This is a genomic window from Lacinutrix mariniflava (assembly GCF_001418015.1).
GTDB lineage: Bacteria > Bacteroidota > Bacteroidia > Flavobacteriales > Flavobacteriaceae > Lacinutrix > Lacinutrix mariniflava.
In genome coordinates this window covers 1-57671 of record NZ_LIQG01000026.1, presented here as the reverse complement: position 1 = coordinate 57671, position 57671 = coordinate 1, and the positions used below count along the sequence as shown (strand labels likewise).

At 33.0% G+C, this 57671-nt stretch carries 45 protein-coding genes and 1 tRNA gene (1 of these 46 running past the window's edge); 20 read left to right on the top strand and 26 right to left on the bottom strand.

Translation table 11 applies throughout. The features are described 5' to 3' along the window. Both ASC44_RS07335 and ASC44_RS07330 read right to left on the bottom strand, forming a co-directional pair. A protein-coding gene (locus tag ASC44_RS07335; protein WP_055446964.1) for a hypothetical protein crosses the window boundary here: on the bottom strand, positions 1-460 show its beginning. The gene continues 515 nt to the left of window position 1, outside the view; the window shows 460 of its 975 coding nt (coding positions 1-460); its start codon is at positions 458-460; its stop codon lies beyond the left edge, outside the window. Positions 461-537: 77 nt separating this feature from the next. Then, complete coding sequence (locus tag ASC44_RS07330; protein ID WP_055446963.1) at positions 538-975, bottom strand: hypothetical protein; 438 nt, start codon at positions 973-975, stop codon at positions 538-540. 151 nt (positions 976-1126) lie between these two features. Between ASC44_RS07330 and ASC44_RS07325 the strand changes: the two genes are divergently transcribed. From ASC44_RS07325 to ASC44_RS07285, 9 genes are all read left to right on the top strand, one after another. Then, complete coding sequence (locus ASC44_RS07325) at positions 1127-1708, top strand: RNA polymerase sigma factor (RefSeq protein ID WP_055446962.1); 582 nt, start codon at positions 1127-1129, stop codon at positions 1706-1708. A gap of 5 nt (positions 1709-1713) precedes the next feature. Further along, on the top strand, positions 1714-2463 hold the full coding sequence (locus ASC44_RS07320) for a tetratricopeptide repeat protein (protein ID WP_055446961.1): 750 nt from the start codon (positions 1714-1716) through the stop codon (positions 2461-2463). Positions 2464-2551: 88 nt separating this feature from the next. Next, on the top strand, positions 2552-3319 hold the full coding sequence (locus tag ASC44_RS07315; RefSeq protein ID WP_055446960.1) for a TatD family hydrolase: 768 nt from the start codon (positions 2552-2554) through the stop codon (positions 3317-3319). A 101-nt stretch (positions 3320-3420) separates the two neighbouring features. Continuing rightward, on the top strand, positions 3421-4452 hold the full coding sequence (locus ASC44_RS07310) for an asparaginase (RefSeq protein WP_083476259.1): 1032 nt from the start codon (positions 3421-3423) through the stop codon (positions 4450-4452). Between the two features lie 182 nt (positions 4453-4634). Continuing rightward, on the top strand, positions 4635-5402 hold the full coding sequence (locus tag ASC44_RS07305) for a MotA/TolQ/ExbB proton channel family protein (RefSeq protein WP_055446959.1): 768 nt from the start codon (positions 4635-4637) through the stop codon (positions 5400-5402). A 30-nt stretch (positions 5403-5432) separates the two neighbouring features. Further along, positions 5433-5906 (top strand): hypothetical protein, encoded by a 474-nt coding sequence (locus tag ASC44_RS07300; protein WP_055446958.1) that lies wholly within the window; start codon positions 5433-5435, stop codon positions 5904-5906. Between the two features lie 2 nt (positions 5907-5908). Beyond that, positions 5909-6544, top strand: coding sequence for an ExbD/TolR family protein (locus ASC44_RS07295; RefSeq protein ID WP_055446957.1), 636 nt, complete (start codon positions 5909-5911; stop codon positions 6542-6544). A gap of 18 nt (positions 6545-6562) precedes the next feature. Further along, positions 6563-7039, top strand: a complete 477-nt coding sequence (locus ASC44_RS07290; protein WP_055446956.1) for an ExbD/TolR family protein — start codon at positions 6563-6565, stop codon at positions 7037-7039. Positions 7040-7215: 176 nt separating this feature from the next. Continuing rightward, positions 7216-7920 (top strand): porin family protein, encoded by a 705-nt coding sequence (locus tag ASC44_RS07285; protein ID WP_055446955.1) that lies wholly within the window; start codon positions 7216-7218, stop codon positions 7918-7920. Here the strand turns inward: ASC44_RS07285 and ASC44_RS07280 are convergent. The 13 genes from ASC44_RS07280 to ASC44_RS07220 all read right to left on the bottom strand — a co-directional run bounded on the left by ASC44_RS07280 (position 7915) and on the right by ASC44_RS07220 (position 21864). Then, positions 7915-8520 (bottom strand): hypothetical protein, encoded by a 606-nt coding sequence (locus tag ASC44_RS07280; protein WP_055446954.1) that lies wholly within the window; start codon positions 8518-8520, stop codon positions 7915-7917. The genes ASC44_RS07285 and ASC44_RS07280 overlap by 6 nt on opposite strands. Before the next feature lie 24 nt (positions 8521-8544). Continuing rightward, a complete protein-coding gene (gene rpoN, locus ASC44_RS07275; RefSeq protein ID WP_055446953.1) occupies positions 8545-10002 on the bottom strand; it encodes an RNA polymerase factor sigma-54 in 1458 nt (485 codons plus the stop codon). Between the two features lie 94 nt (positions 10003-10096). Then, entirely contained in the window at positions 10097-11527 is a 1431-nt protein-coding gene (gene asnS, locus ASC44_RS07270; RefSeq protein WP_055446952.1) for an asparagine--tRNA ligase, read from the bottom strand. A 45-nt stretch (positions 11528-11572) separates the two neighbouring features. Beyond that, on the bottom strand, positions 11573-13987 hold the full coding sequence (locus ASC44_RS07265; RefSeq protein ID WP_055446951.1) for an efflux RND transporter permease subunit: 2415 nt from the start codon (positions 13985-13987) through the stop codon (positions 11573-11575). 77 nt (positions 13988-14064) lie between these two features. Beyond that, positions 14065-15333 (bottom strand): DUF5686 family protein, encoded by a 1269-nt coding sequence (locus ASC44_RS07260; RefSeq protein ID WP_055446950.1) that lies wholly within the window; start codon positions 15331-15333, stop codon positions 14065-14067. Positions 15334-15336: 3 nt separating this feature from the next. Beyond that, the gene (locus ASC44_RS07255; protein ID WP_161805008.1) at positions 15337-16038 is read right to left on the bottom strand and encodes a TlpA family protein disulfide reductase; all 702 of its coding nucleotides are present in this window, start codon (positions 16036-16038) and stop codon (positions 15337-15339) included. A gap of 107 nt (positions 16039-16145) precedes the next feature. Further along, positions 16146-16703: a ribosome recycling factor gene (gene frr / locus ASC44_RS07250; protein WP_055446948.1), complete on the bottom strand. Its 558-nt coding sequence runs from the start codon at positions 16701-16703 to the stop codon at positions 16146-16148. A gap of 154 nt (positions 16704-16857) precedes the next feature. Continuing rightward, the gene (pyrH, locus tag ASC44_RS07245) at positions 16858-17583 is read right to left on the bottom strand and encodes a UMP kinase (RefSeq protein ID WP_055446947.1); all 726 of its coding nucleotides are present in this window, start codon (positions 17581-17583) and stop codon (positions 16858-16860) included. Between the two features lie 239 nt (positions 17584-17822). Beyond that, the gene (tsf, locus tag ASC44_RS07240; protein ID WP_055446946.1) at positions 17823-18782 is read right to left on the bottom strand and encodes a translation elongation factor Ts; all 960 of its coding nucleotides are present in this window, start codon (positions 18780-18782) and stop codon (positions 17823-17825) included. Between the two features lie 83 nt (positions 18783-18865). Continuing rightward, positions 18866-19669 carry a 30S ribosomal protein S2 gene (rpsB, locus tag ASC44_RS07235; RefSeq protein ID WP_055446945.1) on the bottom strand — a complete coding sequence of 268 codons (804 nt, stop codon included), beginning with the start codon at positions 19667-19669 and terminating at the stop codon, positions 18866-18868. A gap of 188 nt (positions 19670-19857) precedes the next feature. Beyond that, positions 19858-20244 (bottom strand): 30S ribosomal protein S9, encoded by a 387-nt coding sequence (rpsI, locus tag ASC44_RS07230; RefSeq protein ID WP_055446944.1) that lies wholly within the window; start codon positions 20242-20244, stop codon positions 19858-19860. After that, positions 20244-20699, bottom strand: coding sequence for a 50S ribosomal protein L13 (rplM, locus tag ASC44_RS07225; protein ID WP_055446943.1), 456 nt, complete (start codon positions 20697-20699; stop codon positions 20244-20246). The genes rpsI and rplM overlap by 1 nt, the downstream gene beginning before the upstream one ends. A gap of 253 nt (positions 20700-20952) precedes the next feature. Beyond that, positions 20953-21864 (bottom strand): transporter, encoded by a 912-nt coding sequence (locus ASC44_RS07220; RefSeq protein WP_055446942.1) that lies wholly within the window; start codon positions 21862-21864, stop codon positions 20953-20955. Positions 21865-22071: 207 nt separating this feature from the next. On the opposite strand from ASC44_RS07220, the gene ASC44_RS07215 reads away from it, so the two are divergent. From ASC44_RS07215 to ASC44_RS07205, 3 genes are all read left to right on the top strand, one after another. After that, positions 22072-24033, top strand: coding sequence for a YgiQ family radical SAM protein (locus tag ASC44_RS07215; protein WP_055446941.1), 1962 nt, complete (start codon positions 22072-22074; stop codon positions 24031-24033). An 82-nt stretch (positions 24034-24115) separates the two neighbouring features. Then, entirely contained in the window at positions 24116-25183 is a 1068-nt protein-coding gene (locus tag ASC44_RS07210) for a methyltransferase (RefSeq protein ID WP_055446940.1), read from the top strand. Positions 25184-25303: 120 nt separating this feature from the next. Further along, a complete protein-coding gene (locus ASC44_RS07205; RefSeq protein ID WP_055446939.1) occupies positions 25304-26107 on the top strand; it encodes a hypothetical protein in 804 nt (267 codons plus the stop codon). A 28-nt stretch (positions 26108-26135) separates the two neighbouring features. Here the strand turns inward: ASC44_RS07205 and ASC44_RS07200 are convergent, their stop codons facing one another. The 3 genes from ASC44_RS07200 to polA all read right to left on the bottom strand — a co-directional run bounded on the left by ASC44_RS07200 (position 26136) and on the right by polA (position 32912). After that, positions 26136-29591: a DUF3427 domain-containing protein gene (locus tag ASC44_RS07200; RefSeq protein WP_055446938.1), complete on the bottom strand. Its 3456-nt coding sequence runs from the start codon at positions 29589-29591 to the stop codon at positions 26136-26138. Next, on the bottom strand, positions 29584-29982 hold the full coding sequence (locus ASC44_RS07195; RefSeq protein WP_055446937.1) for a (deoxy)nucleoside triphosphate pyrophosphohydrolase: 399 nt from the start codon (positions 29980-29982) through the stop codon (positions 29584-29586). Before ASC44_RS07195 ends, ASC44_RS07200 begins: the two co-directional genes overlap by 8 nt. Positions 29983-30065: 83 nt before the next feature. Next, positions 30066-32912 (bottom strand): DNA polymerase I, encoded by a 2847-nt coding sequence (gene polA / locus ASC44_RS07190; protein WP_055446936.1) that lies wholly within the window; start codon positions 32910-32912, stop codon positions 30066-30068. 190 nt (positions 32913-33102) lie between these two features. Here polA and ASC44_RS07185 point away from each other — a divergent pair, with 190 nt between their 5' ends. After that, entirely contained in the window at positions 33103-34032 is a 930-nt protein-coding gene (locus tag ASC44_RS07185; protein WP_055446935.1) for an isoaspartyl peptidase/L-asparaginase family protein, read from the top strand. Between the two features lie 654 nt (positions 34033-34686). Here the strand turns inward: ASC44_RS07185 and ASC44_RS07180 are convergent. Together ASC44_RS07180 and ASC44_RS07175 are read right to left on the bottom strand one after the other, a co-directional pair. Next, on the bottom strand, positions 34687-34980 hold the full coding sequence (locus tag ASC44_RS07180; RefSeq protein ID WP_055446934.1) for a GIY-YIG nuclease family protein: 294 nt from the start codon (positions 34978-34980) through the stop codon (positions 34687-34689). A 462-nt stretch (positions 34981-35442) separates the two neighbouring features. After that, a complete protein-coding gene (locus ASC44_RS07175) occupies positions 35443-36303 on the bottom strand; it encodes a cyanophycinase (RefSeq protein WP_055446933.1) in 861 nt (286 codons plus the stop codon). Between the two features lie 258 nt (positions 36304-36561). On the opposite strand from ASC44_RS07175, the gene cphA reads away from it, so the two are divergent. Beyond that, positions 36562-39204 carry a cyanophycin synthetase gene (gene cphA, locus ASC44_RS07170; protein ID WP_055447919.1) on the top strand — a complete coding sequence of 881 codons (2643 nt, stop codon included), beginning with the start codon at positions 36562-36564 and terminating at the stop codon, positions 39202-39204. A 156-nt stretch (positions 39205-39360) separates the two neighbouring features. Here the strand turns inward: cphA and ASC44_RS07165 are convergent, their stop codons facing one another. The 3 genes from ASC44_RS07165 to ASC44_RS07155 form a co-directional block, all read right to left on the bottom strand. Further along, positions 39361-40365, bottom strand: coding sequence for a glycosylasparaginase (locus tag ASC44_RS07165; protein ID WP_055446932.1), 1005 nt, complete (start codon positions 40363-40365; stop codon positions 39361-39363). A gap of 54 nt (positions 40366-40419) precedes the next feature. Further along, positions 40420-42096, bottom strand: coding sequence for an MFS transporter (locus tag ASC44_RS07160; RefSeq protein WP_055446931.1), 1677 nt, complete (start codon positions 42094-42096; stop codon positions 40420-40422). Between the two features lie 71 nt (positions 42097-42167). Then, positions 42168-45104: a GH92 family glycosyl hydrolase gene (locus ASC44_RS07155; RefSeq protein WP_055446930.1), complete on the bottom strand. Its 2937-nt coding sequence runs from the start codon at positions 45102-45104 to the stop codon at positions 42168-42170. Positions 45105-45287: 183 nt separating this feature from the next. Between ASC44_RS07155 and ASC44_RS07150 the strand changes: the two genes are divergently transcribed. Both ASC44_RS07150 and ASC44_RS07145 read left to right on the top strand, forming a co-directional pair. Continuing rightward, a complete protein-coding gene (locus ASC44_RS07150) occupies positions 45288-46589 on the top strand; it encodes a metallophosphoesterase (protein WP_055446929.1) in 1302 nt (433 codons plus the stop codon). 248 nt (positions 46590-46837) lie between these two features. Next, complete coding sequence (locus ASC44_RS07145; protein ID WP_055446928.1) at positions 46838-47134, top strand: thioredoxin family protein; 297 nt, start codon at positions 46838-46840, stop codon at positions 47132-47134. Here the strand turns inward: ASC44_RS07145 and ASC44_RS07140 are convergent. Together ASC44_RS07140 and ASC44_RS07135 are read right to left on the bottom strand one after the other, a co-directional pair. Next, positions 47127-47783, bottom strand: coding sequence for a polysaccharide deacetylase family protein (locus tag ASC44_RS07140; RefSeq protein ID WP_055446927.1), 657 nt, complete (start codon positions 47781-47783; stop codon positions 47127-47129). The genes ASC44_RS07145 and ASC44_RS07140 overlap by 8 nt on opposite strands. 2 nt (positions 47784-47785) lie before the next feature. Further along, positions 47786-51277 carry a glycosyltransferase family 117 protein gene (locus ASC44_RS07135; RefSeq protein WP_055446926.1) on the bottom strand — a complete coding sequence of 1164 codons (3492 nt, stop codon included), beginning with the start codon at positions 51275-51277 and terminating at the stop codon, positions 47786-47788. 210 nt (positions 51278-51487) lie between these two features. Here ASC44_RS07135 and ASC44_RS07130 point away from each other — a divergent pair. Beyond that, positions 51488-51560, top strand: a tRNA-Gln gene (locus ASC44_RS07130). A gap of 137 nt (positions 51561-51697) precedes the next feature. On the opposite strand, the gene ASC44_RS07125 is transcribed toward ASC44_RS07130, so the two are convergent. Continuing rightward, positions 51698-52519, bottom strand: a complete 822-nt coding sequence (locus tag ASC44_RS07125; protein WP_055446925.1) for a universal stress protein — start codon at positions 52517-52519, stop codon at positions 51698-51700. 302 nt (positions 52520-52821) lie between these two features. On the opposite strand from ASC44_RS07125, the gene rimP reads away from it, so the two are divergent. Genes rimP through infB form a run of 3 tightly spaced genes read left to right on the top strand, consistent with a single transcriptional unit; the run spans position 52822 to position 57374 of the window. Then, positions 52822-53283: a ribosome assembly cofactor RimP gene (rimP, locus tag ASC44_RS07120; protein ID WP_055446924.1), complete on the top strand. Its 462-nt coding sequence runs from the start codon at positions 52822-52824 to the stop codon at positions 53281-53283. A gap of 12 nt (positions 53284-53295) precedes the next feature. Continuing rightward, the gene (nusA, locus tag ASC44_RS07115; RefSeq protein ID WP_055446923.1) at positions 53296-54528 is read left to right on the top strand and encodes a transcription termination factor NusA; all 1233 of its coding nucleotides are present in this window, start codon (positions 53296-53298) and stop codon (positions 54526-54528) included. Positions 54529-54563: 35 nt separating this feature from the next. Next, positions 54564-57374: a translation initiation factor IF-2 gene (infB, locus tag ASC44_RS07110; RefSeq protein WP_055446922.1), complete on the top strand. Its 2811-nt coding sequence runs from the start codon at positions 54564-54566 to the stop codon at positions 57372-57374. Positions 57375-57671: the final 297 nt, after the last annotated feature.

The window sequence follows — 57671 nt, the reverse complement described above, 5'->3', positions numbered from 1 at the left end:
CCGATATTTGATAGTTAATACCATTTGCAAGTTGCAAAGTGTTTCCGTTTTGAGAAATCCTCACCTCTGTTTCACCTTCAGATAAAAGAAAAGTGTTTTGGTTCGAAAAACTTAAAGCGTTTGTTGGTTTGTTAGATAAAATCATTTCACTAGGCTTAAAAATTTCTTTTATAGCTACATCCACGATTCCGGTTACTGGATTATTACTTCCATCTACAAACGCGTTAGCTGGGAAAGTAATAATAGTGCCGTTTTCACCAATTATATTTCCACCTGTAACGGCATCTAATGTAAAATCTTGGTCTTGTACGCCATTAGTTTCAAAAAAACCTTGAATATTATTGTATTCTAAAACCTCTGGTATGTCAATTGTTTCTCCGTTATCATCTGGATCACAACTTGTAAATAAGGTTAACGATGTGATAAATAAACTTGCAAGTACTGTTTTTAAATTTCTCATAATTTCTAATGTTTTAATTGTTTATACATCTTTATATAAACGGAGTAACCATTTTGTTACCTAGTTTTAGATGTTTTTTACATGTTTTTACTTTCTATTATTCTGTAAGACACTATTTCTCCTTTTGCTACTAAATGCATCATCTTTTTGGCAGAAAACTCATTTGTAGAATATCCTTTTGCATAACCTCTCTCACTTTTTACTTCCCAATAATAAACTCTTTTTGCTTGAGATTTTATGTCGCTTTTTAATACGAAGTAGTTCGTGATTTTTTGTTCCAATACTATAGCACCTTGTCCAACCATATTAGCTCTTCTTTTAGCATCCAATAAGGTTGATGCTGTTCCTGAAAAATCTCCAGTAGTTGTTTTAACCGACCAATCGAATATTTGTACTATTTCATCTCTTGCAATTTCCAAACGTGTTTCAGTGTTAAGGGTTGTTTTTACAGTTTTAGCGTTTACGTTTAAAAAGCTAAAGACTACTGTTGCGATAATTAAAATTGAATTTTTCATAATTTCTAAATGTTATAGTTTAATAATTTTGTTTTATTGTTATTGGCGTTTTGCCTTTTACAACCTTATATCAAAAGCATTTAAAAATTGTTACCTCTATTATTTAATTTTTTTTTAAATTCGTTGGAAACTAACCGAAAAACAAGGACTTATGAGTGAAAAAAAAGTTCACGAAGATCAAAAGTACGTAGAAGGTCTTTTAAATAATAACTCCTTTATTATACAAGCCATTTACGATAAGTTCGTGCCTAAAGTGGTGAATTATATAAAACAGAATAGTGGAGATGCAGACCAAGCACAAGACATTATACAAGAAACCATAGTCACTATATATAATCAAGCAAAAGAAAAAGGACTAGAACTTACCTGTCCTTTCGATGCTTACTTTTTTTTACTCTGTAAACGTAAGTGGCTAAACGCACTCAAAAAAAATAAAAATAAGGAGGTAACAATTAATGAAGAAGTTTTATCTAAAGATGACGACGCACATGAACTAGCGTTTGAAACAGAGTTATTTGATGAAAAACAAGCCTTGTTTAACGAGATGTTTCAAAAATTAGGCAAAGCGTGTAAAGATTTAATAAAAGCGACCTTTAAAATAAATTCTATGGAAGAGGTTGCAGCAAGTTTAGGTGTTACTTATGGTTACGCTAGAAAAAAGAAATCTTTATGCATTGGGCAATTAACAAAGTTGGTTCAAGAGTCGCCAAAATTTAATCAACTTAATTACTAATTGACATGGAAGATCAAGATTACATTTTATTCGATAACTATATTAATAACGAATTGTCTGAAGACGAAATTTCGGCTTTTGAAGAAAGAATGGATAAAGACTTAGTGTTTGCTAATAGTTTTAACTTGTATTTAGAGACTACTATCTTTTTGCAAAACTCTATTAGAAATGAAGATGAAACTAATGACTTTAAAAAGAATTTAGAGACTATTTCTAAAGATTATTTTAGTCAGGATAAAGTAAAATCGACTACTAGTGTTGAAACTAAAACGAAGCCATTTACTCTAGTAAAGTATCTAGTTGCAGCGTGTATAGCGTTGTTATTTGGTGTTTTTGCTTTTAATCAGTTTGGTGGTGAGCCTTCGTATTCAGATTTTAATTCTCATGAACCAATGACGATTGTTAGGGGTAATGTGAAAGATTTAATACAGGCAACAAAAGCCTTTAATAATAAGGAATACGAAAAAGCCAATATATTATTAAAGAATGTACTTGAAAACGATCCAGATAATAGTGAACTACAATTATATTATGCTATTACTAATATCGAATTAGATAATTTTAAAGTAGCGGATAAAGAATTAAATAAATTAATAAATGGAGCATCCGCTTATAAAGATAGAGCTTTGTGGTATTCAGCATTAAGTAGGTTGAAGCAAAAAAATATTGATGCTACCATTGTGCTTTTAAAACAAATTACAGAAGAAGCAGACGATTATAAAGAAGCACAAAAGTTATTAGATAAGCTTGAGTAATTATATACAGCAAGGTTTCTTTAGCGTTGCAAGATAAATAATAACTAAAAAGTCATCTTTAAACAGATGACTTTTTTATTTTTACAAGATGATTATTACAGATACACATACACATTTATATAGTGAAGCTTTCGATGAAGACAGAGCAGAAATGATGCAACGCACCTTAGACGCAAATGTTTCAAGATTATTTATTCCAGCAATAGATTCTACTTACACGGCTTCAATGCTTCAGTTAGAAAAAGACTATCCTGAACATGTTTTTTTAATGATGGGTTTACATCCAACACACGTAAAAGATAATTATAAAGAAGAACTTGCTCACGTAGTAGAAATGTTAGATAAACATAAATTTTATGCGGTTGGTGAAATTGGTATCGATTTATATTGGGATAAAAGCACTCTAGCAATACAACAAGATGCTTTTAGGCAACAAATAAAATTAGCGAAACAACATCAATTACCTATAGTTATACATTGTCGTGAAGCTTTCGATGAGATTTTTGAAATTTTAGAAGAAGAAAAAGGAAACGATCTTTACGGGATTTTTCATTGTTTTACAGGAACATTAGAACAAGCACATCAGGCTATTTCTTATAATATGAAGTTAGGAATTGGCGGTGTAGCGACTTTTAAAAATGGCAAAATAGATCAGTTTTTAAACGAAATAGATTTAAAGCATATTGTTTTGGAAACCGATTCTCCTTATTTAGCACCGAAGCCTTTCCGTGGAAAAAGAAACGAAAGCAGCTATATATTAAAGGTGGTGGAGAAGCTTTCAGAAATTTATAATACTTCCGAAGAAAATATTGCCGATATTACAACAGAGAATTCTAAAGCCATTTTTGGAGTATAATCCAATCTAAATGTCATACTGAACGCAGTCGAAGTACTAATGAAAATAGATGTAAATTTGCTTCGTTTGCACTCAGTATGACAAAGAAATAAAAATTAAACTTGACAAAAACAATCCCAAACATACTCCTTATATATACCGGTGGAACTATTGGTATGATAAAAGACCCAGAAACGGGAGCTTTACGTGCTTTCGATTTCGATAATTTATTGGTTCGCATTCCGGAGTTGAAGCTTTTAGATTGCAATATTGAAACGTTTTCGTTTGATGTTCCAATAGATTCTAGTAATATGGAACCTAAATATTGGGTTGAAATTGCGGAGGTTGTTGAACAAAACTATGAGGCTTTCGATGGTTTTGTGGTGTTGCATGGAAGTGATACTATGAGTTATACGGCATCTGCATTAAGTTTTATGTTAGAGCATTTAGCAAAACCAGTGATATTTACAGGTTCGCAATTGCCAATTGGAGATCTACGTACAGATGCTAAAGAGAATTTAATAACCTCTATTCAAGTTGCTTCGTTGCAGCATTATAGTAAGCCAGTAATTAAAGAGGTGTGTTTATATTTTGAATATAAGTTATATAGAGCAAACAGAACAACAAAAATAAATGCTGAGCATTTTGAAGCCTTTGCGAGTTTAAATTATCCAGATTTAGCAGAATCTGGTGTACATTTAAAAATAAATAATAGTGCTTTGTTTAAGCCTAATGCTAGAAAAAGCTTGGTTGTACATAAGAATTTGGATAAAAATATAGCCTTAGTAAAGTTGTTTCCTGGTATTTCGGAACAATTATTGGGTTGTATTTTTAGTACACCTAATCTTAAAGGCGTTATTATAGAAACCTATGGTGCCGGAAATTGTACAACAGAAGATTGGTTTATCTCCTTATTAAAGGAAACCGTTAAAAAAGGTATCCATATTATTAATATTACGCAATGTTCTGGTGGAAGTGTCATGATGGGACAGTATGAAACTAGTGAAAAACTAAAAAAAATAGGTTTAATTTCGGGAAAAGACATCACAACCGAAGCTGCTGTTAGTAAATTGATGTATTTGTTAGGACAAAATGTGGCTCCTAACTTGTTCAAAACCATCTACGAAACAGCTTTAAGAGGAGAAATGGCTTAAAATTATCATTTAAAATTTGAGCCTTAAGTTTTTTTTCGTTTAATTTGAAATCGGAAATATTTAGAATAGTGATGGGACTTTTATAAGCATTTTATAAAAGCTCTAGTGTTATTTTATTTTTTACTTCCTTTTTTTTTATATCTTTAACACTTTAACTAATTAATAAAATTAAGATCAAAAACATGAAAAGATTATTTTCTATCCTAGCCATAGTATTTTTAATGGCATTTGGCACAGCTAATGCAACTACGAACGCAGCAACTATTGCTACGACTGTTGCAACTACTCAAGATGCAGCAACTGATGATGCAGCAGAAGAATTAACATTCCACCAAGAACTTAAAAAACGTTTTATTGAAGGTGGACCAGGTTTTATGGGTATTGTATTATTATGTTTAATTCTAGGTTTAGCAATTGCTATTGAAAGAATTATCTTTTTAAACTTATCTTCTACAAACACGAAGAAATTAACTCAAAATGTTGAAGATGCACTACAATCAGGTGGTATTGAAGCAGCAAAAGAGGTATGTAGAAACACAAAAGGTCCTGTAGCATCTATTTTCTATCAAGGTTTAGATAGAGCTGACGATAGCTTAGAGTCTGCTGAAAAAGCGGTTGTAGCTTACGGTGGAGTTCAAATGGGACAATTAGAGAAAAACGTATCTTGGATATCATTATTTATCTCGTTAGCACCAATGTTAGGGTTCATGGGAACAGTAATAGGTATGATTCAAGCCTTTGATAAAATTCAGTCTGCAGGTGGAATGGATGCAACGTTAGTAGCAGGTGGTATTAAAGTAGCCTTATTAACAACTGTATTCGGTCTTGTAGTAGCAATTATCTTACAAGTTTTTTACAACTATATTATTGCTAAAATTGATGGTATTGTAAACGATATGGAAGATTCTTCTATTACTTTAATGGATATGTTATCGAGATATAAAAAATAAGCTATTAACTAATTTTAAAAACATAAGATTATGCATAAGATTTTAAAAATAGTTGTGGCAGTACTAAGTTTAGTAGGTATTATTGGACTTGCTCGTATTATAATGAAAGGTGAAGAGGAAGCGAAAGCTGTCATTTCTTCAGGTAATGGAGTTTTGTTTGAGACAATGTCTACGGTAGCATACATAGTATTGGCTATAACGCTAGCATTAGTAGTATTCTTCGTATTTAAAAACCTGTTTACAGGTGGAGGGAACATTAAAAATACTTTAATAGGTGCAGGTGCTTTTTTAGCTGTATTAATTATAGGTTACTTAGTATCAGGAGGAGATCCTTTAGTAGGTCAAGAATGGCCAGTAGTAGGTAAAGTATATGCTTACGATGGTGTTTTTGCAACAGAAGGTGAGTCTAGATTAGTAGGAGGTGGACTAGTATCCTTTTACATATTAAGTTTTGTTGCTATATTAGCAATGGTATTCTCAGGAGTTAAAAAATTAATTAAATAATTATGGCAAAAAGATCAGCACCAGAAGTTAATGCAGGCTCTATGGCTGACATTGCCTTCTTATTACTTATTTTCTTTCTAGTAACAACAGATATCGCAACAGATTCTGGTTTAAGTAGAAAGTTACCACCATGGGAGCCACCAACAGATGTACCTGTTATTATTAAAGAAAAGAATATTTTCGCTTTAACTTTAAATAGTAAAAACGAAATCTTATTAACTTCTGGAGGAGATTCGGAAATTGTTCCATTGAACGAATTAAAAGATCAAGCGGTAAAATTTCTTGATAATGGAGGAGGAAAAGATAAAGATGTTTGTAAAAGATGTAAAGGAGAAAAGAATCCAGAATCATCTGATAACTTTCAAAAAGCAGTTATTTCTTTAGCAAATGATAGACTAACGGATTATAAAACTTACATCGCTGTACAAAATGAAATTTTAGCAGCATATAATGTTATTAGAAATCGTGAGTTTAAAAAGGATTATCCTAGTTCTGAAATGAATTTTGTTCAAGCTACAGAAATGTATCAGGATCCTTCAACAGAGCTTAAAGTGCGTGAGAGTTTGAAAGAGAAGTTAGAAACAATTAAGGAAATTGTACCTCAAAAGTTCTCTGAAGCAGAAACAAAAAGAAACTAACAAGTTAACATATAAACTATGTCTAAATTTAAAAAGAAAAAAGATGGAGGTTTACCTCCAATTTCTACAGCATCTTTACCAGACATTGTATTTATGCTTCTGTTTTTCTTTATGGTAGCCACAGTAATTAAAGAGGATAATCTAATAATCCAAAATAAATTACCTAAAGCAAACCAAATTGAGAAATTGGATAAAAAGAAGCCTATAAGTTATATCTATATTGGAAAGCCAAGTGCTAACTATATCGATACTTATGGTACAGAGGATAGAATACAATTAAACGATAAGTTGCAGAGTGTAGAGCAAGTTCAAGCATTTATTGCTGCTGAACGTGCTGCTTTAGCAGAAGAGTTGGTTCCAACACTAACGGTTTCTCTAAAGGTTGATAAAGACGCAAAAATGGGAGTTTTAACAGATGTTAAGCAAGAATTACGTAAAACTAATGCGCTTAAAATTAATTATACTACCAAAAAAGGTGATGCACTTGATAATTAGTAGCACACATTCTTAATTTTATAAAAAGGCGTTTTGAAATTTCAAAACGCCTTTTATTTGTTTTAAACCTTCCTGTTTTATTATCTTGTAGTCATGGAATGAGAGTTTTAATGATTTATTTGGATACAGAAATGTTCAAAATCGAGCGGTTATAAAACAACGCTAAATATATTTACATGAAATCGATAGTACTATTCTTTTGCCTTTGTTTTTTTACATCCTATTCATTCGCACAAGAAGAATTAAGTATAGGTGTTGAAGAAGTAGATTCGTTATATAAAGAAGATCAGTTTTATTTTGGTCTTACGTATAATCTTATTGGTAAAAAGCCTAGTGGCTTATCACAGAGCGGGTTTTCTGGTGGTTTTCACTTTGGTTATACTAAAGACATGCCGATTAATAAAAAGCGTAATAAGGCTATTGGTGTGGGTTTAGGTTTATCGTTAAACTCTTTTAATCAAAATATATTAATTACAGAGGATTCTAAAGGAGATGCTTTATTTGAAATTATAGATGAGACTGAAATTAGTGTCTCTAAAAATAAATTTACAACTTATGTCGTAGAAATGCCTATCGAATTTAGATGGAGAACATCTACAGCCGTGGATTACAAGTTTTGGCGTATTTATTCAGGATTTAAATTAGGTTATGTATTAGCTAATAGCTCTAAGTTTGAAGGCGCTCCAGAAAGCATTAATCTTAAGAATATTGATACCATCAACAAGTTGCAATACGGCTTAACTTTGGGAGCAGGATATAATACGTGGAATTTCTATTTGTATTATGCTTTAAATCCTATTTTTAATAGTTCATCAAAAATAAATGGAGAGGTAATCGATGCTAATGCTATTAAAATTGGTCTTATGTTTTATATTTTATAGCCAATAGCTTAATACTAATAGCTGAGGAAATAGGCCAATACAAAACCCAAAAATTAACTCGACATTGGTATGTGCCTTCAAGTGTAATCTAGATGTTGCAATTGCACCTGCAATTAAGAAAAGCAACGCTAAAGAACCATTTAAGTTTTTTCCGAAATGAAGAGAGATACTAAGAGCAAACATTATTATTCCGGCAATGGCAATCATATGTATACTGGCTTTAAACTTTAGCATGGCCAATACTAAACAAACAATATTTGAAATTAATATTCCAATAAAAAAAAAGTATAATTCTATTATTTGATTTGAAGGTAGCACACGTATTACTATTAAAATACAAATAATAATATTTAACAATAAAGGAATAATACGTTCTTTAGTGGTTTTAAGGTATATAGATTTCGTTTTTCCTATCGTTTTTAATAAGAAATACAGTAGTATAGGAAGTATGATTGTAAGTATGGTGAGAGAAATAATTTTGGCTTCAATAACGTCTCTAGGAATAAATCTAGGTGATTTTGAAAAATAGAAAATAACACCTAAGAGAGGCATTATAATAGGATGAAACACGAAGGAAATACTTTTTAGTAACCAATTCATTATTTAGTATTGTGTAGGTTAACCTTATAATTCCTTTCGTAGTCGTGCAACAGAAATATCTAATTGTTCACGATATTTAGCAACCGTTCTTCTTGCAATTGGATAGCCTTTTTCTTTTAAAATTTTAGCTAAAGCTTCATCTGTAAAAGGTTTCTTTTTGTTTTCTTCTTCTATTACTGTTTCTAAAATTTTCTTAATTTCTCTAGTTGAAACTTCTTCTCCTTGGTCATTAGTCATAGATTCAGAAAAGAATTCTTTAATCAATTTTGTGCCATAAGGCGTATCTACATATTTACTATTAGCAACACGTGATACAGTAGAAACATCCATTTCAATTTCGTCTGCAATGTCTTTTAAGATCATAGGTCTTAAATTGCGCTCATCACCTGTTAAGAAGTATTCTTTTTGGTAATGCATAATAGAACTCATAGTTACGAATAAAGTTTGCTGACGCTGTTTTATAGCCTCGATAAACCATTTTGCAGCATCAAGTTTCTGCTTGATAAACATAACGGCATCTTTTTGTGACTTAGATTTCTCTTTCGATTCTTTATAGCCTTTAAGCATATTATTATACTCGCGAGATACATGTAGTTCTGGAGCATTTCTACCATTTAACGTCAACTCTAACTCGCTATTAACAATTTTTATAGCAAAATCAGGGATAACATGTTCTATCATTCTGGTATTTCCAGAATAACTTCCTCCCGGTTTAGGATTTAAACGTTCTATTTCATGAACAGCATCTTTAAGTTGAACCTCTGTGATGTCGAATTTAGACATTAACTTTTTGTAATGCTTTTTAGTGAATTGCTCGAATGCGTTATTTATAATATCTGCTGCTAGTGCAACATCTGGAACTTGTTCCTTTCTTTTAAGTTGAATACTTAAACATTCTTGTAAATTACGAGCACCAACACCAGCAGGATCTAATTGATGCACTATTTTAAGTACGTATTCAATTTTATCCTCGGTTGTGTATACATTTTGCGTGAAGGCTAAATCGTCCATAATATCGCTTAATTCACGACGTATGTAACCGCTTTCATCAACACTTCCTACTAAAAATTCTGCGATATCACGTTCTTCATCGCTTAAGCGATACGTATTTAATTGTGTTTTTAAATGTTGGGTAAAAGAAGTTCCAGAAGCATAAGGAATACTTTTTTCGTCATCATCTGCGCTGTAGTTATTTACGCTTGTTCTGTAATCAGGAATTTCATCATCACTTAGATAGTCGTCAATATTTATATCATCAGCTTCAATAGTTTCGCTGTCCTCGAAGTCATCTTGAGTATTATCCATGTCTTCATACTCGTCTTCTTTTTCTTCTTTACCAGTATCTAAAGCAGGATTTTCTTCCAATTCTTGCTTTAAACGCTGCTCAAAAGCTTGTGTAGGCAACTGTATCAATTTCATTAATTGAATTTGTTGCGGAGACAATTTCTGCGATAATTTGAACTGTAAATATTGTTTAAGCATAATATTGATTAGGAATATGTATAAAAATAAAAAAAACAATCTACATTATGGATATTCGTAGATTGTTTTAATATTTATTTATGTTGTATGCTTTTTAAAATTCAGCATTTTGAGGTGTTCTAGGGTAAGGTATTACGTCTCTAATGTTGCCCATTCCAGTTGCAAACATCACCAAACGTTCGAAACCTAAACCAAATCCTGAATGTACAGCAGTTCCATATTTACGTAAATCTAGGTACCACCATAATTCTTCTTCAGAAATATCTAAAACAGCCATTTTTTCTTTTAATACATCTAAACGCTCTTCACGTTGCGAGCCTCCAACCATCTCACCAATACCTGGGAAAAGGATGTCCATAGCGCGAACTGTTTTACCGTCTTCGTTTAAACGCATGTAAAAGGCTTTTATGTTTGCTGGGTAATCAAATAAAATTACTGGACATTTAAAGTGTTTCTCTACAAGGAAACGCTCATGTTCAGACTGTAAGTCGGCTCCCCATTCTTCAATTATATAATTGAATTTTTTCTTTTTATTGGGCTTAGAATTTTTAAGAATATCTATAGCTTCTGTATAGCTAACACGTTTAAAGTTATTATCGGTTACAAATTTTAACTTTTCAATTAAGCGTAAATCACTACGTTCAGCTTGCGGTTTTGTTTTTTCTTCATCAAATAGACGTTGATCTAAAAACTCTAAATCCTCTTTATTATGCTCTAAAACATAAGTGATAACAGATTTCATAAAATCTTCAGCTAAGTCCATGTTTCCCGCTAAATCCATGAACGCAACTTCTGGTTCAATCATCCAAAATTCTGATAAATGACGAGAAGTATTAGAGTTTTCAGCTCTAAATGTAGGTCCGAAAGTATAAACTTTACCAAGAGACATAGCGTAAGTTTCTGCCTCTAATTGTCCAGAAACCGTAAGATTTGTGTCTTTTCCAAAAAAGTTTTTAGAGTGGTCTATTGCTCCATCTTCTGTTAATGGTGGATTTTTTTGATCTAAAGTACTTACACGAAACATTTCTCCTGCACCTTCAGCATCACTTCCTGTAATAATTGGAGTATGCATATAGTTAAAGCCATTCTCGTTAAAGTATTTGTGAACTGCAAAAGATAATGCCGAACGTAAGCGCATAACAGCACTAAAAGTATTTGTACGTGTACGTAAATGTGCATTCTCTCTTAAAAACTCAAACGAGTGTTTTTTAGGTTGAATAGGGTATGTTTCTGGATCGCTATCTCCTAAAATTTCAATTGAAGAGACAACTATTTCAACACTTTGTCCTTTACCTTGGCTTTCTACTAGTTCTCCTTTAATATGAACAGCAGCACCAGTTGTAATTCGTTTTAAAGTGTCTTCATCTGTATTCTCGAAATCAACAACACATTGAATATTATTAAGTGTAGAACCATCATTTAAAGCGATAAATCTTTTAGCTCTAAAGGTACGAACCCAACCTTTTGCTTCTACTTCCTGTAGTTTTGTTTCTTTTAATAACTGTGCAATTGTTAATCTTGTCATTTTTGTATTTATTAGATAGCAAATATAAATTTTTACGTCGTTTTATTATTCCAATTCTTCAGGTTTCTCCTCAGATTCATTATCAATTGGAATAATGTTTATTGTAGGTTTTTTTAGTGTTTCTTTATTAGCAATACTGCGCTCTAAAGATAGTAGTAAAGAGGGTAATAATAATAAGTTGGATAACATTGCAAATAACAATGTTACCGAAACTAATGCACCAAGTGCAACTGTTCCTCCAAAACTTGAAATTGTAAAGACTGAGAATCCAAAGAATAAAACAATAGAAGTATAGAACATACTTACACCAGTTTCACGTAAAGCTGCGTATACAGATTTTTTTATCTTCCAGTTATTAGCTTGTAATTCTTGTCTATATTTTGCTAAAAAGTGAATGGTATCATCTACTGAAATTCCAAAGGCAATACTAAAGACTAATATAGTGGATGGTTTTATTGGGACACCTAAATAACCCATTAATCCAGCTGTTACAACTAGTGGTAATAGATTTGGTATTAGTGAAACAATAATCATTCTAAAAGAGCGGAACATATAAGCCATAAATAGCGAAATTAGTACAACAGCTAAAGACAGAGAAAGTGCTAAATTTTTAACAAGATATTTTGTGCCTTTTTGAAAAACTAAAGCTTTTCCGGTTATAGTAACATTATATTTTTCTTTAGGAAAAACATTGTTTATTTTAGTAACAAGGTTCTCTTCGATACGTTCCATTTTATCGGTACCAATATCTTTCATGAACGTCGTTATTCGAGCATACTGTCCAGTAGAATCTACAAAGTTGTTTAAAAGATTTGTTTCTTCTCCCGAAGTTGAATTTTTAGCATAAGGTAATATGAAGGCTTCCTCTTGTTTTGTAGGGAGTTGGTAATATTTTGGGTTACCATTATAATATGCCTGTTTAGAATATTTTACTAAACTAACCACGGAAATAGGTCGTGATAATTCTGGAGTTTCAATAATTAAATCCTCCAATTGATTCATACGTTTTAGGGTAGTCGATTTCATGACTCCTTTTTTACGCTTAGTATCCACCATTATTTCCATTGGCATAATACCATTGAATTCTTCTTCAAAAAAGCGAATATCACTAAAGAATTCCGCATTCTTAGGCATGTCTTCTATTAAGCTTCCTGAAACTTTAATTTTATAAATACCTATAATACAAACAATAATTAGACCTAAAGTAGTGCTGTAAATAGCGATACGTTTTTCTTTTACCATACGCACAGTCCAGTCTACAAAACCACCAATCCATCGTTTGTTTAAATGTTCTAAATGGCGTTCTTTTGGGTAAGGTAAAAACGTATATAAAATTGGAATAATAAGCAAGCACAAAATAAATATGGCTAAAATACTTAGTGAGGCTACGACACCAAATTCTTTTAATAATTTACTTTCTGTAATAATAAAAGTAGCAAATCCAGAAGCCGTTGTAACATTCGTCATTAATGTGGCATTACCAACTTTTGTAATAACACGTTGAAGTGACTTTACTTTATTACCATGTAATTTTACTTCGTGTTGGTATTTGTTAATTAGGAAAATACAATTAGGGATACCAATTACAATAATAAGTGGTGGAATTAAGGCCGTTAAAACTGTGATTTCATATCTTAAAAGACCAAGTATTCCTAAGGTCCACATTACACCAATACAAACTACAATTAGAGAAATAAAAGTAGCGCGAAAAGAACGGAAAAATAAAAAGAATATAAATGATGTAATTCCTAGTGCAGCTAAAACAAAAAGACCGATTTCGTCTACAATATTTTGAGCATTTAAAGTTCTTATGTAAGGCATTCCTGAAATACGAACATCAAGATTGTACTTGTCCTCGAAAACCTTTACTTCTTTCATTAAAGTTTCAACAACAAAATCTTTTCTAGCAGAGGTATTTACCAATTCTTTTTTTAGGTAAATAGCAGTTCTTACTGTTCTTGTGTTTTTATTAAAGAGGAAGTTGTCGTAAAAAGGATATTTATTAAAAAGATCGTCTTCGAGTACTTTTATTTCTGCTAGACTTTTAACAGAATCTTTAATAAAAGGTTCTAAATCAAATTTCTCTTCTTCAGTGTTTTTTACAAGCTTCTGTAAATCTTTAATAGATACAACGCTTTCAATCTCGTTTGCCGTTCTAAAACTATCTGAGAGCGCATTCCATGCGTTTAGTTTTTCAACTGTAAATAGAGTAGAATCTTTAACACCTAAAACAATTAGGTTTCCTTCTTCTCCAAATATGTCTAAGAAGTTGTTGTATTCAATATTTACTTCGTGATCGTCTGGTAATAGATTCGCTTCTGTGTAGGTGAAGCGCATGTATTTCCATTGTGTACTAAATAATATTGTAATAACTATAATGCCTAGAAGTATACCAATTTTATTACGTAAAATTAGCCTAGCCACTATGTCCCAAAATTTCGATTTTTTTTGTTTAGCCATGATGCTTTAAAAGAAGCATCAAAGGTATGGAAAACCTATAGATTTTATAGCATTTCAAAACAGAAATGGTGTAGTAATTATAATGTAATATTAAAAGTGAATTTAAGTGCAAGATTATCTTCCTCGTTAGGGAGGTGATACGCACCATATCGGTAGGTAAAGCTTAATCCAAAACCTAATAAGAGTTTGTTTATCTCTAAGCCAGATTCTGTATAGCCGCTTTTTAGAGTGCTAAAATTAACGCTTTGGTGTCTAGAAATATTATTCATATTACCAACGGCATAGCGTGTAATTAATACTAATTGTGGGTTGAAATAACTAGTAATATGAAATGGTTTTATGTAATGTTTAACTACTAAAGTTGCAAATCGATCTGAAAAGAATTCGTTAAAAAACATAGTTTCAAAACTATTAATTCCAGCTACGGAGAATCGGTTTAAAATAGTTTCTTTGTTAATATTGTTTGGGTAAGCATGATATAAATGCGTAAGCGGTGTGTCTCCATGGGCTAAACCTAAAGATAAAGTTCCTATAGTGTGCGATTCTTTATTATGATTAATTTTGTGTATGGCTCTAAAATCTAACTTCGAAAAATTAAAATCGGCATTTAAAACATTTCTAAAACTCTTACTGTATTGCATTGTAAATTTAGGATAACCATCTACAGTAGTTTCTGTTTTGCCGTCTTTGGTTTCATATTCTACAAATGGGTTCCATTGCACTGCAATTTTAGCAATTGTAGTTTCAAAAGAACCAAAAGGAGTATTGTCGAGAACATACTGATAATCGTATGTTGGGCGAATGTTACTAATAGCCACCTCTGTTTCGGTAATAAGCTTAGGGTTTATTTCGTGCTCTAGAGATATGGCAGAAGTTATGTGTTTATGAAACAAACTAATATTTAGTAAACGTGGTTCGAAAAATGAAAATGTACGTCCATCTGTCATGAAATTAGAACTTCCGGTTTCCATTAAATCGTCGATGTACGAGATGTTAAGCCAGCTTTTTGTTTGTTCATTTAAAAGAATTCCACCACCAAGTTTATACTTAAATCTATGATCCCTAAAACCGTAGACACCATAGGAATCTATTCTGAATTTTTTTGAAAAACTATCGTTAGTTACGCCTCCTAATCCTGTTCTAAATCCTTCATATTGATTGAATTTTACAAGATAACGTAAATCGAAATTCCATAATTTAGTAGGAAAGAATCCATTTCCAATTTGCTTTAATAGCATATTAGAACTTATAGAATCTATAGGCTTTTCGGTGTCTTTTTCTGGTGTTTGCGCATTTAGTGCTAATGCAGTACAAAAGAATAGAGTATATAACCAAAGGTTGCGCATAAACTATTTTAATTGTGTGTTAATAGACTTGGAAAGAACACTTTTAATATTTGTTCTATATCCAATTTCTTTAAGTGCTATTTTTCCTTTTTTATTAATAACGATACTTGTTGGGTAGCTTTGTACACCATAGGTTGTAATAACGTCGTTAGCATTTGGAGCTATTGTATAATCGAATGCGGTATCAAATAAAAAATTATCTACAACTCCCTTTTTATTAAAAGTAATTGCTAAAAAAACGACATCTTTATCTTCAAATTCTTTTACAAGTTCGTTTAGTTTTGGCATTTCAACAATACAAGGACCGCATTTTGTAAACCAAAAGTTAAGAACAACAACTTTACCTTGTAGCTCAGAAAGCTTAATAGTATTACCATCCATGTCGGTAGTAATAAAATCTAGTGCTTTTTCACCTTTAGTATAGTTTGCTTCAGGATTTTTTTTAATTAAAACAGGATGATTACTTTTTTTCTGAAAGACTATAGATTTTATTTTCTCATCAGCATCAGCATAAAACAAAGGTTTATAATCCGTATTTGCCATGAGTTCCATTTTAGAGGTTGGCAAAATTTTGCCTTGCTCATTAAAAAGCATAATATCTGGAGTAATCATTATCTGCATCGTTTTCACTTGCTCACTAGATAGTAAGTGTTGGTTCTCAGGAATGAACTTGTAATCTTGCGCAAAGCTTATTGTGGAAAACAAAAGGGCACACAGAGATAAAGTGAATTTAATATAGCGCATAATTATATAAACGATAAAGTTAATAGACTTGGTATAAAAAAAAGCGACAATTAAGTCGCTTTTAACGTTTAAACCGTCATTATTTCTTTGTCCTTATTAGCTAAAATTTCCTCTATACGTTTAGAGCACGAATCTGTAAGTGTTTGTATATCTGCTTCAGCATTTTTCTGTAAATCTTCAGATACGCCATCAACTTTCTTAATATCGTTATTAGCCTCTTTTCTAGCATTACGAACACCAATTTTAGCATCTTCAGCTTCAGATTTTGCTTGCTTTCCAAGATCACGTCTACGCTCTTCGGTTAAAGGAGGAACACTAATAATAAGTATTTCACCATTATTCATAGGGTTGAAACCTAGGTTAGCTACTTGAATAGCTTTCTCAATGGGTTGAATCATGTTTTTTTCCCATGGTTGTACAGTAATAGTTCTACCATCTGGAGTGTTAACGTTTGCAACCTGTGCTAATGGTGTTTGAGAACCATAATAATCTACCATTACACTTCCTAACATTGCAGGACTAGCTTTACCAGCACGTATGTTAGAGAATTGTTTAATAAGGTGTTGGATAGCATTGTCCATCGACTCTTTTGTGCTATCTATTATAAATTGAATGTCTTCGTTCATTGTTGAAATTTTTATTACTACTATACTTAATTCAAGAATTAAGCCATAATTTATTTAGACTGTTAAACTCAGTACAGTCGTAGCGCATATTTTAATTCAAATACTAAAGTAAACAATTTTAGAAACTGATACAAATTTATCAATTCCAAAAAAATTACTTAGTAGGTTTTGGTAATAAGCTTACTTGAGTTCCAATATTTTCTCCTGTAACAACTTTCATTAAGTTTCCTCTTGTATTCATATCAAAAACAATAATTGGTAAATCGTTTTCTTGACTTAATGTAAAAGCAGTTGTATCCATAACTTTTAAGCCTTTACGTAAGACATCGTCAAAAGTAATATGGTCGAACTTAATAGCGGTACTGTCTTTTTCTGGATCTGCATTGTAAATGCCATCTACACGAGTTCCTTTTAATATCACATCGGCTTCAATTTCAATAGCTCTTAAAACTGCTGCAGAATCGGTAGTAAAATAAGGGTTTCCTGTTCCTCCTCCAAAAATAACAACACGTCCTTTTCGTAAGTGACTCATTGCTTTTCTTCTAATAAAAGGTTCAGCAACTTCGTTAATTTTTATTGCAGTTTGTAATCTTGTTTTAACATCGGCATCTTCTAAAGCTTGTTGTAAAGCAAGACCATTAATAACAGTAGCTAACATTCCCATATGGTCGCCTTGAACACGATCCATACCATTCATAGCTCCTGCAACACCTCTAAAAATATTTCCACCACCAATAACTATGGCAACTTCAATACCTTTTTCTGTTACGGCTTTTATGTCTTGCGCATATTCTGCTAGACGTTCTGGATCAATACCATATTGGCGATTTCCCATTAAGGCTTCACCAGATAGTTTTAGTAGTATTCTTTTATATTTCATGTTGAATGTAGCTGAGTATTATTTTCGCTTAAGCGGAAATATGAGTTATGCAAAATTACATAAAATTTTTATTTTTGAAATTATAAAGATGGTGAAATCAAATTTTTTTAAATGATGGGTTTTAGCTGAAGCTGAAGCACAAAAAAACCACTAGCTCTAAAAATAGAGGAGTGGTTTTATATTATAATTTTGTTGTTGAAACCTTTCGATTGCGCTGAAGGTTACAAAACGGGAGTTTTCTATCCTAAAGACACACGTTTAAAAGCAGTTACTTCAACGTTTTTAGACGCTACGTATGCTTCAACAGTTTGCTTCTCATCTTTAATAAATCTTTGGTCAAGTAAACATTGTTCTTGATCTAAAGTTGTATTATCGCTTACAAAACGATCCATTTTTCCTGGTAAAATGTTTCCCCAGATTTTTTCTGGTTTTCCTTCAGCAGCTAATTGTGCTTTAGCATCTTCTTCTGCTTTAGCCATAACTTCTGGAGTTAATTGTGCCATAGAAATATATTGAGGTACGTTTTTAAGTGTTTTACCTAAACGACCTAACTCGATATTATCTTTCTCGATAACTGCAATTCTTGCTTCAGTTTCGTTTGCTACATAAGAAGCTTCAAAACCTTTGTAAGATAAAGAAGTTGCTCCCATAGAAGCTACTTGCATAGCTACATCTTTAGCAACAGTCTCCTCAGCTTGAGATAAACCAACTAATGCACCAATTTTGTTAATGTGAACATAAGTACCAACGTAAGGAGCTTCTAATCTCTCGAATGCATTGATTTCTAATTTCTCACCAACAACACCAGTTTGCTCAATTAATTTTTCGGCAACTGTCATACCACCAAAGTCAGCAGCTAAGAAATCTTCTTTGTTATCAAAGTTGATCGCGATATCTGCAAATTGTCCAGCTAATGCTAAGAAAGATTCGTTTTTACCAACGAAATCTGTTTCACATCCTAATACAATGGCAACACCAACAGTGTTGTCTGCATTAATTCTTGTAACAGCAGCACCTTCAGAAGAATCTCTATCTGCTCTTTTTGCTGCTACTTTTTGTCCTTTTTTACGTAATACATCGATTGCTGCATCAAAATCACCTTTAGCTTCCACTAAGGCTTTTTTACAATCCATCATACCTGCACCAGTAGCTTTTCTTAACTTGTTTACTTCTGCTGCTGAAATTTTTACATCACTCATAGTAAATATAATTTAAAAAAGTCGTTTAATTAATTTCTGTTAGGAAAGAACTAAACGACTTTATTTGTAATAATTTTATTGTCTTATTCTTCTTCGTTAGCTGCTGCTTTTTCTTCAGTTTTAGCTGGAGCTGCTTTTTCAGCCTTCTTTGCTGGTTCTGCTTTAGCTTCAGTTTTACCTTCTGCTTTCGCATCTTTTTCAGCTTTACGCGCGTTTAATCCACCAGTAATAGCTTCAGTAACATGCGTTAAAATTTTATCGATCGATTTAGAAGCATCATCATTTGATGGTATAACGTAATCTACTTGACGTGGATCAGAGTTAGTATCTACCATTGCAAATATTGGAATGTTTAATTTCTGTGCTTCTTTAATCGCGATATGCTCACGTTTAATATCTACAACAAACAAAGCTGCTGGAAGACGAGTCATGTCAACAATAGAACCTAAATTCTTTTCTAACTTAGCTCTTAAACGGTCAACTTGTAAACGTTCTTTTTTAGATAAAGTTAAAAATGTTCCATCTTTCTTCATTCTATCAATAGTAGCCATCTTTTTGATCGCTTTTCTAATAGTAATAAAGTTAGTTAACATTCCACCAGGCCATCTTTCTGTGATAAAAGGCATATTAATACCTCCCGCTTTTTCAGCGACGATGTCTTTTGCTTGTTTTTTTGTAGCTACAAATAAGATTTTACGACCAGAAGCTGCGATTTTTGCTAACGCATCTCCAGCTTCGTCCATCTTAGCTGCTGTTTTATATAAATTGATAATATGGATACCATTACGCTCCATATATACGTAAGGAGCCATGTTTGGATCCCACTTACGTGTAAGGTGACCGAAGTGTACACCTGCTTCAAGTAATTCTTTTACTTCTACTGCCATTTTGTAATTAGTTTACGTTCTGTTGAATTAGCAATAATTAAGTGGTCATTATAAAAATTCGCCTTAATTATTTAGATGCTATACTAAATCCTGTTCCTTTTTAAAAAGAATACTAGGACAACAATAACTGTTTTAATTTTTTGTTTTGTCTCAACAGTATTGATAAACAATACTGTTGAAGGATAATATTAACGTTTAGAGAATTGGAATTTCTTACGGGCTTTCTTCTGACCGAATTTCTTACGTTCCACCATTCTTGGATCTCTAGTTAATAAACCTTCTGGCTTAAGCACTAATCTATGTTCAGGATTTATTTCGCACATTGCACGAGATATTGCTAAACGGATAGCTTCTGCTTGACCAGTAATACCACCACCAAATACATTTACGTTAATGTCAAAAGTCTCCGCGTTGTCAGTTAATACTAACGGCTGGTTTACTTTGTATTGTAACGTTGCTGTATCGAAGTAGTCTTTAATGTCTTTTTTGTTAATCGTGATTTGTCCTTTACCTTCTTTAAGGTAAACACGAGCAACTGCCGTTTTACGACGACCAATTTTGTGTAATACTTCCATTACTTGAATTCGTTTAAGTTAATTACTGTAGGCTTTTGCGCTTCGTGAGCGTGCTTAGTTCCTGTAACAACAGTTAAATTTCTGAAAAGTACTGCTCCTAATTTGTTCTTAGGTAACATTCCTTTTACAGATTTCTCTACTAATCTTGACGGATCTTTTCCGAACAATTCAGTAGCAGTTAAACTTCTTTGACCACCTGGATAACCTGTGTGACGAATGTACGATTTGTCATTCCACTTGTTTCCAGTTAAGATGATTTTTTCTGCATTGATAACGATTACGTTATCTCCACAATCAACGTGAGGTGTGAAGCTTGGCTTGTGCTTACCTCTTAAAAGTCTTGCGACTTGAGAGCACATACGCCCTAAAGTTTGACCATCAGCATCAATTAAAACCCACTGCTTATCGACAGTAGCTTTATTGGCTGAAATGGTTTTGTAGCTTATTGTATCCACAATTTTTAAATTTTATTTATTAAACATTCCTCTCTTAAAAAGAGTTTGCAAATGTACGATTATATATTTGATTACCAAATGTGAAGTGTGTTTATTTTATGTGGTAAGATTATGCGTGAGTGTTAGTTATAGAACTTGATTCTAGAGAATAAACAAAGTCCTCTTAAACCTAATATTTAACGCAAATATGTTAAATTGGATTTAAGAGGACTTTCAGGTGAAATTTAATCTTTTACTTAAAGATGTGTTTTTTTTAGTTTTTTAAACTATAAATAAGACCTCCTGTGTATGTTGTAGAGTCTCCAAGGTTTCTTCCGTCTACAGTTGTGTTTATACCTGCATTTAAACCAATTGCCTTTGTTAATGGTACGTATACATTTGCTCCTACACGAGAATAGTTAACTCTAGTTTCAGGAAAGTTTCCAACAAATGTGCTACTTCCTATGTCTCCGCCTTTATCAGAAGAGGTTTGTGCATCGAACCAACCATCTACATATATTTTACTAGATGCATAACCTAATTTAATTAAAGCATTAGCACTATTTGGTGCATCAAAATCATCACCATTACCTACATTAAAATTGTTGTCTGCTTTTCCTCTTATTGTATACCCTAAAGCTACAGTTCCAAAGAAACCATTGTTATTTTTGTAGTGCATTCCTAATTTCCCATCAACGCTAGGTGCTCCGTTACCAATAGATAAAATACCGTTTGGTTCGTAATCAAGTGCATAAGATCCGCTTACAGCTGTGAAATAAGTCATGCTGGCATTTTTTAGTTCTTCTTTTAAAAGAGAATATTTTAATGCAATACTGATATCTTGTAATCCAGATTGTTCCGTTTCTCCATTAACAGGATCAGCAACACCATTTCCTTCAGCAGATATATAAGGTAAGTTTACAATTGCTGTAAGTCTATCCGTAATACCATAATTAGCATAAAAGTTGTAGATGTTTTGTGTTATTTCGTTGTGAGCGGGAACGCCATCAACCTTGTCTGGTCCTATATAGAAACCGTCGAATTCGCTATAGGAATAAGATAGAGAGAAATTTGCGTCTCCCTTTTTAGTAAAGAAACCATCAACAAGTCCTTGAGCATTTACTTGGTAGAAAGAAGTAAAAAGAATTGCAGCTAATACTAGGCTAATTTTAATTGAGTTTTTCATTTTCGTTTTTTATTTTAATTTTCATCTTGGTCGTTTCGAAATGTTATAAATAACTTAATTTTTATTTTATTTTTTAAATGATTGATTTCTAGATATTAATAATTCAGTTTTATTACGAGGTTTTTTAATTATATGGGATAACATATATTAATAGGATTCTATATATTTAGCTATAAAGAGTCATTTTTTGTCTATTTTTGCAGCAATATGCGAGAATTACAACTATCAGATTGGTTACCTACCACAAACAAAGAGGTCAAAATACGTGGATGGGAAGCACTAGATGTTATCCTATTTAGTGGAGACGCTTATGTAGATCACCCAACATTTGGGCCTGCGGTTATTGGTCGTATGCTAGAAAGTTTTGGTCTGCGTGTTGCCATAGTACCACAACCTAATGTAAAGGACAACCTTCAGGATTTTGTTAAGCTTGGTAAACCAAAATTATTTTTTGGTGTTACAGGTGGTTGCATGGATCCTATGATTAGTAATTATAATGCTAATAAAAAGAAACGAGATAAAGATGCTTATACTCCAAATGGAGATATTGGGTTTAGACCAGATTATGCCACTTCTGTATATTCTAAGATATTAAAAGAGAAATGGCCAGATACTCCAGTTTTAATTGGTGGTATTGAAGCCTCGTTGCGTCGTGTAACACATTACGATTTCTGGAGCGATAAATTAATGCCTTCTATTTTAGAAACTTCTAAAGCAGATATGCTAGTTTACGGTATGGGTGAGCAACCTTTACGGGAAGTTGTACGTTTATTAGAAAGAGGAGTGCCTTTTAGTAGCATAAACACAGTATTACAAACGGCTGTTCTTTTAGGTAAAGACGAAGCAATACCTAAAAATGCAAATTGGGAAGATGTAGAAATTGTATCGCATGAAGTATGTTTAAAGGACAAGAAGAAATATGCTTCTAACTTTAAAGTAATCGAGCAGGAGTCTAATAAATTGGCAGCAAGACGTATTTTTCAGAAAGTAGGTGATAAAACCTTGATGATAAATCCGCCTTATCCAACGATGACGGAAGCCGAAATTGATGCATCTTTCGATTTACCATATACAAGATTACCGCATCCAAAATATAATAAGCGTGGACCAATTCCTGCGTTCGAGATGATAAAGTTCTCCATTAACATTCATAGAGGTTGTTTTGGTGGTTGTAGCTTTTGTACCATTTCGGCACACCAAGGAAAATTTATTGCGTCTCGTAGTCAAGAATCTATTTTAAAAGAAGTAGATACTGTGGCTAATATGCCAGATTTTAAAGGCTATTTGTCTGATATTGGTGGACCAAGTGCCAACATGTATCAAATGAAAGGTAAAGTACAGTCTATTTGCGATAAGTGTGTGGCACCTTCTTGTATTTCACCAGTAATCTGTAGTAACTTAGATACGTCGCACAAACCATTAACCGAATTGTATCAAGCGGTTGATAAGCATCCAAAAGTTAAAAAATCGTTTATAGGTTCAGGTATTAGACATGATATGTTAGTGCCAGAATTTAATAAAAATGCAGATCCTAAAGAATTAGATGCTTATACTGAAGAAGTAATGACTAAGCACGTTTCTGGGAGACTAAAAGTAGCACCAGAGCATACTAGTGATCCTGTTTTAAAGTTAATGCGTAAGCCTTCTTTTAAATACTTCCATAAGTTTAAAGAACGTTTCGATAAAATTAATGTCGCTAAGAAATTAAAGCTTCAGTTAATACCATACTTTATATCTAATCATCCTGCATGTGAGGTTGAAGATATGGCCAACCTAGCTGCTGAAACTAAAGATCTTGGTTTTCAGTTAGAGCAAGTGCAAGGTTTTACACCAACACCAATGACGGTGGCGACTGTAATATATTATAGTGGTTACCATCCTTACACGCTTAAAAAAGTAAATACACCAATTTCGCAAAAAGAGAAAGACGAACAACATCGTTTTTTCTTCTGGTATAAAGACGAAAATAAAGCGTGGATAAAAAAGACTCTAAATAGATTAGGTCGTGAAGATTTACTAAAAGTACTACTTCCGGATAAAGACGATAAATGGCGTAAAAACAAACCTAAAGGTGATGCTAAAAACACCTTTAACGATGCTGTGCCTAATGTTCCTTTTAATCAAAGGCAGAATAAAGCTAAGTTTAAGTCTAAAAATAAGAGACGTTAATCTCTACATTTCAACAAAATAATCTAATAGTACGTTTTGCTAATACCATTATTATGCAATTCAATTTAACGCATACATACCTATGATTTCTGATATAATTATAAACAAACCAGCACCTTTTTTACCAGAACAGCCTTTAGTGCAGTTTAATCGCTCTATAAACCTTAATCGTACGATTAAAGGATTAGAAGCTGGTAAACCTGTAATGATAACAGAATTTTACAGTAATGGGCTAGACTTGCTTAAAGCGTTACATAAGCATCTACAAGGTAAGTATCCTAACGAGACTTTCCAGGAGCAGCGCGAGTATCGTTTGGCTTATAAAGAATTGGCGAAGCTTATTTATATAAAAATTGTAGATCATAAATTAACGGTTAAAAAAGCACCAGCTATTGGTTGGTTAGAAGAATTATATCCAGAGGATACTAACTTTTTATTACCATTTACTAAAGTACAAGGACTTAATAGTGCTTGGCAATGGCATAAAAACGGCATTATTTTACCTGTGTTAAGAAATAAAATTCATCCGTATTACGGTGTGTATTTTCCAACACGTTTCGATCATTTAATACTGTTCGATAATTGGTTAAAAAGATATGAAGGTCCTAAAAAATCTGCAATAGATGTTGGTATCGGTAGTGGTGTATTATCGTTTCAAATGGTAAAGCATGGTTTCCAGAAAGTGTTTGGTACAGATACCAATCCAAATGCTATTGTTGGTTTAACGAAGTCTATGGGAGATACAAAAATGTCTCGTAAAATAGAACTCGATTATGCATCTCTTTTTGGTAAGTTTGAAAAGCAAACCGAACTTATTGTTTTTAATCCGCCTTGGTTACCTGCGTCTCACGATTTAGATAAAAACGACGAAGCTATTTATTATAACGAGACCTTGTTTCCTGAGTTTTTTGCGGAAGCTAAAAAACGATTACTACCAGAAGGAAAGCTTGTTGTTATATTTTCTAATATGGCTGAAATTACCGATGTTGAAAGTGAACATCCTATTAAAAAGGAATTGGCTGAAGGTGGTCGTTTTAAATTAGAAAACTGCTTAACACGAAAAGTAAAACTGGCTTCAGATAAAACAAAGCGTGATCAAAATTGGCGTGCTGAAGAAGAAGTGGAGCTTTGGGAATTGGTTAATGCTTAAACCTAAAGTTGTTCATTTTTAATTAAGCACAGGCTAGTGCTAAAAAAATAAAGTAGCAGAGACTTTTAGTTTTTTATGTAGATAATTTTGATTACATTTTAATTCAATATTTTTAATGCTATGAAAAAACGACTTCAAATAATTAATGCTTTTGCTTTTGTTTGTGTTATTGTAATGAACTATTTATCCAACACAGGTTTATTAAATAACACCACTATTGGTGAAGTGTCTAAAGAGTATAACACTTTATTTACACCAGCAGGTTATGCGTTTTCTATTTGGGGAATCATATATTTAATGGTTTTAGGATTTGTTATTTACCAAGGACGTAGCCTTTTTGTAACCGTAAGAGACGATGCTTTTGTGCTTAAAACAGGTTGGTGGTTTTTACTGTCTTGTATTGCTAATATATTATGGATTGTAAGCTGGATTTATGGTTACACGCTATTGTCTTCTGTCTTTATTTTTATACTACTAGTCTCATTAATACAAATAGTGCTTAAAAACAGCATGGAATTGGTAGACGAGCCCATTTCTGTTATTCTTTTTTTATGGTGGCCTTTTGTAATTTATAGTGGTTGGATTACCGTAGCTAGTATAGCAAACGTCTCCGCAGTTTTAGTGAAATACAACTGGGATGGCTTTGGACTCTCGCCAACCGTTTGGACCGTTTTACTTATTGGTATCGCCATGGGAATAAACCTAATTATTACCTGGACGCGTAACATGCGCGAATTTGCACTTGTTGGTGCTTGGGCTTTAATTGCTATTTATGTTGCCAATAGCGATGGGAATACTACCGTAGCGTATACAGCGGTAATTGCTGCAGTTATTTTAATACTTAGCAGTTTTACGCATGCTTTTAAAAACCGTGAAACGAATCCTGGTATTAAGTGTATGGAGTATTTTAGGGTCGAGAAATAAAACTCTCAAGCAGAAGTATTAGAGCTTGTTATGCGCTTAGCACCTTTACAAATTCACCTATAATTCTCATTTCTTTAGCACGCTCTTCGTCAAGAATTATATTTTTAAAATTTTTATCATAGGAATTAGGTTTCAGCATAATAGAATCATGTTGATAACCTTCTTCTGTAACTGTTTTTTCACTTGAATAGGTTTTTACAGTAAAAGCAGAATTGAAATCAGGGTCAAAGTAATCTCTATTTTCTATTAATAAAATTTTCCCACTACGAGAGCCTGTTACATTTTTTTTGAATATACATATGGAGTTATTTGGAATAGTCTTATTCATTGACTCGCCTATTACTCTACATGCGAAATAATCATCTGTTGCATATCTTTCTTGTACAGGAATTAGGTTGTATTCTTTTTCATCTTGCATTTCGCTAAAATTACCTGCTGCTGCATGAAAATTGTATAATGGAATCGTGTGATTAGATTCTATTATTGTTTCTGGAATATCCATTTCAAGTTGAATAGCATTGTTTTCTGTTAGCTTTGTAATAACTGATTTATTAATTTTTGAACCTGGATTTTCCTCTAAATATTGATACATGGAGTCAGAAACTGGATTTTCTAAATCAAAACGAATTTTGACTACGGAAACTTTTTTTCCACTATCACTATTCATTTTTGTTTGTTCAACATTAGTTTTTTGTGGGTTAATATCTCCCATATAATAGAAATCAGTTCCTTCGTCGTTGTTTTTTTTAATAAATAGAGGAAGGCGAATTTCACCATTATTTCCTAGAATAGATTGAACATCTTTACTGTCTATTTTTCTATTCGATTTCGACATCCAATCAAACTCTTTTTGATTTACGAATTCGTCTTCATATTTAGTAGATTCAGAGATATCTTCTTCTTTATGATAATTTACAAATATTGGGCAATATTTATTGTCTGGACTTACTAAGTAGCCGCCAACATTTTGAGCAACTGGATTTTCGGAAAAATTTAAAATCCTAAAAACATCTTTTCTTGAATACTTTCTATATAAATGAAATCCATCATTCCATTTGTTGGCATCAAAGTTTTTGTTGAAATTATAAAGAGAATATTCTATTGTGTCTAGTAAAAATTCTTTAAAACTAGAATCATTTAAAAGTGTTTTAAATTCATTTTCCAATGAGAATATATCATTTTCTAATTTGAGAATGTTCAAATTATAAATATCTCTAACAGGTACCAGTTTTCCTTGTTTTTTCTCTCTTACGAATTCAAAATTGATATTTGAAACACAAGAAGAAATAGTTTCTTTTGATATGTTATAATTATACTTTTCTTTGATTTTGGCTTTTAGTTTTTCGATATTAAAACTTCCAGAAATAATCGTTTCTTTTAGTATGACAGACTCTTCTATTCGTTTAGAATTATTTATTTCTTTTGAAAATAATTCTAATAATTTTATTTGCTTTATGCTTAAAACTGCGGTAAAATTATTTTCGGTTCTATTTAAAAAATTGTAGTACGACTTTGAGTGATTAACATATAAATAAGGGTCTCTAGAATCATTTTTCACAAAATCCATCATCATTGGAATACGCCCGATTCTACTTTTTAAATTATTGTAGTCTATTTTTAAATCCGTTAGCAATTGCATCTTTGCAGAATCAATTGAAGCATATATTCTTTCTTTAGTGATTTCATCAAAATTAATAGTTGATTCACCTGGAATCATACTGCTGCCTTCTGAAATTAACTTTCGTATTTTATCTTTATTGAAAGAAGTGTCACCATATAAAGCGATTGGTATTAAATAATTGTTTTTATAATTACCAATAAAATCAATGATAGTTAAGTAGTACTTGTTGTCTGTTTTTCTTAATCCTCGTCCTAATTGCTGAATGAATATTATTGCCGATTGGGTTGGGCGAATCATAATGACTTGATTGATTTTTGGTATATCAATTCCTTCATTAAAAATATCAACAGTGAAAATGTAATCTAATTTGATTGATAAATCGTCACTTTCTAATAGCTCTATGGCTTTTGTTCTTTCCTCTTCTGAACTATCTCCAGTTAAGGCTTTAGTTTTATATCCTCTTAGGTTAAATTTATCGGATAATTCTTTGGCTTCAATTTTTTTAGAACAAAAAATTAAACCTCGTGTAATTCCGTTGTCCGAACCATAAAACTCAATTTTAGAAATAATTTTATGGACTCTCTCTTCAGCTGTTAAAAGTCTGAAGTCAGATTCATTTTCAAGTATTTCGTTATTAACTGATAAGTCTGTTACGCCATAATAATGAAATGGAATAAGCATATTCTCTTCCATTGCTTTATTCAATCTAATCTCATAAGCTATATTGTGGTCAAACAAACTATAAATGTCTTTGTCGTCTGTTCTGTCAGGTGTTGCAGTCATACCAAGAAGAAACCTTGGGTTGAAATAATCTATTAATCTAATATATGAATCAGCTCCGGAACGATGGGATTCATCGATAATGATATAGTCGAAGAAATCTTTGTCAAATTGTTCTAAATGATTTGATTTTGAAATTGTTTGAACAGTTGAAAATACAAAGTCTTTATCTAATTCTCTTTGATTTCCGGAGTACAATCCCATTGTTTTAGACTTTCCAAAAATAGTTTTAAAAGTCTCCATGGCTTTCTTGGCAATGTTTAATCGGTGTACAACAAATAGAAGTTTTTTAGGATTAAAAGCTTTGGCATCAAAAGCAGCTAGGTATGTTTTACCTGTTCCGGTTGCAGAGATTATAAGCGCTTTATTATTTTCTTTTCTTAAGTTTTTTAAGTTCTCTAATGCATCAGTTTGCATAGAGTTTGGAGTTATTTCTAAATTGAGCCCTTTAGATAATTCTTCTTCACTCTTTTTATAAACTAGAAATTGTTTTTTATAAATAGCTTCATATTTTTCAATATAAGTTTCATTTACAGTTTCACCTATTTCAAAATCCTCTTGAAATTCAGTTATTACTTTATCTACTATTGAACTTGAGTTTCTTGCGGAAACTTTCATGTTCCACTCTTTATTTGTGGATAGTGCAGATGAGGTTAAATTACTACTCCCAATAACTAAATTATAATATCCAGAATGTTTAAAAATGTAACCTTTCGAATGCGAGTTTTCTTTAGTTATTATTTTTAGCTCTATGTTTTTAAATTGACACAGTCTTTTTAAAGCTTCAGGTTGTGTAAAGTTTAAATATTGAGAAACAAGTATTTTTCCTTTAACACCTTTTTCTTCTAAGTTTTTAAAAGTATTTATTAACGTTGCTACTCCGCTTGTTGTAACAAATGCAACAGATATATAAAAGCTTTCGCAATTTTCTAGTTCTTTAATAATCGTAGATAGAACTTTCTTCCTTGGAATTTTTCTGTTTACAAGTAATTCAGGTTGATATAATGCATCAGAATCTAAAGATTTATCAATAAATCCTGTTAGTATACTCTCTTTAAAATTATCATTAAAAGCTTTATTCATTTTCAATTAATCTGTTAACTATTGGAATATCAGCTTCAGCCCAATCTAATTTATCAATGTCTTTTATTGTTAACCATTGAGAATAAATATGTTCGTTTAATTGAATGTTTTTAGTTTCAGAATGACATTTAAAACTATGCATTGTTAATTCAAAATCAGGATATTTATGTACGACAGTAAGAAATAAACTTTCAATTTTTGTTGGAGTAAAATCTAATTCCTCAATAAGTTCTCTTTTTAAAGCTTCTTCTTTTGATTCTCCTTTTTCAATTTTTCCACCAGGAAATTCGAATTTTTCTGAGATATAACTTAGTTTGTTTACTGGTCTTTGAACACAGAAAATTTCATTTTCAAAATATATTATTGCTGCGACAACTTCAATTTTTTTCATTCAAAATACTTTTCAATTCAAATATAAAAGACGATTCCTAAATTGTATTACGGTTTTCCGTACTTACTTTTCTTTAAAAAAGATTAATGAGCCTCCAGCCAATTCAAACCAATATCCATTTCCACATCCAAAGGAACTTCCATTACAAAAGCACTCTCCATTTCCGTTTTAATCAATGTTTTCATTTCTTCCAATTCAGGCTTATAAACATCAAAAACCAATTCATCATGCACTTGCAGTAGCATTTTAGTTTTATAATTACCAGCTTCTAATTTATTATAAATATTAATCATGGCAATTTTAATAATATCGGCAGCAGAACCTTGTATAGGTGCATTTACCGCATTACGCTCTGCAGCACCACGCACAATAGCGTTAGCACTATTAATATCTTTAAGATAACGCCTTCTATCTAAAACCGTTTTTACATAACCATTATCGCGTGCAAAATCGACTTGTTCGCTCATGTATTGTTTCAGTTTTGGGTAAGTTTCGTAATAAGTATCAATAAGCTCTTTGGCTTCACCACGCGATAAATCGGTTTGGTTACTTAATCCAAAAGCAGACACACCATACACAATCCCAAAGTTTACGGTTTTGGCATTACTACGTTGCTCTCGAGTGACTTCGTCTAAAGGCACATTAAATACTTTTGCAGCGGTAGAAGCATGAATATCTTCACCATTTTTAAAGGCTTCAATCATGGTTTCCTCTTCACTTAAAGCTGCAATAATACGCAGTTCTATTTGACTGTAATCGGCAGCTAATAAAGTATAGTCGTCACTACGCGGAATAAAGGCTTTACGCACTTGACGACCACGTTCTGTACGAATAGGAATGTTTTGCAGGTTAGGATTGTTACTACTTAAACGACCAGTAGCAGCAACAGTTTGCATATAATCTGTGTGTACACGACCTGTAGAAGGTTCTACTTGTAATGGTAAAGCGTCCACATACGTGCTTTTTAGTTTTGCTAAGCCACGATATTCTAAAATATCTCTAATAATTTCGTGCTCTTTGGCTAAGGCGGATAATATATCTTCGCCTGTTTTATATTGTCCGGTTTTGGTCTTTTTAGGTTTGTCTACAAGCTTTAGTTTTTCGAAAAGGATGATTCCTAATTGTTTTGGTGACGCGATATTAAATTCTTCGCCAGCAACCGCGTAAATTTTGGCAACTAAAGAGTCGATGTCTTTGTTTAGGTCTTCCGCTAAAGCGTTTAAAAAAGGCACATCTAAATTAATACCTTCTAATTCCATAGCCGCTAGTACGCGTACTAAAGGCACTTCGATGTCTGTAAACAGTTTTTTAGTATTGGCTTCGCCTAATTCTTTTTCAAAATGCTCTTTTAGTTGTAAGGTAATGTCCGAATCTTCAACCGCATATTCGGTTTGTTTCTCTAACGGAACATCGCGCATAGACAATTGATTCTTTCCTTTTTTACCAATTAAATCTACAATAGGTACTGGTGTGTAGTTTAAGTAGGTTTCTGCCAATATATCCATATTATGGCGCATGTCTGGATTTATTAAATAATGCGCTAACATGGTATCGAACAGTTGTCCTTTTACTTGCACGTTATATTTTGCTAATACTTTAATATCGTATTTTAAATTCTGACCAATTTTCTGAATGTTTTCTGCTTCGAAAAAACATCGTAATTCTTCGATAATAGCCTGTGCTTCTTCTTTGTCTTCTGGAAATGGTAAATAGAAACCTTTACCAACTTCCCATGAAAAGGCAATACCAACCAACTCTGCGGTTAATGGATTTAAACCTGTAGTTTCCGTATCGAAACACACAGACGTTTGGTTCATTAAGTTTTTAATAAACAGTTTGGTTCCCATGCCTGGTGCTACACTTTGGTAGAAGTGAGCGTAGGTTGCAATGGTTTTTCTTGCCGAAGCGTTTTCTGTTGTCGCTTCCGCGGAAGGACTCTCGCCTCCAAACAAGTTAAATTGTCCTGCGCCAGCACTTTCGGCTTCTTTAGGTGTTACTTTTACTTCTTTTTTAGCTGAAGTGTCTGCTGTTGCAGTTGCAGGAGCACCAGAGGTAAATGTTTTATTAAAATTATCTATCAGCCTTCTAAACTCTAATTCCTGAAAAATCTCAGTCACTTTTGGAATATCTGGTTCAGACATTTCATAGTCTTTAGCATCAAAAGTCACAGGAACATCTAGCATAATAGTAGCTAGTTTTTTAGATAGTAAACCTAATTCTTGATTGGCTTCTATTTTTTCTTTCATTTTACCTTTCAGCTCATGCGTATTGGCAAAAAGATTTTCCATAGTACCATAAGCGGCTAAAAACTTCTTGGCTGTTTTTTCGCCAACGCCTGGAAGTCCTGGGATATTATCACTTGCGTCTCCCATCATGCCTAAAAAGTCAATGACTTGTAAAGGATCGGTAACTGCAAATTTCTTTTGTACTTCTGGTATGCCCCAAGTTTCGTAACCACCACCAAACATTGGTCTGTACATAAATATGTTTTCGCTTACTAACTGCGCAAAATCTTTATCTGGTGTGACCATAAACGTTTGGTAACCTTCTTTCTCGGCTTGTTTTGCTAAGGTTCCAATAATATCATCGGCTTCGAAACCTGCTTTTACTACAATAGGAATATGCATGGCTTTTAAAATGTCCATGATATAAGGTATTGCTGTTTTAATACCTTCGGGTGTTTCGTCTCTGTTGGCTTTGTAGGCTTCGAATAGCTCTACTCTGTCTGCACTTCCGCCTTTATCGAAACAAACGGCTAAATGGTCTGGTCTTTCACGTTTAATAACGTCTAATAATGAGTTCATAAAACCCATAATTGCTGAGGTATCTTCTCCTTTAGAGTTTATTCTTGGATTTTTTATAAAGGCATAGTAGCCACGGAAAATTAATGCGAAAGCATCAACTAAAAAGACGCGTTTGTTATCTGACATTGTAATTGTTTTAAATTTGAAAGGTGATGTCACTTTGAGCGCAGTCGAAGAGTCTTTTAATTCTATCTAACAAAAAGTCTAATTGAAATTGCAATCTGCAAATTACAATTTCTTTAAAAATTAAAGAACCTCATTTTTAATAAAGTTATTAAAAAATCTCAACGTATTTTTGCTGAAAATAATTTTACAGATGAATACATTTTCGATTGCCATACATGGTGGAGCAGGAACTTTAGTAAAAGGAATGATGACACCAGAATTGGAAGCTAAATATAAAGCGGCTTTACAGTTGGCATTAAATGAAGGATATAAAGTACTAGAAAATAATGGAACTTCTACAGAAGCTGTTGAAAAAGCAGTGATTATTTTAGAGGATTCTCCATTGTTTAACGCAGGAAAAGGATCTGTATTTACTGCAACCGAATCTCATGAAATGGATGCGTCTATAATGGATGGTAAAACATTAAACGCAGGAGCTGTGAGTTTAATTACTGGAATTAAAAATCCGGTGAGTTTAGCGCGTGATGTTATGGAAAAAAGCGAGCATGTTTTTCTCGCTGGTGAAGGTGCAATGCAGTTTGCTAAACAGTTAGATTACAAGCTTGAAAATGAATCGTATTTCTACGATGAATTAAGACATAACCAATGGTTAGAGATCAAGGATACAGATAGTTTTCAGTTAGATCATGCTACAAAAAAGGATTCTAAATTTGGAACCGTTGGAGCAGTAGCTTGCGATAAAGATGGTAACATTGCTGCAGCAACATCAACAGGAGGAATGACTAATAAAAAATGGGGACGCGTAGGTGATAGCCCAATGATTGGAGCCGGAAATTACGCTAACAATAAAACCTGTGCTATTTCTTGTACAGGAAGTGGTGAGTTTTTTATTCGTGGTGTTGTAGCTTACGATGTGGCTTGTTTAATAGAACACAAAGAGATGTCTCTTGAAGATGCTGCTAACGAAGTTATAAACAAACGTATTCTTGAAATTAAAGGTGATGGTGGTTTAATTGCTGTAGATACCAAAGGAAACATTGCAATGCCTTTTAATACAGAAGGTATGTATCGTGCTAGTAAATCTTCTACTGGTGTTGAGGAAGTTTCTATTTATAAATAGTAATATAATTGATTGTCAGTTCGAGTGATGCGACGATAGGAGCATTATATTGAGAACTATTTGTGTTATTAGTTAAAAGCTTCTCGATACAATTTGCTCATGCTTCACAAATCACTCGAAGTGACAGTTGGGTGCTAAATTGTAAGTTGCTGTCAGTTCGAGTGATTTCGATTTTTTATTGAAATTGTATCGAGAACTATTTTGAAAACAATTTGTGTTATTAGTTGAAGGCTTCTCGATACAATTTGTTCATGCTTCACAAATCACTCGAAGTGACAGTTGGGTGCTAAATTGTGAGTTGTTGTCAGTTCGAGTGATTTCGATTTTTCATCGAAATTGTATCGAGAACTATTTTGAAAAGAAATTGTGTTATTCGTTAAAAGCTTCTCGATACAATTTGCTCATGCTTCACAAATCACTCGAAGTGACAGTTGGGTTCTAAATTGAAAGTTGTTGTCAGTTCGAGTGATGCGACGATAGGAGCACTGTATCGAGAACTCTTTTAAAAACAGTTTGTATTATTAGTTGAAAGCTTCTCGATACAATTTGTTCATGCTTCACAAATCACTCGAAGTGACAGTTGGGTGCTAAATTGAAAGTTTGTTGTCAGTTCGAGTGAAATTGCTTTTTCTGCAATTTTGTATCGAGAACCTATCACTCTTTAAATTTCTTTTTTGAAAGGTTAGGCAACTTCTCAAACTCATTATTTATGAGAGCTTCTTTCTTTTTTCTTGACCATTTTTTAATTTGTTTCTCTGAATCGATAGCATGATTTGGATCTGTAAATTCAGCATGAAAAACTAAATTAATTGGTCTTCTTTTATAGGTATAACAATCTGGATATTTGCCTGTTTGATGCTCTATAACTCTTGAGTGGAGTCTTGAAGTGAAGCCAGTGTAATAGCTTTTGTCGGAGCATTCTAATATGTAAACGTAGTAAGTTTTCATATCTAAAGGTAACTAAAAATGATTTAGCTTCTCGATACAATTTGTTCATGCTTCACAAATCACTCGAAGTGACAGTTGGGTGCTAAATTGAAAGTAGTTGTCAGTTCGAGTGATGCGACGATAGGAGTATTTTATCGAGAACTATTTTGAAAATAATTTGTGTTATTAGCTAAAAGCTTCTCGATACAATTTGCTCGTTCCTCACAAATCACTCGAAGTGACAGTTGGGTGCTAAATTGAAAGTTGTTGTCAGTTCGAGTGATATCGATTTTTTTTATCGAAATTGTATCGAGAACCGTCTAAATAAATAGTTACGTATTGTACTTCTGCGTTAAGGATGGAAACGGCATCCTTTTTTCTTAAAAAAAGATATAGTGTACAGCCAGACCTTTAGGTAACGCCCTAAAAAAAACCAAACTTTAATTCATGAGATTGCTACGTCCTGCGTTCTCGCAATGATTTCTATATAAAGGGAGCTTCGATAGCCAATACTTTTACTTTTTTCTTGTCTATATGGAAATAATCTCCATTAGATAAAATGTGAGTTCGCATTCCGGTTAAAGACATTGGTGTGCCTTCTTTTAAAAGAGAATGTTTGTTGTGTCTTAAACGGCGACCATCGAAAATAATTACCATTCCAGAACCGATGACGCGACATTTGCTGTTTTTAATAATCATACCAGTGTCTTCGGCTAAACCAATTCCAATTAGTTTTGGAAATTGCGCTACAGCTTCGGATACGCGACCAAAACGACCACGTTTTATAAAGTGTGTGTCTATAATTAAACCAGGGACTAAACTTAGGCCTTTGTACATAGTAACTGCGCCTTTTATAAACGATTCTGTTGCGCTTCCGCCAGCAATCATTTCGTTAGACATCATCATGGCTCCAGCACTTGTACCTGCGACAACAAAACCTTTTTCGGTTTTATAACGCTTTTTTATAATCTCGTGAATTTCGGTACCGCCAATTTTATCGGTAATCTTAGATTGATCTCCACCAGAAAACATAACGCAATTGGCTGCTTTTATTAAGTCTATAGATTCTTGTTTATTAGAATCTTCCTTACTTCTAATATCTAAAACAGTAACATTTGTGCAACCTAAAGTAGAAAAAGCTTCTAAATAATTTTCGCCTACTTCTACAGGGATACTTGATGCTGTAGGAATAACTACAATATTTGCATCTATTCCACCTGATTCTCTAACTACGTGAAACAGAATGCCTTCGGAAATGAACTCTAAAGTGTATTGTTCGTTTTCTTCTATTCCTTTATCTTCATTTCCACCAATAGGAATTAGTGTTCCTTTATTCTTCAACATAAATCTGGGATTGCAATAATTTGTATGTGGCAAAAATAAACTAAATTTTTTAGAGAAAATTGCATATATTTATAATCTTTCCATTGAATTCTTCTTTCTTTTTTTGTGTTTAAGCATAAATGAGAAAAATTAATTTATATGAATTTTTTGTAAAGAATTCGGCCTATTTAAGGCTAGGGAAATGAACAAAATATGGATGAATTTTACCCATGTTTTAAGAACTATAAAAAGACTCACGAACTAACGAAACCTAAAAATATGAATATACGCGAGATAAATGCCATGAGAGGACCAAATTATTGGTCTGTTAGAAGACATAAACTAATTGTCATGGTTTTAGATTTAGAAGATATGGAAGAGAAACCGTCTAATAAAATTGATGGTTTTCCGGAACGGTTAAAAGCACTATTTCCAACTATGTTTTCTCATCGTTGTTCTGAAGGTTGCGAAGGTGGTTTTTTTATGCGTGTAGACGAAGGGACTTGGATGGGACATGTAATAGAGCATATTGCATTAGAAATCCAAACACTTGCAGGAATGGATACTGGTTTTGGTAGAACGCGTGGTTATGGAGAGGATGGTGTTTACAATGTGGTATTCTCTTATATGGAGGAAAATGTTGGTCGTTTTGCGGCAAAATCTGCTGTTAGAATTTGTGAAGCACTTATTATTGGAGAAGACTATAATTTAGAAGAAGATATTCAGGAAATGCGCGAATTAAGAGAGAGCTCGCGTTTAGGACCAAGTACAGGTTCTATTATTGCAGAAGCCGAAGCACGTGGTATTCCTTGGATTCGTTTAAATAAATACTCGTTATGCCAATTAGGTTATGGTGCAAACCAAAAACGTATTCAAGCGACTGTTACTAGCGAAACCAGCAGTATTGGTGTAGAAATAGCATGCGACAAAGAGGATACAAAATATCTTTTAGAACAGGCTGAGGTTGAGGTGCCAAGAGGAGATATTATTAGACGAGAACGCAGTCTTGAAGAGGCTTGTAACTATGTTGGTTATCCTTTGGTAATTAAGCCAGTAGATGGAAATCATGGTAGAGGTATTACTGTAGATATACAAAATTACGAGGATGCTTTAGTGGCTTTTCATCATGCAAAAGAGAGTTCAAGAAGTGGCGCAATTATAGTAGAAAAATTTATTGTAGGACAAGATTATAGACTTTTAGTTATTAATAATAGATTAGTTGCAGGAGCTATTAGAACGCCTGCACATGTTATTGGAGATGGAGAATCTACGGTTCAAGAATTAATAGATATAGTAAATAGCGATACACGTCGTGGTTTTGGACATGAAAATGTGCTTACAAAGATCACTACAAACGAACTAACGTTAAATATAATAAAAGAGGCAGGTTATACTTTAGAATCGGTTATTGCTAAAGATGAAAGACTGATATTAAAAGACACTGCAAATTTAAGTACAGGTGGAACAGCCGAAGATATTACAGATATTATACATCCTGCAAATGTTAGTATGGCAGAGCGTATTTCTAAAATTATAGATTTAGATATCTGCGGAATTGATATTATGACCACAGATATTTCTAAACCACTTTCCGAAACTGGAGGTGCTGTTTTAGAAGTAAATGCTGGACCAGGTTTTAGAATGCACTTAGCACCAACGTCTGGATTGCCAAGAAATGTTGCTGCTCCTGTAATCGATAAGTTGTTTCCAACAAAAGGAGAAACAGGACGTATTCCTATTATTGCAACGTCTGGTACCAACGGAAAAACAACGACGACACGTTTAATTGCACATATTGCAAAAATGAATGGTTATCGCGTTGGTTATACTACTAGCGATGGTGTTTATATTCAAAATAGATTGTTAATGACAGGTGATTGTACTGGTCCTGCAAGTGCAGAGTTTGTTCTAAAAGATCCTACCGTAAATTTTGCGGTTTTAGAATGTGCAAGAGGTGGATTATTACGTGCTGGATTAGGTTTTAAAAAATGTGATGTTGCCGTGGTTACAAATGTAGCTGCAGATCATTTAGGTTTAAAAGGAATTCATACTATAGAACAATTAGCGAAAGTAAAAGCTGTAGTTCCAGAAACTGTTCTACCAGATGGTTATGCTATTTTAAATGCAGATGATGATTTGGTTTACGATATGCGACGTAATGTAGATTGTAATGTTGCCCTATTTTCTATGGATGAGAATAATCCAAGAATACAAGCAATGCAACGCTTAAATGGTATTACTGCTGTGTACGAAAACGGATGGGTAACCATTTGTAGAGGCGAGTGGAAAATGCGCTTAATGAAAGCCGAAAGCATTCCATTAACCTATGGAGGGAAAGCCAAGTTTATGATTCAGAATGTATTGGCTGCTGTACTTGCTGCTCACGTTCAAGGCATAAGCATTGAAGATATGAAAGCTGGTTTAGAAACTTTTATTCCTTCGGCATCGCAAACGCCAGGACGTTTAAATATGTTCGAATTCGAGAACTTTACTATTCTTTTAGATTATGCACATAATCCTGCAGGAATGCGAGCGCTTCAAAATTTTGTTGAAGAATTAGATGCAACTGTAAAAGTGGGTATTATAGCCGGAATTGGAGATAGAAGAGTAGAGGATAATAACGAAATGGGTAGTATTGCTGCCGAAATGTTTGATGAAATTATTATTAGACAAGATAAACGCTTACGCGGAAAAACAGAAGAGGAACTCATTAAAATGCTAAATGATGGTATTAAAATGAAGGACCCAAGTAAGAAGACAACCATTATTCCATCGGAAAAAGAAGCGATAACACATGCTGTTAAAAACGCAGTTAAAGGTTCTTTAATTATTTTATGTAGTGATGTTATTCCTGATGCTTTAGAATTGGTTCAAAAATTTAAAGAACAAGAGGCTAAAGGAGAATTAAATTTTGCTGATTAATTAAAATGTTGGCTGTCGCATTGAGCGCAGTCGATATGTTTTAATTTACTATATATGAAAGCCGAAACGTAAGTTTCGGCTTTTTATTTTTCAACTTGAACTATGATAATTTGAGTTTTAGACTTATTCTTCTTTCCTCTATTTAAAGACGATTAATTAAACAGCCTTTACCATAAATTCAGATTGAATATTTTCATTCACACCATCTTGATATTTGGTCGTGCTAAACCATTGGTGAATGCCATAACTACCAGTTTCACCTTGTTTGTTAACAGCGACATAACCAACTTGAAAATTTTTAAAGTTGCTATTTGGTTTGTTTACTATTCTGGCAATAGCTTCTTCGCAAGCTTCTTGAGGTGTTTTACCTTGTCGCATAAGTTCTACAACCAAAAAGCTGCCAACAGTTTTTACAACTTCTTCTCCAAGTCCTGTAGCTACGCAACCACCAACTTCGTTATCGATAAATAGTCCAGCTCCAATAATTGGAGAATCGCCAACGCGTCCTCCCATTTTATAGGCTAATCCGCTTGTTGTACAAGCGCCAGATATATCACCATTTTTATCGATAGCAATCATACCAATAGTATCGTGGTTTTCTATATTAATAATTGGTTTGTATTTTGCTTCTACTTTCCATGTTTCCCAAGCTTTTTTTGAAGCTTCGGTTAATAGGTTTTCTTTTTTTAAACCAATGGAGTAAGCGTAATCTTCGGCTCCTTTTCCAGCTAGCATAACATGTGGTGTGTTTTCCATAACACTTCGTGCAACAGAGATTGCGTGTGTTACATTTTGAAGATAAACTACAGAGCCACAGTTTCCGTTTTTATCCATAATACAAGCATCTAAAGTCACGTTTCCATCTCTGTCTGGTAAGCCTCCTTTTCCAACAGATTGATCTTTTTCGTTAGCTTCTTCAATTCGACAACCCGCTTCGACAGCGTCTAAGGCGTTTCCTCCTTTTTCTAAAACTTTATAAGCAGCTTCGGTGGCATTTTTAACATTCCAAGTTGCAATAACTAATGGGAGTGAGGCTGGTGTTTTTATTATACTGATTGGTTTTTCTACTTTAGAATCTTCGACACAGCTAATTAATGTGCTTCCAACGGCTAAGCCAGCAGTAGATAAAGTTGCGTTTTTTAGGAATTTTCTTCTGTTCATAGAAAATGGTTCTTTATTATTTCCGCGAAAGCGAAAACATTTTTATTTTGAATCTTAATAGTCTACGCCTTGTTTGTCTAATACCGCTTTGGTTCTAAACGCATAGAATAGTAAATAAGCAAAACAGATTACTGCCATCCAATACGACGACTGGATACTAAAGACATCTGCTAACTTTCCTTGCAATGGTGGTATAATTGCACCACCCAAAATCATCATTATTAAAAAGGCAGAACCTTGAGATGTATATTTTCCTAAACCAGCAATACTTAACGTAAAAATACATGGCCACATTATAGAGCAAAATAATCCTCCAGATAAAAAGGCGAATAAAGCAACATTTCCAGTTGTGAATAAGCCAACTAACATAGCAATTACACCTAAGGAAGCGAATATTTTTAACGTTTTTACAGGTTCATCTTTTGCTAAAAAGAAACCTCCAATTTGAACAGCTACACAAATAGCAAAAAATAAGATTTCGTTTGTAGAAAATACTTTTCCTGCAATACCATTAAATAATAAAACCACTCCAAATGCAACATAAGGCACAATAATTAATAGCCATTTTTTTAAGCCTTTGCTTGGATTAAAAACGGTAATGGCACCAACCCAACGACCAATCATTAATCCGCCCCAATACAGTGATACAAATGGCGCTATTCCTGCATCGTTAAGTACGGGTAACCCTAAAGAGTTTGTATTGGTAACTGTGTCTGCTACTTGTTTTAATAGTTCTCCTAAATTACTACCTATGGTTACTTCTACTCCTACGTAGGTGAAGATGGCTAGCATACCTAAAACTAATTGTGGATATTTCATTGCTCCCCAACCTTCTGCTTTTTTAGAAGCACTAGTATTGGCAATAAATATGGTGGCAATTACCGCGAATAATGCGACAAATAATAGAATTAAACGTGTTTTTTCTAAGTTTTCGGTTGCGACTGCCGCTCCTGAATAAGTACTGAAAATATAACCGAAACAACCAAGAATAACGATAGTTAATAAGATGAGTAAATTTCTTGCTTTATTTGCTGGTTCAAAAACTGTTTCAGATTTTAGTGCTGGTAACTTTTTAGAAAAATGAAATAGGGCTGCTGCTAATAAAAATAGAACACCTACTCCTAGATAAAGCATTTGTATTGTGGTTAAGGTGATTTCATTATTTTTAATCATTCTCACCAATTCTTCTGGACTTACAGATGAGGTTCCAAAAATAATTAGTGCTACCACTATTGGTCCTATAGTGGTTCCTAAAGAATTAATACCTCCTGCTAAATTTAAACGATGCGAACCTGTTTTAGGGTCGCCAAGTGCTATAGCAAAAGGATTGGCTGTTGTTTGTTGTAAAGAAAAACCTAAGCCAACAATAAATAAAGCAACTAGTACAAGGTAAAAAACGCTAGTGTCTCCTTGCACAGCTCCTGCAGTTGCTGGATACATAATAAATGCACCAACAGCAGAGAGTAGTAAGCCGTAGATAATTCCTTTTTTGTATCCCCAAGAATTAATAATGTCTTTTTTAATTGAACTAGAGACTATAAAAAGTGATAGCGCTCCAATAAAATAAGCACCATAAAAAGCAAATTCTACAAGTTGAGATTGAAATTGATCAATTTCGAAATACGTTTTACAGAATGGGATGAATACACTGTTGGATGCAGCAATAAATCCCCAAAAAAAGAATACTGTAACTAAGGTAGTTAAAGCAGATTTGTTGTTTTGGTCTTTCATTAGTTAGTTTTTAGTTTGTCTAAATGTAATTAAAATATGTTATTGAATTTCTGTTTAAGCTTTGTGTATTGTTATTTTATTATAATCTCGTCTACAAACAGCCAGCTTCTTCCATCGTCTTTATAACCTAAATGCCATTCTGGAAGTTTACCTAGTTTTTTAGCAATTACTTTTATAAAACGGTATTTTTTAGGCACTTGTTTAAAATATGCAGTTTTAATTTCAACGTTTTCTGATGCTGTTCTATTATTCATTTTTTTTAATCCATCAATAATAGAAAAATTAATACCATCATTAGAGCCTAAACATGAAACCTCAGTTGGCCAAAAAATCCAGGAGCGTTGGTCTTGTAAAAAATTCACTTCAATCAAATTTATAGATTTGCTACTTCCTAAGTCTACAGTCGCAACTAAATCAGTATCAAAATAACCTTGCCATGTACCAGTTCTAAAATCTTGTGTACCTAAAATACCATCGATTAAAGCCTCTTTTCCGCCTGCGTTATATTGATTTGCATATTCTGAATCTAGTATAATGGATAAATTAGGATCTATTTTAAAGAAATTTGTAGCTATTGTTTTACTCTTTTTACCGTTTAATTCTGAATAGACCTTTAATGTTTCAGCTTCAGAAATAGTAAATGGCTTTATGTATGTTTTGAATTCAGAATCGTTTTCAGAATAATAAATTGAAGCTCCTTTTGTGTTGCTTTGTAATGCCACTTCGGTTTCACCATTAAAAGCGATGTCGCCTTTTGTAATAAATGGAGGCGTTGTAATATTATAATCTTCTATTTTAGTTTCTGGTATTTCGCTGTTTTTTGTAGCCCAATCTGTTGGGTGGCCTTTCATATTAAAATGAAGTGTTCCACCATTCATTATAGCGTCATGAGAAATATAAGAGAGATTGTATGGTTTTCCGTTTAGGGTAGCAGACGCTATATAGATATTTGTGTTACTTAAATTTTCAGTGGAAACAGTAAACGTTTTTCCGCTTTCTAAATTAAAAGTAGCTTTCTCGAATAGTGGTGTTCCTATAATATATTGATTGCTTCCAGGCGTAACTGGATAAAAACCGATGGAACTAAAAATATACCATGCGCTCATTTGTCCGCAATCTTCATTTCCTGAAATGCCATCGGGAGTGTTGGTGTATAATTCGGTTAAAATTTGGTGTACTTTCTCTTGCGTTTTGTGTGGTTTATTTACAAAATTATACAAATATGCCATGTGATGACTCGGTTCGTTTCCATGCGCATATTGTCCAATTAGGCCTGTAATGTCTACTTGATGGCTGCCAGAAGTTTGATCTTCGGCTAAAAATAGTTTGTCGAGATTTTCTTCTAGTTTGTCTTTTCCGCCTAATAGCGAGATAAAACCAGAAATGTCTTGAGGTACATAGAAACTGTATTGCCAAGCATTAGCTTCGGTGTAATTAAAATTTACTTCGTAAGGATCGAAAGGTGCAAACCAAGTATTACGAAAACGACCTCGCATAAATTGTGTTTCTGGATCGAAAACGTTTTTGTAATTCTGTGCTCTTTGAGTATAGTCTTTATAAATGTCGTTTTTATTCATGGCTTTTGCCATTTGTGCAATCGTCCAATCATCGTAGGCATATTCTAAAGTTTTAGAAACCGATTCACTTTCTTCTTCCACAGGAATAAATCCAAATGCTTTATAGCTTTTTAATCCTAATTTATCTCGTGTAGCACTATGCATCATTGCTTTTAGTGCTTTGTTATTATCGTAACCACGAATACCTTTTAAATAGGCATCTGCAATTACTGGCACGGCATGATACCCAATCATGCAACCTGTGTAATTTGCACTTAAATCCCAGATTGGCATAATACCACCTTCGTCGTATTTTGCTAAAAAGGTATTTATAAAATCGTTGGTTTTATCTTGTTCTATTATAGTATACAGAGGATGAGCAGCGCGATAGGTGTCCCAAAGGGAGAACACGGTGTAATAATCGAAATTTTTAGATTTATGAATTTCTAAATCCATACCTCGATATCTGCCATCCACATCTTGATACAGGTTTGGAGCCAATGCGACGTGATACATTGAGGAATAGAAATTGGTTTTATTGTCGATATTGTTAGTCTCTACTACTATTTTTTCTAGTTGCTTTTCCCAGAAATCTTGTGCTATTTTTTTTACTTGCTCAAAGGTTTGGTCTCCAATTTCACCTTTTAGATTCTTTCTTGCGCCATCAATATCTACTGCACTAATTCCTATTTTAATATAAACAGGCTCATTATTTGGGTTTTTAAATTTTAAAGCAATTTTTTGCGCTCCTGGCATTCCTGTTTTTGGAGGAGACTGTAACACATCGTTAAAAGGATGCGATGTTTTTATTACAAAATAGAGACGTTGGTCTTTTGCCCAAGCATCAGAAAAACGGTAGCCAGTAATTTCGGTTTCAGAGATTTTTTCAATTTTAGCATCTAAAACCTTATCTCTGTGTATTAAATCTACAATGGCGAATTGGTTTTCAGCAGAAGGGAATTTATATTTATGCACACCGCTACGTTTAGAAACAGTTAATTCTACATCAATATTTGTATTGTCTAAATGTACTTTGTAGAAACCAGGTTGTGCAATTTCATTATCGTGTGAGAATTTAGATTTGTAACCTTTTTTGCCATCTGCTCCATTATTAAAAACCTGTTCGTTTGTTGGCATTATTAAAATATCGCCATAATCGCTAACTCCAGTTCCACTTAGGTGCGTGTGGGAAAATCCGTAAATTTCATTATCGCTGTAGTGATAACCAGAACAACCATCCCAGCCATCTAAACGTGTGTCTGGACTTAATTGCATCATTCCAAAAGGCATTGTTGCTCCTGGATACGTATGTCCATGTCCACCTGTGCCAATAAACGGATTGACGTATGAAAGTAAAGGTTTGTCTTTTGTCTTCTTAATATTATTTACTTCATTCTTGCAGCTTGATAATACAAGGAATAAGCTTAAGAGTAGGGCAATTGCGATTTTCATTTTAAAAAAAATAGATTACTAAATTTATAGCACCTAATATACTAAAATGAAATTCGCAAAACCGTTAAGACTTTTTCTTTTATTGTTTGGGTAAGCTGAGTGTTTTTATTCAAATTCAAACGTTTAACAAATTAGTAAGATATCTCAGTTTCACAATTAATATCTTTACACAAAAAAAACTTTATGTTGCGTTGGATTGTTCTCGTTTTAATTATTTTGGTTTTAGACTTCTATGCTTTTCAAGCTATTAGAACGCTTACTAGAAACTATATAGTTTATGTTGTTTACTGGTTAGCGAGCGCATATGTTGTTGGTAACTTTGTTTATCGTTATTCTAATTTTGTTCGTGGAGAAAGCTTTACGCATGAGCATGGTTATGCGGTAGCTTTCTTGTTTATGCTCTTTATTCCTAAACTTATTTTAATACTATTTATGTTTGGAGAAGATATTGTGAGAGCAGTATTAAATTTAATAAATAGAACCTCAAAATCTAGTCCAGAAGACATAGCGTATTCTACTAGTAGACGTGGTTTTGTGTCTAAAATAGCTTTGGGCTTAGCGGCGATTCCGTTTACGTCTATTCTCTACGGTGTTTTTAAAGGCAAGTATAATTATAAAGTAATTAAACATGTACTATATTTTGAAGCCCTACCTGAGGCTTTCGATGGTTATACCATTACGCAAATTAGCGATATACATTCAGGGAGTTTGGAGAGTAAAGAGAAGATATCTTATGGAATAGATTTAATTAATGAACAAGAGAGCGATACTATTTTATTTACTGGAGATCTAGTAAATACAAAAGCCGAAGAAATGAATAATTGGATTGATGTTTTTGGTAAATTAAAAGCCAAAGATGGAAAGTTTGCCGTTATGGGAAATCATGATTATGGATATTATGCCTACGGAAATGATAAAGCTTTAAACGATGAGAATCAACGTCAATTAGAGGAAGTTCATCGTAAATTAGGTTTCGATTTGATAATGAACGACAACAGAAAAATTGAACGTAATGGACAATCTATAAACCTTCTTGGTGTTGAAAATTGGGGAGCATCAAAACATTTTCCGAAACGCGGAAGCTTAAAAGAAGCAACCAAAACAATTGGAGAAAATGATTTTAATGTTTTAATGTCTCATGATCCTTCGCATTTTGATTATGCCGCAATGGAACTTAATAAAACGGACCAAAACAAGCATGATGTGATTACGGACGAGACTAACATTGTAAATTTCGAAAAGCACATTCATTTAACTCTAGCAGGACATACTCATGGTATGCAGTTTGGAATAGAAGTACCATCTTTAGGTATAAAATGGAGTCCCGTTAAGTACCGTTATCCAAAATGGGCAGGAATGTACGAGGTCGCTGGAAAGTTTCTCCATGTAAATAGAGGTTTTGGGTATTTAGCGTTTCCTGGGCGTATTGGTATTTGGCCCGAAATTACCGTGATTACGCTTAAAAAAGGTGCGAAGGCAGCTTAAAGTTATCTTAAATAAAAAGGGATAAATCTATAAGTTGTTAAAAAATTGTAGATTTACAATAACGAGATGTCAAATTAATTTATAAAGCTGATAGTAAAAGCATATTATTTTTTATTATAATCAGGCTCAATAATTAGAACAGATTATAGTGTGTTTTATTTTGGGTTGAAATAATAGGAAAAAATAAACAAATTTGTGTCTATAATTATAGAGTTTATCTAGATGTTAAAAACTAAAACTTTACAGAAATGTCAAAATTTGGAGAACTAATTGATGTAGAAATTCCAGTTTTACTAGATTTTTTTACAGAGTGGAATGAACAATCAACAGCTATGCATCCTGTGCTTCGGGATGTTGCAGCTGCACTTGGTGATAAGGCTAGAGTGATTAAGATTGATGTAGAAAAAAATAAAGAGCTATCTGAAGCTTTACGAGTTAAAAGTTTGCCAACTCTAATTCTTTACAAAGATGGAGAGATGAAATGGAGGCAAAGTGGTGAGCAGGATGTAAATACATTAATTGCATTAGTCCAAGACTTTATTTAAAGCTAATTGCTTTAAAAGTATAGCCTTTTTTACTAAAATGCTCCAGTACTTTTGGGAGTGCATACATCATATTTCTTGATGCTTTTACGCTATCGTGAAAAACTATTATGTTGTTTTTTATAGACGCCTTATTAATTACGTTTTTTAAACATTGTTCTTTCGGTACCTTTTGTTCCCAATCGAAGGCAACAACACTCCACATCACTATTTTGTAACCTAACTGGATTATTGCTTTGCCTTGCTTATTCTTTAATTGTCCAAAGGGAGGTCTAAACAAGTTTAACTTTATTTTGGTGTTTTCTAATTCCTTGGTAATTATAGTGTCTGCTTCTGCTACGTTTTCTAAATATTTACTTGTTGTGGTATCCCATCCTTTTACATGATCTTGTGTATGGTTACCAATACTATGGCCTTCATTTAAAATTGCATGAAAAATTTCAGGATGTTTAGCAACATTATTTCCAATACAGAAGAAAGTTGCTTTAGCATTATATTGCTTTAGAGTATTTAGAGTCCATTGGGTTATCTCTGGTGTAGGACCATCATCGAAAGTAAGATATAAAACCTTATCTCTAGACGAAAAATCCCAAACATAGTTTGGGAATATTCGTTTTATAAATTGCGGTATTTTAGCAGGAACAAATTGCATGGTTATTCTTCTGTATCAATAGCAATTGGTTCGATATTAGGAATGCTACTATCTCTATTAATATCGCGTTCTTCTCTTAGTTGAGGGCGTTCACTTGGAAATGTTTTTTCAAACAAGTTTTGATAATTATCAAAAGTCATAAACTCTTTTTCAGCAAAGTCTTCGTCATATTTGGCTAAAACAACTATAAGTGCTCTATAGCGTTCGATATCTGTAAAAATTTCTTGAGCATTTTTAAATTGATTATCACGAGTTAGTTCGCTATAATAGGTTAGATTTTCTTGATATTTTACGGCAACATCTTGAAACAACTGTCTTGCTTTGTCTTTAGACCCAACTTCATAATAACCACTTATATAAGGTTCTAATAAAGTATAATATCCAAATTTGTCCACGGGCATATTCTCCATGGCAATGTCTGCAATGTTTTCTGCTTTATCTAGTTTCTTTTCTTGAATAAGTTTTTCCATTAAACGCGCAAGATTACCTCTATAAGTAATAGAGTTTTTACGTGTTTCCGGATCATGGTAAATGTCATCACTACCACTATTTCCCCAATCCCAAGCTTTAACCTTATTGTACATAAACTCACTGTCAACACGTCCCATATCAAAAGGATTAGCACGATCTGTTGGTGTTTTAATTGGTACTAGCTTGTAAACCATTCCATCGAGTTGTAGGTAATCCTTCATCCAGATATAATCATCTTCGCCAAAAGCACCACCTGTAAAGTTAATAGGGCGTTTCCAGTCGTTATTCGCAACAATGTCAAGCATTAACAAACGTTGTTTGTAAATAGTACTTTCTTTTATTTTTATATCTATAAAATCAACTATAGAATCTGCATCTTTTTGCTTAACAATTCCATATTTAATAGCATTCGCTTTATTTACAGGAATACGAATATTTTCTACAGGAAAATAGTTAGTGTTTAAATATTGAGATGGATATTGCGAAAGATCTTCATCCTGTTTTTGAACAATGTACTTGAATTTTGTTTTTGGGTTATCACTAGATACAAAATCCATAAACTCTTTTATCATCAAAGTATCTCGAGTTGAAGTCGGTTTAGCTTCTTCCGTTTTAGGATCTACATAATACGTACGCTTCATTATATAATCTCGTGTGCCAAGTTTGTATTGGTCATGCGTTAATTGAGATGGAATAGGATCACTCTCGTAAGCCTTGCGCTTCATTTGGTCTATATACCAATCGGTTTGAAATAAGCTAGTGTTAATAACACGAACATCTGTTCTATAGTTTTCAATTTCTTGAGCATACCAAAGCGCGAATGTGTCATTATCTCCAATAGAGAATAATATTGCATTTTCTCCGCAGGAATCCAGATATTTTTTAGCCATAGATAAAGCTGTGTATTTTCCAGATCTATCATGGTCGTCCCAATTATTTACGGCTAAAATTAATGGAGCAATTAATAAGCAAATTCCAGTAATTGTTAATGGTAAGGCAGTGGTTTTTACTTTGTTTTTAAAGAATTCGAAAATACCATACACACTAAAACCTATCCAAATAGCAAACACGTAAAACGAACCAACTACAGAGTAATCACGTTCTCGAGGTTCAAATGGTCTTACATTGGTATATACTTGTATTGCAATTCCGGTAAAGAGGAAGAACACTAAGAGTACCCAAAAGGTTTTTTTGTCTTTATTGAATAAGAAAAACAGACCAATAAGCCCTAAAATTAACGGAAGGAAGAAGTAAGTGTTCCTAGCCTTATTATTCTTTACATCTCCTGGTAAATTATCTTGAGACTGTCCTAAGTGCCAAGCATCGATTGCGTCGATACCACTTATCCAATTTCCATGATTGTTATATTCACCTTGAATATCGTCTTGTCTTCCTGTGAAATTCCACATAAAGTAACGCCAATACATATAACCTAATTGGTATTGAAATAAATAGGTTGTCGTAGCTAAAAACGATGGTTTTTCGATATCTAAATATTCTTGTCCATATTGTTTTAAAAATTTATGGTAACCTTCGTAGTCTACATTTCCTTTTGCAACCTCATTTTTAAACTGATTAATGAAAGCAACATCTTTTTGTATTCTTGGACTTAAGGCAGTATTTAATTTATCGCCGTAAATCGACATAAATTCATCATATTCTGACTCTGTTAATTGACTTTTTTGATATTTTTCAATGAAAATTTCAATTTTTTTCTGAGTTAAAGGATCAACATTAAATTGTTCTTTGATTGTGTAATCTAAAAAACCTGAGAACAACATATAATTCTCTGCATTTTCTCCACTCCACATCCTTGGTAAGAAAGCTGCGTGGTCGTAATTGTAGTTCTGTAAAGAGTTTTCCCAATCGTTAACAACAACATATTTACCTTGTTCTAAATCTTTTTCATACTTAGGTTTATCGTCTGTGTAGGCATCATCTTTATTACCATTTAATGCGGCATATTGATCTGTAAATAATGGGCCATAAAACAAGTGTGTTTTTGGGTACTGTTCTAAATTGTAGTATGCTAAAAGTTCTCTTGCGCTCGATGGATTGTTTTCGTTAATAACCACATTTGCATTCGCACGAATTGGTAACATTAACCAAGAAGAAAAGCCAATAATTACAAAAGTTACACAGAGAATAGAAGTGTTAATATGTCTGTGTCCTTTTTCTCTTGTGTATTTTAAACTGAAATATATTATAGCTACCAATAGTATACCTGCGATAATTGATCCCGAATTAAAAGGTAAACCGACAGTGTTAACAAAGAATATCTCTAGAACACTAAAGAATCTTAGAATGTTTGGAGCTAATAATTTAAAGATAAAAAGTAAAATTGCGACTGAAGCTACATTAGCTATTATGAAATTCTTGATTGTAACAGTCTTATAATTTTTGAAATAATAAATTAATCCAATAGCAGGAATCGTTAATAATCCCATAAAGTGAACACCAAAAGACAATCCAATAATGAAAGCAATAAGAATTAACCAACGGTTACCTCTTGGATTATGCATATCGAAATCCCAACGTAAAGCACAGTAAAATAAAATAGCCATTATTAAGGTAGCCATTGCATATACTTCGGTCTCTACAGCATTAAACCAAAAAGAGTCTGTAAACGTAAACGTTAAACTACCAACTAAAGCACTTCCTAAGATGGCATAGCCTTTGCTTGTCGAGAATGTTTCAGAAGAAATCATTTTTTGAAGTAATAAAGAAATACTCCAAAACATAAACAAAATAGTAAACGCACTAGAAACTGCACTCAGCATATTAAGCATCAATCCAATGTTTTCTGGAGACATTGCAAAAGTTGAGAAAAAGGCTCCAAGCATTTGAAATAATGGAGCTCCAGGTGGATGACCAACCTGAAGTTTCGCTGATGTTAAAATATATTCACCAGCATCCCAATAACTAACGGTTGGTTCTACTGTTAAACTATAAGTTATTAAAGCAATTAAAAAAGCGAACCATCCTAAGATATTGTTCCATTTTTTAAAGTTTGAAGACGTCATACACGTGGTTTATTTAATTTTATGGCGAATTTACTAATTATTATCAAATGAGAATGATAAAGTTTTCCTAAGACAATTTATATAAAATAGGTCATTATGAGGTTGTTAACTATTTTTTAGAAAAAAAGATGAAAAAATAAAAAAAAATTACCTTAAAATGTTTGCGCAAATAAAACTTTCTTTTAAATTTGCAGCCTGTTACAAAAGTATTGGCCTATGGTGTAACTGGTAACACGTCAGTTTTTGGTACTGAAGAGTCTAGGTTCGAGACCTAGTGGGCCAACAAAGTAATCCTAACGCATTTATGTGTTAGGATTTTTTGGTTTTATATGGTTGTAAGTTTTTTTACGTTTAGTGTAATGTTGTAACCTTTAAAATAAGCTCTATCTCTAGAGTTTTTTTAAGTGATATGTTTTTAGATTAGATTTTGAATGTAATCACTGGTCTCTTAGCGTGATTTACAAGGTCTTCACTTAAACTTCCATTTAGAAAATGGGCAATACCTTGCCTTCCATGCGTACTAATACCTATAAGATCTGCATCTATAATATGCGAAAAATTTAAGATACCTTTCTCTACAGTTTCATCATTATAAATGTTTGTTGTAAAATTTGTGAAATTTGTACCTTCAATAAACTCACTAATTTTCACCTTTGCGCTAGCAGTTGTTTTAAAATTAGATACGGTGTTTACCATTAGTAAATGAATTTTCGCATTAAATGCTTCAGCTAATTTTACTGCTTGCTTGTAGGTTTCCTTATTGTCGTTCTCGAAATCTGATGCGAAAACAAATTCTTCAATATTAAAATTGTCATGCTCGTTTTTTATAACCAATACAGGTTTTTCAGATGTTCGCACTATTTTTTCAGCATTAGAACCAATAAACATTTCTTTAAGTCCGCTAGAGCCATGAGATCCCATAACGATTAAATCAATGTCGTGAGTTTTGCAAGTTTCTAAGATGCCTGTAGAGATATCATGAAAATCTACCATTTCTGTTACTGTAACGTCACTTAGGTAATCTTTCGACATAACGTCTTCAAATTGCTTGTGTGCTAATTTCATAAAATAAAGCGCTTCGGGTAATTCTGAAGGTGTGTTTTCACCAATGCTTGATAGTGGTAAGTCTAGCATATGTAGTAAGATAAGCTCGCAATTATGTTTTTTAGATAGTTGAGCAGCTACTTTAATCGCATTTTCTGCTTCAGTTGAAAAATCTGTTGGTACAAGAATTTTTTTCATAGTTAGATGTGTTTAAGAAGTACTTAAATTTAACAAAAAAAAGGACTTGTAAAAACCAATACTATAATACTTTGCAGATTAAAAGCAAAAGCTTTACCTTTATGAGTACACTTGTATGTTTAATTTTATGGAGATGGAATTACGTTATACTAGACGATTTGACTCATAATTGCATTTTTTTTATCAAAAGTAAAAGTCTGCTTTAGTTTTCTATGAAAATTAATAAAATCTATGTATATTTGCACCGTTGTAAGAAAAATGAATGTGAGCGGACGAAAAGTCCGCTCTTTTTATACTTGAAAATGTTTAACGCCACAGTAGAAAATTTATTAAACGAAGCTCTAGAGGAAAGAAGCGATTTATTTTTAATCGATTTCACAATTTCGGGTGAGCAAGTAGTAAGCATTATTATCGATGGTGATAATGGAGTTAAGGTGGAAGATTGCATGTTTATAAGTAGAGCAATTGAACACAATATTGATAGAGAAGAATATGATTTTTCTTTAGAAGTAGCTTCAGCTGGAGCAGCAGCACCTTTAACGTTGCCAAGACAATTTAAAAGAAATATTGGTAGAACCTTAGAGGTTAAAACACAAACCGAAAACATTGAAGCAGAATTAATAGATGTTTCAGAGGAAGGTATAGAATTAACATGGAAAGCTAGAGAGCCAAAACCTGTTGGAAAAGGAAAGGTAACGGTGCAAAAAAATGCAAAAATAGCTTTCAACGATATTGTAGAAGCAAAAGTTGTGATAAAATTTTAATTCAGTAGAATAATGGAAAATATAGCGTTAATTGAGTCATTTTCAGAATTTAAAGACGATAAATTAATCGATCGTGTTACGCTAATGGCGATTTTAGAGGATGTATTTAGAAATGCATTAAAGAAGAAGTTTGGTGATGATGATAACTTCGATATTATTATAAATCCAGATAAAGGAGATTTAGAGATTTGGAGAAATAGAATCGTTGTCGCAGATGGTGAGGTAGAGGAACCAAATCAAGAGATTTCTTTAACTGCAGCTAGAAAAATTGAACCAGATTTTGAAGTTGGTGAAGATGTTTCGCAAGAAGTTAAGCTTATCGATCTTGGTCGTCGTGCTATTTTAGCGCTACGCCAAAATTTAATTTCTAAAATTCACGAACACGATAATACAAATATATTTAAGCAGTTTAAAGAGCTTGAAGGAACTTTGTATACAGCCGAAGTTCATCATATTCGTCACAGAGCAGTTATTTTATTGGACGATGAAGGAAATGAAATAATTTTACCAAAAGATAAGCAGATACCTTCAGATTTCTTCCGTAAAGGAGATAATGTAAGAGGTATTATTGATAGTGTTGAACTTAAAGGTAATAAGCCTGCGATTATTATGTCGCGTACATCGCCTAAGTTTTTAGAAAAATTATTTGAATCTGAAATACCAGAGGTGTTTGATGGTTTAATTACTATTAAAAACGTAGTAAGAATTCCTGGTGAAAAAGCAAAAGTTGCTGTGGATTCATATGATGATAGAATAGATCCTGTTGGAGCTTGTGTTGGTATGAAAGGTTCAAGAATTCATGGTATTGTACGTGAATTAGGAAATGAGAATATAGATGTTATTAATTATACTAATAACTTACAATTATATATTACAAGAGCATTAAGTCCTGCGCGTGTTACATCAATTAAAATTGATGAAGAAAACAAACGTGCTGAGGCTATCTTGAAACCAGAAGAAGTAAGTAAAGCGATTGGTCGTGGTGGTCACAATATTCGTTTAGCTGGACAACTTACGGGTTATGAGATTGATGTGTTTAGAGAAGGAGCAGAGGAAGATGTTGAATTGAGAGAATTCAAAGATGAAATTGAAGGTTGGGTAATTAAAGAATTTAGCAAGGCAGGTTTAGATACAGCAAAAAGTATTTTAGAACAAGATGTTGCAGATTTAGTTAAGAGAACAGACTTAGAAGAAGAAACAATATTAGATGTTATAAGAATTCTTAAGGAAGAATTCGAAGATTAACATATATTTGAGTAAAATTAAGGTAAAGGCAATTTATGGCTGAAACGATTAGAATAAATAAGGTACTACGTGAGCTTAACATCTCTCTAGATCGCGCTGTGGAATTTTTAGATTCCAAAGGTGTCAAGGTAGAGAAGCGTCCGACTACGAAAATTTCTGAAGCAACTTATAAAATGCTTTCAGATGAATTTCAAACAGATGCTGGTAAGAAGGTAAAGTCTCAAGCGGTTAGTGAAGCTAAGCTTAAAGAAAAGGAAGATTTACGTCTAAAACGTGAACAAGAATTGGAAGCTAAGCGAAAAGATGAGGAAGCTAAAGCAGCTATAGCTAAAGCGAAAGCTGAAGAAGTTGTGAAAGCATCTAAAACACTCGCTGGACCTAAAAAAGTAGGTAAAATTGATTTAGATCCTAAAAAGAAAGCTCCTAAAGCTGAAGAGAAGGACGTTAAAGAGGTTAAAGCTGAAACTCCTAAGAAGGAAGAAAAAGTTGAAGTTAAAGCTCCAGTTGTAGTTGAAGTTAAAAAAGAATCTACACCTAAAAAAGCCGAAACTCCAAAAGCCGAAATTCCAAAAGTAGAAACTCCTAAGGTTGAAGCGCCAAAAGCGGATTCTAAAATTGTCGATAAAAAAGCCACTACTGAAGAAGCTGCTCCTGCAGAGGAAAGCAATGTGCCAGAAACAGTAGAAACAAAATACCAAAAACTTTCAGGACCAAAAATCGCAGGTGAAAAAATTGATTTATCTCAATTTAATAAGCCTAAGAAAAAGGTTGTTAAAAAAGTTGATGATGCTAATAAGAAAAAGCGTCGTCGTATTTCTAAACCTGGAGACAATAGACCTAGTACAGGAGGAAATAGAGGTGGGAATACTCGTGGTGGAAACGATAGATTTAAAGGTAAGCCAGGACAAGGTCGTCGTGCTCCTATCGTAAAAGCAGAACCTAGTGAGGAAGATGTAAAGAAACAAGTAAGAGAAACGCTTGAGAAATTACAAGGAAAATCTAGCAAAGGTAGAGGTGCTAAAAATAGAAGAGATAAAAGAGATAAGCATAGAGAACAGACTGAAATCGATGAGCAAATCGAAGCAGCAGAAAGTAAAATACTTAAGGTAACAGAATTTGTTACTTCAAGTGAAGTTGCTACGATGATGGATGTTCAAGTTACTCAAATTATATCTGCATGTATGTCTTTAGGTATGATGGTTACAATGAATCAGCGTTTAGATGCTGAAACATTAACTATTGTAGCAGAAGAATTTGGATATAAAGTAGAATTTGTAACAACAGACATTGAGGAATCAATTGTTGAAGTTGAAGATAAACCAGAAGATTTAGTTGAACGTGCGCCTATTGTAACAGTTATGGGACATGTTGATCATGGTAAAACATCACTTCTAGATTACATTCGTCAAGAAAACGTAATTGCAGGAGAATCTGGTGGGATAACACAGCATATTGGAGCTTACGGTGTAGAATTAGAAAATGGTCAGAAAATAGCATTTCTAGATACTCCAGGTCACGAGGCCTTTACAGCCATGCGTGCACGTGGTGCTCAAGTAACAGATATAGCAATTATTGTTGCAGCAGCAGATGATGACATCATGCCGCAAACAAAAGAAGCAATTTCTCATGCACAAGCAGCAGGAGTACCAATTGTATTTGCAATTAACAAAATTGATAAACCAGACTCTAATCCTGAAAAAATTAAAGAAGGTTTAGCACAAATGAATCTTTTAGTTGAAGATTGGGGAGGGAAAATTCAATCTCATGATATCTCGGCAAAAGTAGGAACTGGTGTAAAAGAATTATTAGAAAAGGTTTTACTTGAAGCAGAATTACTTGAACTTAAAGCAAATCCAAATAAACCTGCAGTAGGAACTGTAGTTGAAGCATTCTTAGACAAAGGTCGTGGTTATGTATCAACAATATTAGTACAAGCAGGTACACTAAAAGTCGGTGATTATGTATTAGCTGGTAAAAACAGTGGAAAGATTAAAGCAATGCAAGATGAACGTGGTCATGATGTTCAATCTGCAGGTCCTTCTACTCCAGTATCGATATTAGGATTAGATGGAGCACCACAAGCAGGTGATAAGTTTAATGTATTTGCAGATGAGCGTGAAGCGAAACAAATTGCAACAAAACGTATGCAATTACAACGTGAACAAGATGTTCGTACTACAAAAACATTAACGTTAGCAGAAATCGGTCGTCGTATTGCATTAGGTACATTTAAAGAGTTAAATATTATTCTTAAAGGTGATGTTGATGGTTCTGTTGAAGCATTAACAGATTCTTTCCAAAAACTATCTACAGAAGAAATTCAAGTCAATATCTTACACAAAGGAGTTGGAGCAATTACTGAGAGTGATGTATTATTAGCAACAGCATCTGATGCTATTATTATCGGATTTAATGTGCGTCCTGTAGGAAATGCTAGAGTGATAGCAGATAGAGAGGAAGTTGATATTAGAACATACTCAATTATCTACGATGCAATTAATGATCTTAAAGATGCAATGGAAGGTATGTTATCTCCAGAGCTTAAAGAAGAGATTACTGGTACAGCTGAAATTAGAGAAATCTTTAAGGTTACTAAAATTGGAAGCATTGCTGGTTGTATGGTAATGAATGGTAAAATATACAGAAACTCGCAAATACGTTTAGTACGTGATGGAGTTGTAGTCTATACAGGTGAATTAGCTTCTTTAAAGCGATTTAAAGATGATGTTAAGGAAGTTGGTAAAGGATACGATTGTGGTATGCAGGTTAAAAATTACAACGACATTAAAGAGGGCGATGTAATAGAAGCGTTCCATGAAGTTGAAGTTAAAAAGAAATTAAAATAAAAGTAATTATTAGATAACAAAAAGTATCTAAAAGTTCATAAAGCTAAAAGCCGTTTTCAAGTAATTGAAAACGGCTTTTTTTATTAACCTAATTTTATGGTTTTATAAACAATTCAAGAAATTTAGATTCTTATTTAAATGTATTTATTTGATTAGAATAACATAAAAACCTACTATTTAATAAGGACTTCCTTACTCTGATTTATAAATACGGATAAGAGTGTCGTTTTAGTACTTTAAAAACGAACTAAAAGGGCTCTTAGAATCACTTGAATTATAGATACAAAAAACCGCTTT

Excerpts from the sequence above, each read along its gene's own strand:
- ASC44_RS07325 (WP_055446962.1), top strand. The coding sequence starts at position 1,127 with ATGAGTGAAAAAAAAGTTCACGAAGATCAAAAGTACGTAGAAGGTCTT.
- ASC44_RS07300 (WP_055446958.1), top strand. The coding sequence starts at position 5,433 with ATGCATAAGATTTTAAAAATAGTTGTGGCAGTACTAAGTTTAGTAGGT.
- ASC44_RS07265 (WP_055446951.1), bottom strand. The coding sequence starts at position 13,987 with ATGGCTAAACAAAAAAAATCGAAATTTTGGGACATAGTGGCTAGGCTA.
- ASC44_RS07160 (WP_055446931.1), bottom strand. The coding sequence starts at position 42,096 with ATGAAAGACCAAAACAACAAATCTGCTTTAACTACCTTAGTTACAGTA.
- ASC44_RS07280 (WP_055446954.1), bottom strand. The coding sequence starts at position 8,520 with ATGAATTGGTTACTAAAAAGTATTTCCTTCGTGTTTCATCCTATTATA.
- ASC44_RS07220 (WP_055446942.1), bottom strand. The coding sequence starts at position 21,864 with ATGAAAAACTCAATTAAAATTAGCCTAGTATTAGCTGCAATTCTTTTT.
- cphA (WP_055447919.1), top strand. The coding sequence starts at position 36,562 with ATGAATATACGCGAGATAAATGCCATGAGAGGACCAAATTATTGGTCT.
- frr (WP_055446948.1), bottom strand. The coding sequence starts at position 16,703 with ATGAACGAAGACATTCAATTTATAATAGATAGCACAAAAGAGTCGATG.
- ASC44_RS07150 (WP_055446929.1), top strand. The coding sequence starts at position 45,288 with ATGTTGCGTTGGATTGTTCTCGTTTTAATTATTTTGGTTTTAGACTTC.
- ASC44_RS07210 (WP_055446940.1), top strand. The coding sequence starts at position 24,116 with ATGATTTCTGATATAATTATAAACAAACCAGCACCTTTTTTACCAGAA.
- ASC44_RS07140 (WP_055446927.1), bottom strand. The coding sequence starts at position 47,783 with ATGCAATTTGTTCCTGCTAAAATACCGCAATTTATAAAACGAATATTC.
- ASC44_RS07260 (WP_055446950.1), bottom strand. The coding sequence starts at position 15,333 with ATGCGCAACCTTTGGTTATATACTCTATTCTTTTGTACTGCATTAGCA.
- polA (WP_055446936.1), bottom strand. The coding sequence starts at position 32,912 with ATGTCAGATAACAAACGCGTCTTTTTAGTTGATGCTTTCGCATTAATT.
- ASC44_RS07165 (WP_055446932.1), bottom strand. The coding sequence starts at position 40,365 with ATGAACAGAAGAAAATTCCTAAAAAACGCAACTTTATCTACTGCTGGC.
- ASC44_RS07205 (WP_055446939.1), top strand. The coding sequence starts at position 25,304 with ATGAAAAAACGACTTCAAATAATTAATGCTTTTGCTTTTGTTTGTGTT.
- ASC44_RS07215 (WP_055446941.1), top strand. The coding sequence starts at position 22,072 with ATGCGAGAATTACAACTATCAGATTGGTTACCTACCACAAACAAAGAG.
- ASC44_RS07320 (WP_055446961.1), top strand. The coding sequence starts at position 1,714 with ATGGAAGATCAAGATTACATTTTATTCGATAACTATATTAATAACGAA.
- ASC44_RS07315 (WP_055446960.1), top strand. The coding sequence starts at position 2,552 with ATGATTATTACAGATACACATACACATTTATATAGTGAAGCTTTCGAT.
- rpoN (WP_055446953.1), bottom strand. The coding sequence starts at position 10,002 with ATGCTTAAACAATATTTACAGTTCAAATTATCGCAGAAATTGTCTCCG.
- ASC44_RS07305 (WP_055446959.1), top strand. The coding sequence starts at position 4,635 with ATGAAAAGATTATTTTCTATCCTAGCCATAGTATTTTTAATGGCATTT.
- ASC44_RS07175 (WP_055446933.1), bottom strand. The coding sequence starts at position 36,303 with ATGTTGAAGAATAAAGGAACACTAATTCCTATTGGTGGAAATGAAGAT.
- ASC44_RS07195 (WP_055446937.1), bottom strand. The coding sequence starts at position 29,982 with ATGAAAAAAATTGAAGTTGTCGCAGCAATAATATATTTTGAAAATGAA.
- ASC44_RS07145 (WP_055446928.1), top strand. The coding sequence starts at position 46,838 with ATGTCAAAATTTGGAGAACTAATTGATGTAGAAATTCCAGTTTTACTA.
- rimP (WP_055446924.1), top strand. The coding sequence starts at position 52,822 with ATGTTTAACGCCACAGTAGAAAATTTATTAAACGAAGCTCTAGAGGAA.
- ASC44_RS07295 (WP_055446957.1), top strand. The coding sequence starts at position 5,909 with ATGGCAAAAAGATCAGCACCAGAAGTTAATGCAGGCTCTATGGCTGAC.
- rpsB (WP_055446945.1), bottom strand. The coding sequence starts at position 19,669 with ATGGCAGTAGAAGTAAAAGAATTACTTGAAGCAGGTGTACACTTCGGT.
- ASC44_RS07290 (WP_055446956.1), top strand. The coding sequence starts at position 6,563 with ATGTCTAAATTTAAAAAGAAAAAAGATGGAGGTTTACCTCCAATTTCT.
- asnS (WP_055446952.1), bottom strand. The coding sequence starts at position 11,527 with ATGACAAGATTAACAATTGCACAGTTATTAAAAGAAACAAAACTACAG.
- ASC44_RS07200 (WP_055446938.1), bottom strand. The coding sequence starts at position 29,591 with ATGAATAAAGCTTTTAATGATAATTTTAAAGAGAGTATACTAACAGGA.
- ASC44_RS07180 (WP_055446934.1), bottom strand. The coding sequence starts at position 34,980 with ATGAAAACTTACTACGTTTACATATTAGAATGCTCCGACAAAAGCTAT.
- infB (WP_055446922.1), top strand. The coding sequence starts at position 54,564 with ATGGCTGAAACGATTAGAATAAATAAGGTACTACGTGAGCTTAACATC.
- ASC44_RS07185 (WP_055446935.1), top strand. The coding sequence starts at position 33,103 with ATGAATACATTTTCGATTGCCATACATGGTGGAGCAGGAACTTTAGTA.
- rpsI (WP_055446944.1), bottom strand. The coding sequence starts at position 20,244 with ATGGAAGTATTACACAAAATTGGTCGTCGTAAAACGGCAGTTGCTCGT.
- nusA (WP_055446923.1), top strand. The coding sequence starts at position 53,296 with ATGGAAAATATAGCGTTAATTGAGTCATTTTCAGAATTTAAAGACGAT.
- ASC44_RS07285 (WP_055446955.1), top strand. The coding sequence starts at position 7,216 with ATGAAATCGATAGTACTATTCTTTTGCCTTTGTTTTTTTACATCCTAT.
- ASC44_RS07125 (WP_055446925.1), bottom strand. The coding sequence starts at position 52,519 with ATGAAAAAAATTCTTGTACCAACAGATTTTTCAACTGAAGCAGAAAAT.
- ASC44_RS07330 (WP_055446963.1), bottom strand. The coding sequence starts at position 975 with ATGAAAAATTCAATTTTAATTATCGCAACAGTAGTCTTTAGCTTTTTA.
- ASC44_RS07155 (WP_055446930.1), bottom strand. The coding sequence starts at position 45,104 with ATGAAAATCGCAATTGCCCTACTCTTAAGCTTATTCCTTGTATTATCA.
- tsf (WP_055446946.1), bottom strand. The coding sequence starts at position 18,782 with ATGAGTGATGTAAAAATTTCAGCAGCAGAAGTAAACAAGTTAAGAAAA.
- ASC44_RS07135 (WP_055446926.1), bottom strand. The coding sequence starts at position 51,277 with ATGACGTCTTCAAACTTTAAAAAATGGAACAATATCTTAGGATGGTTC.
- pyrH (WP_055446947.1), bottom strand. The coding sequence starts at position 17,583 with ATGAAATATAAAAGAATACTACTAAAACTATCTGGTGAAGCCTTAATG.